The 55691-nt window shown below is 70.9% G+C and carries 54 protein-coding genes and 3 pseudogenes (1 of these 57 running past the window's edge); 19 read left to right on the plus strand and 38 right to left on the minus strand.

Going from position 1 to position 55691, the window contains the following annotated elements:
* Positions 1 to 82 precede the first annotated feature (82 nt).
* From ACIQUT_RS36620 to ACIQUT_RS36675, 12 genes are all read right to left on the minus strand, one after another.
* The gene (locus ACIQUT_RS36620) at positions 83 to 889 is read right to left on the minus strand and encodes an SDR family NAD(P)-dependent oxidoreductase (protein WP_403569580.1); all 807 of its coding nucleotides are present in this window, start codon (positions 887 to 889) and stop codon (positions 83 to 85) included.
* 112 nt (positions 890 to 1001) lie between these two features.
* Positions 1002 to 1592 carry a GNAT family N-acetyltransferase gene (locus ACIQUT_RS36625; RefSeq protein ID WP_403569582.1) on the minus strand — a complete coding sequence of 197 codons (591 nt, stop codon included), beginning with the start codon at positions 1590 to 1592 and terminating at the stop codon, positions 1002 to 1004.
* A gap of 48 nt (positions 1593 to 1640) precedes the next feature.
* Complete coding sequence (locus ACIQUT_RS36630) at positions 1641 to 3047, minus strand: hypothetical protein (protein ID WP_403569584.1); 1407 nt, start codon at positions 3045 to 3047, stop codon at positions 1641 to 1643.
* A 169-nt stretch (positions 3048 to 3216) separates the two neighbouring features.
* On the minus strand, positions 3217 to 3687 hold the full coding sequence (locus tag ACIQUT_RS36635) for a VOC family protein (protein ID WP_403569585.1): 471 nt from the start codon (positions 3685 to 3687) through the stop codon (positions 3217 to 3219).
* Positions 3688 to 3770: 83 nt separating this feature from the next.
* Positions 3771 to 4832: a pyridoxal phosphate-dependent aminotransferase gene (locus ACIQUT_RS36640; protein ID WP_403569587.1), complete on the minus strand. Its 1062-nt coding sequence runs from the start codon at positions 4830 to 4832 to the stop codon at positions 3771 to 3773.
* Entirely contained in the window at positions 4829 to 5209 is a 381-nt protein-coding gene (locus ACIQUT_RS36645) for a cupin domain-containing protein (RefSeq protein ID WP_403569589.1), read from the minus strand. Before ACIQUT_RS36645 ends, ACIQUT_RS36640 begins: the two co-directional genes overlap by 4 nt.
* Positions 5206 to 6243, minus strand: a complete 1038-nt coding sequence (locus ACIQUT_RS36650) for a class I SAM-dependent methyltransferase (protein WP_403569591.1) — start codon at positions 6241 to 6243, stop codon at positions 5206 to 5208. Before ACIQUT_RS36650 ends, ACIQUT_RS36645 begins: the two co-directional genes overlap by 4 nt.
* 69 nt (positions 6244 to 6312) lie before the next feature.
* On the minus strand, positions 6313 to 7440 hold the full coding sequence (locus ACIQUT_RS36655) for an NAD(P)/FAD-dependent oxidoreductase (protein ID WP_403569593.1): 1128 nt from the start codon (positions 7438 to 7440) through the stop codon (positions 6313 to 6315).
* Positions 7433 to 8398, minus strand: coding sequence for a hypothetical protein (locus tag ACIQUT_RS36660; RefSeq protein ID WP_403569595.1), 966 nt, complete (start codon positions 8396 to 8398; stop codon positions 7433 to 7435). Before ACIQUT_RS36660 ends, ACIQUT_RS36655 begins: the two co-directional genes overlap by 8 nt.
* A gap of 401 nt (positions 8399 to 8799) precedes the next feature.
* Entirely contained in the window at positions 8800 to 9903 is a 1104-nt protein-coding gene (locus ACIQUT_RS36665) for an NAD(P)/FAD-dependent oxidoreductase (RefSeq protein WP_403569597.1), read from the minus strand.
* A 336-nt stretch (positions 9904 to 10239) separates the two neighbouring features.
* Complete coding sequence (locus ACIQUT_RS36670; RefSeq protein ID WP_403569599.1) at positions 10240 to 10581, minus strand: VOC family protein; 342 nt, start codon at positions 10579 to 10581, stop codon at positions 10240 to 10242.
* Positions 10578 to 10748, minus strand: coding sequence for a ribbon-helix-helix protein, CopG family (locus ACIQUT_RS36675; RefSeq protein WP_403569600.1), 171 nt, complete (start codon positions 10746 to 10748; stop codon positions 10578 to 10580). Before ACIQUT_RS36675 ends, ACIQUT_RS36670 begins: the two co-directional genes overlap by 4 nt.
* Before the next feature lie 79 nt (positions 10749 to 10827).
* On the opposite strand from ACIQUT_RS36675, the gene ACIQUT_RS36680 reads away from it, so the two are divergent.
* Positions 10828 to 12402: an MFS transporter gene (locus tag ACIQUT_RS36680; RefSeq protein WP_403569602.1), complete on the plus strand. Its 1575-nt coding sequence runs from the start codon at positions 10828 to 10830 to the stop codon at positions 12400 to 12402.
* A 94-nt stretch (positions 12403 to 12496) separates the two neighbouring features.
* Here ACIQUT_RS36680 and ACIQUT_RS36685 read toward each other — a convergent pair whose 3' ends face one another.
* From ACIQUT_RS36685 to ACIQUT_RS36695, 3 genes are all read right to left on the minus strand, one after another.
* Positions 12497 to 14065: a PH domain-containing protein gene (locus ACIQUT_RS36685; protein WP_403569604.1), complete on the minus strand. Its 1569-nt coding sequence runs from the start codon at positions 14063 to 14065 to the stop codon at positions 12497 to 12499.
* Positions 14062 to 14544, minus strand: a complete 483-nt coding sequence (locus ACIQUT_RS36690) for a PH domain-containing protein (protein ID WP_403569605.1) — start codon at positions 14542 to 14544, stop codon at positions 14062 to 14064. Before ACIQUT_RS36690 ends, ACIQUT_RS36685 begins: the two co-directional genes overlap by 4 nt.
* Before the next feature lie 71 nt (positions 14545 to 14615).
* Positions 14616 to 15182: a hypothetical protein gene (locus tag ACIQUT_RS36695; RefSeq protein ID WP_403569607.1), complete on the minus strand. Its 567-nt coding sequence runs from the start codon at positions 15180 to 15182 to the stop codon at positions 14616 to 14618.
* 166 nt (positions 15183 to 15348) lie between these two features.
* Here ACIQUT_RS36695 and ACIQUT_RS36700 point away from each other — a divergent pair, with 166 nt between their 5' ends.
* From ACIQUT_RS36700 to ACIQUT_RS36735, 8 genes are all read left to right on the plus strand, one after another.
* The gene (locus tag ACIQUT_RS36700) at positions 15349 to 16689 is read left to right on the plus strand and encodes a histidine kinase (protein ID WP_403569609.1); all 1341 of its coding nucleotides are present in this window, start codon (positions 15349 to 15351) and stop codon (positions 16687 to 16689) included.
* Positions 16682 to 17314, plus strand: coding sequence for a response regulator (locus tag ACIQUT_RS36705; protein WP_403569611.1), 633 nt, complete (start codon positions 16682 to 16684; stop codon positions 17312 to 17314). The genes ACIQUT_RS36700 and ACIQUT_RS36705 overlap by 8 nt, the downstream gene beginning before the upstream one ends.
* Before the next feature lie 217 nt (positions 17315 to 17531).
* Positions 17532 to 19931, plus strand: coding sequence for a nitrate- and nitrite sensing domain-containing protein (locus ACIQUT_RS36710; protein ID WP_403569612.1), 2400 nt, complete (start codon positions 17532 to 17534; stop codon positions 19929 to 19931).
* Entirely contained in the window at positions 19928 to 20338 is a 411-nt protein-coding gene (locus tag ACIQUT_RS36715; protein ID WP_403569613.1) for a roadblock/LC7 domain-containing protein, read from the plus strand. Before ACIQUT_RS36710 ends, ACIQUT_RS36715 begins: the two co-directional genes overlap by 4 nt.
* A complete protein-coding gene (locus ACIQUT_RS36720) occupies positions 20338 to 20823 on the plus strand; it encodes a DUF742 domain-containing protein (protein WP_403569615.1) in 486 nt (161 codons plus the stop codon). The genes ACIQUT_RS36715 and ACIQUT_RS36720 overlap by 1 nt, the downstream gene beginning before the upstream one ends.
* Positions 20824 to 20848: 25 nt before the next feature.
* Positions 20849 to 21430, plus strand: a complete 582-nt coding sequence (locus tag ACIQUT_RS36725; protein ID WP_403569617.1) for a GTP-binding protein — start codon at positions 20849 to 20851, stop codon at positions 21428 to 21430.
* Between the two features lie 63 nt (positions 21431 to 21493).
* A complete protein-coding gene (locus tag ACIQUT_RS36730; protein ID WP_403569618.1) occupies positions 21494 to 22225 on the plus strand; it encodes a hypothetical protein in 732 nt (243 codons plus the stop codon).
* Positions 22226 to 22300: 75 nt separating this feature from the next.
* Positions 22301 to 23134, plus strand: coding sequence for an alpha/beta fold hydrolase (locus tag ACIQUT_RS36735; protein WP_403569620.1), 834 nt, complete (start codon positions 22301 to 22303; stop codon positions 23132 to 23134).
* A 31-nt stretch (positions 23135 to 23165) separates the two neighbouring features.
* On the opposite strand, the gene ACIQUT_RS36740 is transcribed toward ACIQUT_RS36735, so the two are convergent.
* From ACIQUT_RS36740 to ACIQUT_RS36760, 5 genes are all read right to left on the minus strand, one after another.
* Complete coding sequence (locus tag ACIQUT_RS36740; RefSeq protein ID WP_403569622.1) at positions 23166 to 23597, minus strand: hypothetical protein; 432 nt, start codon at positions 23595 to 23597, stop codon at positions 23166 to 23168.
* An 86-nt stretch (positions 23598 to 23683) separates the two neighbouring features.
* The gene (gene ctaD / locus ACIQUT_RS36745; RefSeq protein ID WP_403569624.1) at positions 23684 to 25408 is read right to left on the minus strand and encodes a cytochrome c oxidase subunit I; all 1725 of its coding nucleotides are present in this window, start codon (positions 25406 to 25408) and stop codon (positions 23684 to 23686) included.
* A 148-nt stretch (positions 25409 to 25556) separates the two neighbouring features.
* Entirely contained in the window at positions 25557 to 26870 is a 1314-nt protein-coding gene (locus ACIQUT_RS36750; protein ID WP_403569626.1) for a globin domain-containing protein, read from the minus strand.
* 112 nt (positions 26871 to 26982) lie between these two features.
* Positions 26983 to 27636 (minus strand): vitamin K epoxide reductase family protein, encoded by a 654-nt coding sequence (locus ACIQUT_RS36755; RefSeq protein ID WP_403569628.1) that lies wholly within the window; start codon positions 27634 to 27636, stop codon positions 26983 to 26985.
* Entirely contained in the window at positions 27617 to 28207 is a 591-nt protein-coding gene (locus ACIQUT_RS36760) for a hypothetical protein (RefSeq protein ID WP_403569629.1), read from the minus strand. The genes ACIQUT_RS36755 and ACIQUT_RS36760 overlap by 20 nt, the downstream gene beginning before the upstream one ends.
* 474 nt (positions 28208 to 28681) lie before the next feature.
* Here ACIQUT_RS36760 and ACIQUT_RS36765 point away from each other — a divergent pair, with 474 nt between their 5' ends.
* Positions 28682 to 29851: an agmatine deiminase family protein gene (locus tag ACIQUT_RS36765; RefSeq protein WP_403569630.1), complete on the plus strand. Its 1170-nt coding sequence runs from the start codon at positions 28682 to 28684 to the stop codon at positions 29849 to 29851.
* A gap of 63 nt (positions 29852 to 29914) precedes the next feature.
* Here ACIQUT_RS36765 and ACIQUT_RS36770 read toward each other — a convergent pair whose 3' ends face one another.
* Complete coding sequence (locus ACIQUT_RS36770; protein ID WP_403569632.1) at positions 29915 to 30130, minus strand: hypothetical protein; 216 nt, start codon at positions 30128 to 30130, stop codon at positions 29915 to 29917.
* 181 nt (positions 30131 to 30311) lie between these two features.
* Between ACIQUT_RS36770 and ACIQUT_RS36775 the strand changes: the two genes are divergently transcribed.
* A complete protein-coding gene (locus ACIQUT_RS36775) occupies positions 30312 to 32261 on the plus strand; it encodes a hypothetical protein (protein WP_403569634.1) in 1950 nt (649 codons plus the stop codon).
* Here the strand turns inward: ACIQUT_RS36775 and ACIQUT_RS36780 are convergent.
* Both ACIQUT_RS36780 and ACIQUT_RS36785 read right to left on the minus strand, forming a co-directional pair.
* Entirely contained in the window at positions 32242 to 34161 is a 1920-nt protein-coding gene (locus ACIQUT_RS36780) for a copper resistance CopC/CopD family protein (protein ID WP_403569636.1), read from the minus strand. The genes ACIQUT_RS36775 and ACIQUT_RS36780 overlap by 20 nt on opposite strands.
* Positions 34162 to 34336: 175 nt before the next feature.
* Positions 34337 to 35065, minus strand: coding sequence for a DUF4097 family beta strand repeat-containing protein (locus tag ACIQUT_RS36785; RefSeq protein ID WP_403569638.1), 729 nt, complete (start codon positions 35063 to 35065; stop codon positions 34337 to 34339).
* A 424-nt stretch (positions 35066 to 35489) separates the two neighbouring features.
* Here ACIQUT_RS36785 and ACIQUT_RS36790 point away from each other — a divergent pair, with 424 nt between their 5' ends.
* From ACIQUT_RS36790 to ACIQUT_RS36800, 3 genes are read left to right on the plus strand one after another with little or no spacing between them, the layout of a single operon-like run.
* Complete coding sequence (locus ACIQUT_RS36790) at positions 35490 to 35942, plus strand: hypothetical protein (protein ID WP_403569640.1); 453 nt, start codon at positions 35490 to 35492, stop codon at positions 35940 to 35942.
* A 31-nt stretch (positions 35943 to 35973) separates the two neighbouring features.
* Positions 35974 to 38301 carry a DUF6571 family protein gene (locus ACIQUT_RS36795; protein ID WP_403569641.1) on the plus strand — a complete coding sequence of 776 codons (2328 nt, stop codon included), beginning with the start codon at positions 35974 to 35976 and terminating at the stop codon, positions 38299 to 38301.
* A 27-nt stretch (positions 38302 to 38328) separates the two neighbouring features.
* Positions 38329 to 39312 (plus strand): hypothetical protein, encoded by a 984-nt coding sequence (locus tag ACIQUT_RS36800; RefSeq protein ID WP_403569643.1) that lies wholly within the window; start codon positions 38329 to 38331, stop codon positions 39310 to 39312.
* A 260-nt stretch (positions 39313 to 39572) separates the two neighbouring features.
* Here ACIQUT_RS36800 and ACIQUT_RS36805 read toward each other — a convergent pair whose 3' ends face one another.
* The 5 genes from ACIQUT_RS36805 to ACIQUT_RS36825 all read right to left on the minus strand — a co-directional run bounded on the left by ACIQUT_RS36805 (position 39573) and on the right by ACIQUT_RS36825 (position 42299).
* Positions 39573 to 40235, minus strand: coding sequence for a deoxynucleoside kinase (locus ACIQUT_RS36805; RefSeq protein ID WP_403569645.1), 663 nt, complete (start codon positions 40233 to 40235; stop codon positions 39573 to 39575).
* Between the two features lie 371 nt (positions 40236 to 40606).
* Positions 40607 to 40768 carry a pirin gene (locus ACIQUT_RS36810; RefSeq protein WP_403569674.1) on the minus strand — a complete coding sequence of 54 codons (162 nt, stop codon included), beginning with the start codon at positions 40766 to 40768 and terminating at the stop codon, positions 40607 to 40609.
* 358 nt (positions 40769 to 41126) lie between these two features.
* Entirely contained in the window at positions 41127 to 41789 is a 663-nt protein-coding gene (locus tag ACIQUT_RS36815; RefSeq protein WP_403569647.1) for a hypothetical protein, read from the minus strand.
* 58 nt (positions 41790 to 41847) lie between these two features.
* Complete coding sequence (locus tag ACIQUT_RS36820; protein ID WP_403569649.1) at positions 41848 to 42084, minus strand: hypothetical protein; 237 nt, start codon at positions 42082 to 42084, stop codon at positions 41848 to 41850.
* 2 nt (positions 42085 to 42086) lie between these two features.
* Positions 42087 to 42299 carry a hypothetical protein gene (locus tag ACIQUT_RS36825; RefSeq protein ID WP_403569650.1) on the minus strand — a complete coding sequence of 71 codons (213 nt, stop codon included), beginning with the start codon at positions 42297 to 42299 and terminating at the stop codon, positions 42087 to 42089.
* On the opposite strand from ACIQUT_RS36825, the pseudogene ACIQUT_RS36830 reads away from it, so the two are divergent.
* Positions 42207 to 42476 (plus strand): annotated as a pseudogene (locus ACIQUT_RS36830) (DNA cytosine methyltransferase); the annotation flags it as partial. The gene ACIQUT_RS36825 and the pseudogene ACIQUT_RS36830 sit on opposite strands and share 93 nt — an antisense overlap.
* 69 nt (positions 42477 to 42545) lie before the next feature.
* Here ACIQUT_RS36830 and ACIQUT_RS36835 read toward each other — a convergent pair.
* The 4 genes and pseudogenes from ACIQUT_RS36835 to ACIQUT_RS36850 form a co-directional block, all read right to left on the minus strand.
* Positions 42546 to 43172, minus strand: coding sequence for a DUF6000 family protein (locus tag ACIQUT_RS36835; protein WP_403569652.1), 627 nt, complete (start codon positions 43170 to 43172; stop codon positions 42546 to 42548).
* Between the two features lie 57 nt (positions 43173 to 43229).
* Positions 43230 to 44102, minus strand: a complete 873-nt coding sequence (locus ACIQUT_RS36840; protein WP_403569653.1) for a tyrosine-type recombinase/integrase — start codon at positions 44100 to 44102, stop codon at positions 43230 to 43232.
* Positions 44103 to 44214: 112 nt separating this feature from the next.
* Positions 44215 to 45180, minus strand: coding sequence for a transposase family protein (locus ACIQUT_RS36845; RefSeq protein ID WP_403569654.1), 966 nt, complete (start codon positions 45178 to 45180; stop codon positions 44215 to 44217).
* Positions 45181 to 45718: 538 nt separating this feature from the next.
* Positions 45719 to 45880 (minus strand): annotated as a pseudogene (locus ACIQUT_RS36850) (pirin family protein); the annotation flags it as partial.
* 459 nt (positions 45881 to 46339) lie between these two features.
* Here ACIQUT_RS36850 and ACIQUT_RS36855 point away from each other — a divergent pair.
* A complete protein-coding gene (locus ACIQUT_RS36855; protein WP_403569655.1) occupies positions 46340 to 46471 on the plus strand; it encodes a hypothetical protein in 132 nt (43 codons plus the stop codon).
* 139 nt (positions 46472 to 46610) lie between these two features.
* Here the strand turns inward: ACIQUT_RS36855 and ACIQUT_RS36860 are convergent, their stop codons facing one another.
* Both ACIQUT_RS36860 and ACIQUT_RS36865 read right to left on the minus strand, forming a co-directional pair.
* Positions 46611 to 47360 carry a hypothetical protein gene (locus tag ACIQUT_RS36860; protein ID WP_403569657.1) on the minus strand — a complete coding sequence of 250 codons (750 nt, stop codon included), beginning with the start codon at positions 47358 to 47360 and terminating at the stop codon, positions 46611 to 46613.
* Between the two features lie 209 nt (positions 47361 to 47569).
* A complete protein-coding gene (locus tag ACIQUT_RS36865; protein ID WP_403569659.1) occupies positions 47570 to 48934 on the minus strand; it encodes a glutamate decarboxylase in 1365 nt (454 codons plus the stop codon).
* 452 nt (positions 48935 to 49386) lie between these two features.
* Here ACIQUT_RS36865 and ACIQUT_RS36870 point away from each other — a divergent pair, with 452 nt between their 5' ends.
* Complete coding sequence (locus ACIQUT_RS36870; RefSeq protein WP_403569661.1) at positions 49387 to 50325, plus strand: DnaB-like helicase N-terminal domain-containing protein; 939 nt, start codon at positions 49387 to 49389, stop codon at positions 50323 to 50325.
* Between the two features lie 28 nt (positions 50326 to 50353).
* Positions 50354 to 50545 (plus strand): hypothetical protein, encoded by a 192-nt coding sequence (locus ACIQUT_RS36875; protein ID WP_403569663.1) that lies wholly within the window; start codon positions 50354 to 50356, stop codon positions 50543 to 50545.
* Between the two features lie 186 nt (positions 50546 to 50731).
* Here the strand turns inward: ACIQUT_RS36875 and ACIQUT_RS36880 are convergent, their stop codons facing one another.
* Both ACIQUT_RS36880 and ACIQUT_RS36885 read right to left on the minus strand, forming a co-directional pair.
* Entirely contained in the window at positions 50732 to 51799 is a 1068-nt protein-coding gene (locus ACIQUT_RS36880) for an FUSC family protein (RefSeq protein WP_403569665.1), read from the minus strand.
* Positions 51800 to 53033: 1234 nt separating this feature from the next.
* A complete protein-coding gene (locus tag ACIQUT_RS36885) occupies positions 53034 to 53426 on the minus strand; it encodes a hypothetical protein (protein WP_403569667.1) in 393 nt (130 codons plus the stop codon).
* 387 nt (positions 53427 to 53813) lie between these two features.
* Between ACIQUT_RS36885 and ACIQUT_RS36890 the strand changes: the two genes are divergently transcribed.
* Positions 53814 to 54620, plus strand: a complete 807-nt coding sequence (locus tag ACIQUT_RS36890; protein ID WP_403569672.1) for an SDR family oxidoreductase — start codon at positions 53814 to 53816, stop codon at positions 54618 to 54620.
* Between the two features lie 236 nt (positions 54621 to 54856).
* Here the strand turns inward: ACIQUT_RS36890 and ACIQUT_RS36895 are convergent.
* Together ACIQUT_RS36895 and ACIQUT_RS36900 are read right to left on the minus strand one after the other, a co-directional pair.
* Positions 54857 to 55000, minus strand: a pseudogene (locus tag ACIQUT_RS36895) (IS481 family transposase); the annotation flags it as partial.
* A 215-nt stretch (positions 55001 to 55215) separates the two neighbouring features.
* Positions 55216 to 55691, minus strand: partial view of a GMC oxidoreductase gene (locus tag ACIQUT_RS36900; RefSeq protein ID WP_403569668.1) — the end only. Its footprint extends 1105 nt past the window's final position; 476 of the gene's 1581 nt are visible here — the last part of the coding sequence; its start codon lies beyond the right edge, outside the window — the gene reads right to left on this strand; the stop codon is at positions 55216 to 55218.

A 55691-nucleotide genomic window follows, 5' to 3' on the forward strand; every position in this document is an offset into this window, starting at 1 on the left:
TCAACGTCATCTGGGCCCTGATCCGTGACCGACGGTGCTACCAAGTCACACCTCCAGTGACTGCGGCCGCTTGACAACAGCATTAGGAAGCGGGGAGGGCGCCGACGAGTCCGCCGTCGATGACGAGGTCCTGCGCGGTGATGTAGGAGGAGCGCGGGGAGAGCAGGAACGCCACGGCGTGGGCGACGTCCTCGGCGGTCCCGATCCGGCCGAGCGGGATCCGGGCCCGGATCGGCCCGTGGTCGGCGGGGTCGGGGATAACCTCGTGGAACATTTCGGTCTCGATGTAGCCGGGGCTCACCGAGTTGACGCGGATGTTGCGGGTCGCGAGGTCGCTGCCGAGGGTCCGGGCGAGGCTGTGGACGGCGGCCTTGGTGGCGGCGTAGACGGGCGCGACGGCCATGCCCCGGTGCAGGGTCCAGGAGGCGTTGAGGACGACGGCTCCTCCCCCGGCGGCCTCCAGCAGCGGCAGGGCCTTCTGCACCGTCAGGAACACGCCCTTGAAGTTGATGTCGACCAGGCGGTCGATGTGGCGTGCGTCCGCCTCGGCGACCGGCTTGAAGTCGGCGATCCCGGCGTTGGCGAAGACCCCGTCGAGCCGCCCGTGCCGCCGCCCGACCTCCTCGGCCGTCCGCTCCATGTCCGCCTCGTCGGCGACGTCGCCGCGTACGGTGGCCAGCCGGTCCCCGCCCGCGAGCCGCTCGGCGGCGCGGGCGAGCCGCTTCTCGTCGCGGCCGGTGATGACGACGTGGGCCCCGCCGTCGAGCAGGACCCGGGCGGTGGCGAGGCCCATGCCGCTGGTGCCGCCGGTCACCAGGACGACCCGGTCCTGGAAACCGGTCGCGTCGCCGGTGTCGTGGGGGTGGGTGTGGGTGGTGTTCTCGTTCATGGCTCCACCCTCACCGGCGCGGCGCCCGGCAGCCAGGCCCTGCCGGTCCCAGGCTCGGCAGTCCCCCGCTCCCCCGTTCTCCGAGGCGATGGGCCGACGGGGCGGCGCGGCGTCAGGGGCAGGGGCAGGGCATGCTCATGTAGAGCGCGTGTTCGCCCTCGGACACGGTGCCCTGGTACAGGCTGGTGTCCAGGCCGCAGAAGGCGAAGCCCATCCGGCGGTAGGCGTGGATGGCGGGGGCGTTGACGTTGGTCACCTCCAGCCAGATGTGCCCGGCGCCCCGTTCGCGGGCGAAGCCGGCCGCGTGCCCGATGAGCGCGCGGCCGAGGCCGCGGCCCCGGTGGTCCGGGGCGACCTCGATGTCCTCGATGGTCAGCCGCCGGTTCCACGGGGAGTAGAAGACGGCGGCGTAGCCGGCGAGGGCCCCGTCCGCGCCGACCGCGACGAACGTACGGCTGTCGCCCTCCGCACCGCCCTCGCCGGCGTCGTCGTCATCGTCATCGTCGTCACCGAACTCGTCGGGGAAGACCTTGACCAGCGGCGGGTCCACGGGCACCTCGCGGAGCGCGAACCCGCCGTCGGTGACGGCCACTTCGAAGACGGTGGAGGTGGTGAAGGACCCGTCGAGGGCCACGATGGCCTCCGCGTCCTCGGGGCGGGCGGTGCGGAACTCGTATGTCGTCGTGTCCTTGGTCGCGGTCATGCCATGAGGCTATGCCCGGGCGGCCGCGGACGGGGAGGGTTCCGGCTGCTACGGGCGGGCCAGGACGTCGCTCAGCCGGTGGGCGTAGACGACGCGGCCGCAGGGCGAACCGGCGTCGGTGCAGCCCGCTGTCCCGTCCGCCCGGTGCTCGGTCAGCGACCACAGGTACCGGGTGCCGCCGCCCGGCACGCTCCGGCCGTGTTCGAGGTACAGGTCCTCCGGGCCGACCGCGTTGGTGATGTTGCCGCCGAGGTCCACCAGGCGGCCGCCCGTGACGGTGGCCCGGCGCAGGCTTCCGCTGTGGTCGGTCCAGCTGCGGTTGAAGTAGTACGTGCCGTCGTAGCGGGCGGCGCCCTGGGTGAGGTCGCGCGGCAGGTGGTACGCCGACGTCGCGGCGACCACCCCGCCCGTCGTCTTCAGCAGGCCCGTGGCGTCGTCGATGGGCAGTGCCCCGACCCGGCCCTTCTCCGGGTGAGTGGTGTCGGAGTCGCAGTACTCGCCCGTGATCAGCGCGGGGGCGGCGGTGTCGCTGCGGTCGATCGAGATGTACGAGGCCTTGGGGGCGCCGGTGGCGACACAGGTCCCGGCGGAGGTGTTGCCCTGCGCGGCGGCGAACTTGTACGAGGCCACCTGCGGCAGCACGTACCGGTAGGTGTGGCTGTAGTAGACGTTGCTCTGCCGGCCGATCCTGGTCTCGTCCCGGACGTTGCTCTTCAGGCCGTCGAGCGTGGTGTCGTCGACCGAGGCGTCCCGGTCCGGGTTGAGGTCGAGGATGTCTCGCAGGTCGAAGACGCGCAGACCGTTCAGCGTGTCCGCGACGTAGAGGTGGTACCTGTACCAGGCGATGCCGCCGGCGTGGACGTCGACCGCCCGGTAGGACGCGTTGCCGTACGAGTTGTAGTACGGCTCCACCAGCAGCACATGGCGGTAGCGGCGCCCGTCGGGGTCGCCCGGCACGGGTGTCTCCGGGTCCAGGAAGGACAGCCGTACGCCCCTCGCGCCGGCCTTGTCGTACCAGGACGTGACCAACGGCTTGCGGCTGCCCCAGAGTTCGTCGGCCTGGGCGTCGGAGACGCCGGTGATGCCCTGCGGGATCCATTCCTGGGTGTCGGCGTCGCCGCCGTCCCAGCAGAGCTTCCTGGCCGGGGCGAGGACGGTGCCGTTGTCGCCGGTGCCGAAGGGGTCGGCGGTGCACGAGGCGCCGGTCTTCGCGACCCGGTTGCCCTGGTCGAGCAGGTCCTGGACGCCCTGGGTGGGCAGGGCGGCCTTCAAGTCGGCGACGTTGCGGTGCAGGTCGGGTCCGGGCTTGAGGTTGAAGGAGGAGGCGGTGGCCGGGTCGCCGGGCGCGGCGTGGGCCGGTGCGCCGAGGGCGGGTATCGCGAGGAGGGCCGCGGCGAGCGCGGCGGCCCAGCCGGCACACCGCCGGGAGGGGCGGGCCGGGGAGGGTGTCGTCATGGATCTGACCTCTGGTCAAGTGGCAGAAGGGATCGCAGAGATCATGTCAATCCGGTATCCGCCGGATCCAGGCGGGTGGCCGGTTCTCCCCCCCTGGCCGTGAGGCCCGGGCGCGGCGTGGTCGCGCGCGCCCGGGCCCGGGCTGCCCGCACGGGGGGGGACGGCCGGGTCAGCCGCCGGCCACCTTGCGCATGTGCTCCTCGGCGCGCCGCTCGAACTCCTCGTGCGGCACGTCCTCGATGTGGGTGGCGATCGTCCACCGGTGCCCGAACGGGTCGAGCACCTGGCCCGTCCGGTCGCCGAAGAAGTGGTCCTGCACTTCTCGCTGCGGCGTCGCCCCGGCCTTGACGGCCCGGGCGAAGACGGCGTCGACGTCCTCGACGAACAGGTACAGGGTGACCGGAGTGCCGCCGATGGCGTGGGGGCCGAGCAGGCCGGCCTCCCGGAGCTCGTCGGACAGCATGACGACCGTGCCGCCCACCCTGATCTGCGCGTGCATGACCTTGCCGTTGGGTGCGGTGGAGCGGGCGAGCTCCTGCGCCCCGAAGGCCTCGGCGTAGAAGGCGATCGCCTCGCTCGCGCCGTCCACGGACAGGTAGGCCGTGAGCTCCGCGTAGCCGTCCGGAATCGGTTTGACCATTCTTGACCTCTTCGGGTGTTCGGGGTGTTTTCGGGTGTCGGGTGTCGGGTGGTGTCGGGTGCTATGTCGCGTGGTGTCGGGTGCTATGCGGTGGTGATCCGGTCGAGTGCGTCGAGGAAGGTGCGCAGTTCGTCCTCGGTGCCGAGCGAGACGCGCAGGTGGCCGGGGTAGCCGAAGATGCCGGTGTCCCGCACGAGGATGCCGTGCTCCTTGGCGAGGGTGTCCTGTGCCTGGCCGGAGGCGTCGACGCGGACGGCGACGAAGTTGGTCTCCGACGGCACGTACCGGTGGCCGCGCCGCTCCAGCTCCGCGTAGAACCACGCGCGGCGTTCCGCTGCGCCCTTGCGGATGCCGTCCAGGAACGGCTGGTCCGCGAGCGCGGCCAGGGCGGCCGCCTGGGCGACGCGGTTGACGCTGAACGGAAGGACGGTCAGGGTCCGGCGGACCTCGGCGATCAGGTCGGCGGGGCCGACGGCGTAGCCGATCCGCAGAGCCGCCAGCCCGTACGCCTTCGAGAAGGTGCGCAGGGCCAGCACCGGGGCGTCCCCGTCGAGGAAGTCCCGGGTCCGGGGCAGGCCCGGATCGGCGAACTCCTGGTACGCCTCGTCGAAGACCAGTGGTACCCCGCTCGTCCGCGCCGCGTCGACCAGGGCGGCGAAGTCGTCCTTCGCCAGGGCCGTCCCCGAGGGGTTGTGCGGGTTGCACACGTATCCGATGCCGTGCTCGGGCAGTGCCTCGGCGAAGTCCCCGATGTCGATGAGCCCGTCCCGCAGGGGACGCGCGACGGCTCCGCGGCCGATGCGGTCGAGGGCCTCCCGGTAGCCGGGGAAGGTTCCCGCGGTGACCAGGCCGGGCCGCGCGGGGTCCCCGAGGGTCAGCGCGGTCGCCAGCACCAGCTCGTCGCTGCCGTTGGCCACGGCGATCCGGTCCTCGGAGACGCCCCAGTGCGCGGCGAGCGCCGTGACGAGGGCGTCCCGCTGCGGGGAGGGGTAGCGGGACACCCGTTCCAGTGCCCCGGCCGCGGCGGCGACCGCGGCGGGGCTCGCGCCGTACGGGCTCTCGCTCAGGTGCAGCCGCACCATCGAGTCCGCGTCGGGCACGCTGGTGTTGTAGACCTTCGGCTCCGGCCGGGCGGGCGCAGTCACAGGCTGGATCCCAACAGGATGCCGAAGCAGTAGCTCCCCACCGCCGCCTCCTTGGTGACGAAGTGGTGCTCGCTGCCGGCGGGGATGCGCATGACCGCCGGGGAGGTCAGCTCGTGGCGCACCCCGTCGAGGTGGACCTCGATGCGGGCCTGGCCGGGGAGCGGCGAGACGAGGAGGTAGATCTCGTCGACCTCGTGGGTGTGCGGCGCGGCGACCGGCTTGTCCACGAGCGTGCTGAGCTCCCCGCCGGCGATCTGCACCGGCATGCCGCCGAACATGTCGCCGGTGAGGTAGAAGGGGGCGGGCTGGTGGTGTCCTGCGACCGCGAGCGGGATCGGCAGCCCGGACACGATCTCTGCGGTGGCCGGGGCGGTCACGCTGCCTCCAGGACGAAGAGGTAGGTGTGGGGCGCGCCGAAGGGGACGGCGTTGCGCAGGCGCATGCCTCCCTTGGCGAAGAGCTCCTCGTACTGCTCGCGGGTGTAGATCGGGACGCCCATGAGGGCGTGGGCCAGCTCGAAGCCGCTGGAGAAGATCGGCAGGGTGCTGTCGCCGTTCCTCGGCCGGACCGTGGTGTCGCCCAGCAGGAAGGTGTTGGCCTTGGGGAACGCGGCGCGCAGGCGGGGGATCACCTGGTCGCGGCGCTGCGGGTCGACGAGCAGGTCGTGGAGGAACATGAAGCTCATCACGACGTCGGCCTGGTCGGCGCCCTCGACGCGGTGGTCGTTGAACAGGATGTCGAGCACGTCCGCGCAGACGGGCTCGACGGTGCCGCGCAGCCCGTGCCGCTCGACGGTCTCGGCCCCGAGTTCGGTGGCGGACTTGCTGATGTCGATGCCGATCCCGCGGCTGCCGGGGCGTGCCGCGACCAGCCGGGAGACCCGCTCGCTGACGCCCGCGCCGAGGTCGACGAGGGTGGTGAAGTCGAGTCGGGCGATCTCCTGGTCCAGGAGGTGCCGCATGAGGGCGCTGTCCGCCTGGGCCGAGCCGAGGGCCACCATGCCCTCGTCGCGGTGCAGGTCGACGCCGAAGCGGCGGTCCCCGCGGGCGACGGAGGCGGCGTTCGCGAAGATGTCGTGGTAGCCGCCGACGCCCCAGGTGAAGAAGCCGATGGCCTGGCGGATGTCCTCGCCGCTGCGGGTCGCTTCGGCGCGGTCGCCGCGGACGTGCAGGTATCCGAAGGATTCGGCGCCGCTCACCAGGGAGCGGACGACGGCGGGATCGAGGCCGTTCTCCCGGCAGAACGCGGCGACGTCGACGGAGCCGTCGTCCTGGAGTCTCCGGAAGAACCCGAGGCGCTCCAGTGCGTGGAGCACGTGGGCGCAGATGAAGCCGTTGAAGGCGGTGTCGGGGTTCAGCGGCGTGGGTGCCTCGCCCCGCCACTGTTCGGTCAGCGTGTGTACCGGCGTCACTCGTCTACACCTCTCAGGAATGCGGCGGGCGGGCCGCAAAGGCACCGCCCGCCGCGTGAAATGACCTGCTCAGAAGGCCTCGAGCCGGGCCAGGTTGGTGGCCAGGGAGTACGGGGTGAGGTCGACGCCCGGCGCCTGGCCGAGGTAGAGGTCCCGGATGATCCGGCCGGCGAGGGGGGCCTGCGCCAGGCCGTGTCCGGTGAAGCCGCCGGCGAAGAAGATCCGGTCGTGCTTGCCGCTGCCCTTGCCGATGATGGCCGACTTGGTGGGCGTGACGTCCAGGGTGCCGGTCCAGGCGCTGTACAGCTTGAGGCCCTCGAACTCCGGGTACCACTTCGGCAGCTCGTCGACGGCGGCCTGGTACCAGATGTCGCGCAGGCCGTCCTGCTTGGAGATGCGCTCCAGGCCGACGAGGACGGACTTGCCCATGCCCATCGTCTTCAGCCCGGACACGGGGTGGAAGGTGAACGGCAGGTTGTGGATGTCGCGGTCGGTGCGGATCGGGTCGGTGTGCAGCAGCTCGGCGAACTGCCCCCACACCGGCAGGTCCAGGCCCGCGAGCTTGGCGACGTCGCCGCTCCACGGACCGGCGGCGATGACGACCGCGCCGGCGGTGAAGTCGCCCATGGTCGTGGTGACGACGCCGCTGTCGCTGTCGATCCCGGTCACGGAGACGTTGGAGTACAGGCGGGCGCCGTGCTGCTTCGCGGCCTCGGCGTACCCCTGGACGATGGCCTCCGGCTTGATGCGGTACGTCGCCGGGTTCCAGACCGCCGCCTCGATGGTGTCCTTGTCCAGCCACGGGTTGAGCTCGACCGCCTGCTCGGCCGTGAGCATCTCCACCGCGGCGCCGGCCTCGCGGTGGTCGGCCAGGTCGGCCTCCAGCTCGGCCGCCTGCTGGGGGCTGGTGAGGATCGTCAGCAGGCCAAGGTCCTCCAGGCCGACGTCGACGCCCGTGGTCGCGGCGAACTGCCGGAAGTCCGCGAGGCTGCGCGTCGCCAGCTCGGAGTCGTGCGGCTTCCGGGGGAAATACGTGCGAAAGGCACGGGCGGTCTGCGAGGTGGTCCGGGACCCGAACTGGTTCTTCTCGACGAGGACGACGTCAACGCCCGCCTTGGCGGCGTGATAGGCGATGGACGTGCCGATCACGCCCCCGCCGATGACCAGCATGTCCGCCGTGTTCTTCTGCTCAGACATTCGCACCCCTCGTGATGTTCGGACGGTAGGTCCAGTTGTCGCCTTCGATGTCCCACGGGAACAGCTGCAGGTTCCATGCGCCGAGGGCGTTCACGTACGTCGCCATCTGCGCCATGAGGGCGACGAAGTCCTCGCGCGTGGTGATGGTGTCGAATGCGGCGACCACTTCCTTGGTGATGTCCCAAAGGGTGTTCATTCCGGTGTAGCCGAGGAATTCGGTCGGCTTCACGAGCAGGATCTTCGCCAGCTCGATCAGTGAGGAGAGCGGCATGTCGATGTTCCGGCCGGCCCGCACCAGAGTCGTGTAGTTCACGTAGCCCAGCGGACGGGTCTCGCCGTTCACGGCGACCAGGGTCGTGAGGACCGAGTTCTTCGTGCCGGCGCCGGAGGTGCCGCGGGACTTGCCCTCGTGGATGTCGAGGAGCTCGTCGGTCGGGTCGACCAGGACCCGCTCGGTCTCGGCGGCGATCCGCTCGATGAGGCCGCGGAGCTGCTCGTTGCCGACGTCGACCCGCTTCACGCCGTGGCCGGAGGGGCCGTCGACGCGGCGGACGTGGGCGATGATCGGCTCGCCGTTGCCGTAGACGGACTCCCAGATCATCTGGCCGATCTTGGGCAGCTGGTCGACGTCCTCCGGCACGACCCGGCCGATGGGCGAGGTCGGCATGGGCTCGGTGAGCTCGCCGTACTTGATGGTCAGGTGCTGGACGGCGGAGAGGAAGACCGTGCCGTCGGGCTGGATCTTGCGATTCACCTTGTAATCCGGGACCGCGTGCAGCAGATCGTGGGCCGGCGGCACGTGGTAGAAACAGTCGCCGGCCACGAGGGCGTGACCCTGGAGGGTCTTGTACGGCAGTGACGCCCACAGCGGCTCGACGAGGTCGGAGTTGCGCCCCTCGTCGAGGGTGATGCGCACCTTGGCGCCGATGGGCTCCCAGGCGATCTCAATTTGTCGCATTTCACTCCTGTCTCCTGCTATTCGGCCCCTGTCGCCCAGGAGAGAGCGCGTGACAGGTTCCAGGGGATTGGATACCGGCAACGGACGCGATGCCGTCGCGAATCGAATATATGGATAACGATCGCCCGCCCGATCGACGACATTGGCCTTTGTGTCAAATCGAGAGTTCTCTGTCACTTCACGCCGCGGACCGCATTAAGGGAGTATCGAATTCCGGCGAACTCCGCGCCGATGCCGGAATTATTGGTTCAGGGAAACGAAAAGTAAAGGGCTCCCCATGACCGCTGGTCACACCCGAGGGGGCGGGCGGCCGGAGCGGCCCGGAAACGCCGCAGGGCCGCCCACGGTGAACGGTGGGCGGCCCTGCGGCCGTGGCGTCGGCCGGTCCGGAGTGCGTGCGGTCAGGCCCCGTTGGCGGCCAGGGAGAACGGCGTGATGTCGACTCCGGGGTGGCGGCCGAGGTGGAGATCCCGGACGATCTTGCCGGTGGCGGGTGCCTGGCTGAGCTCGTGGCCGGTGAACCCGGTGGCGAACAGAATGCGTTCGTGCGCGCCGTCCGCCCGGCCGACGATCCCCGACCTCGACGGTGTGATGTCGAGGGTTCCGGTCCAGGCGCTGTGCAGCGTGGCGCCCCGCAGCCGCGGGTACCAGCGCCCGACCTCGCCGGCGGCCTCCCGGAGCCAGACGTCCCGCATGCCCGGCTCCGTGGAGAAGCGCTCCAGTCCGACCAGGAAGGACCGGCCCATCCCCATCGTCTTCAGTCCGGCCCCAGGGTGGAACGTGAACGGTGACGTGATGGCCTCGTCGCCGATCGGGTCGGTGCGGAACAGTTCGGCGAACTGGCCCCACACCGGCAGCTCCAGGCCGGCCAGCCCGGCGACCTCCCCGCTGCCCTGCGCGTCCGCGATGACGATCGCCCCTGCGGTGAAGTCGCCGGCCGAGGTGCCCACACGGCCGGTGGACGCGTCCAGTCCGGTCACGGTGACGCCGGTGACCACGCGCGCACCGTGCTTGCGGGCGCCCTCCAGGTAGCCGCGAAGCACCTCGTCCGCCCGGAGGCGGATCATCTGCGGGCACCAGAGGGCGAGCTCGACACCCGCCGGGTCCAGCCAGGGGTTCCGCTCGACGGCCCGGCCGACGGTCAGCCGCTCCAGCCGCACGCCGGCATCGCGCTGCGCGGGCAGCTCCGCCTCCAGTTCGGCCGCCTGCTCCGGGGTCGTCGCGACCACGAGCATTCCGGTCTCGGCCACCTCGAGATCGATTCCCAGGGTGCTGCCGAACGATCGGAAATCGGCCAGGCTCCGCACCACCAGTTCGGAGTCGTACACCCGTCCGGGAAAATACGTACGAAATGCGCCGGCGGTCTGGGTCGCGGTGGCACCGGCCTGGTCCCGCTCCAGCAGAACGACGTCGACACCCGCCTCCGCGCAGTGATAGGCGACGGATGCGGCGATCACCCCGCTGCCGATGACGACCAATTCCGCCGTGTTCTTCCGATCGGACATGCGCTGTCTCCCGTGACGTGGCCGACCCGCGTCGGCCCGCGCTCCGAACAGGCGGAGGGTACGGGAGTGTTCGTCCGGCCGATGGGCTGAATCAGCCGAAATCATGGAGAGGCGCTGCGAACCGGCCAAAGGAATACGGCGGGAATGCGTCAGGTCGAACGGAATGACCGGCGAGTTGACGGATCATTCGCCGCCGCGTCGGCCCGTGCGCCGGGGAGGCGGAGCATGGGGCGCATGACGGCAGCCGTCGCGGTTCGACCGACCGGGGCCACGGAAGGACCGTCCGCGGGGCCGCGGCGGCGCAGGCCGCCGCGGCCGGTCACTGCTGCCGCAACGTTACTTCTTGGGCGCCTGCAGGCTCCAGACACGGCCGTCGGGGTCGCGGACCTTCATCTCCTGGGTTCCGTAGTGGGTGTCCTCGAACGGCTGGACCACGTCGAGGGACGGGTCCGCGCTGAACGCGGCGGCGTCGGCGACCCGGAGCACCACCTGGACCTCGGGCTTCTGGTCCTCCGGGATTTCGGCCAGCAGGACGTAGGCGCCGGCGCCGTTGCGGAGCATGCCCGACCCCTCCTCGGTCGAGAATTCGACGTTGTAGCCCAGCGCCTGGAGGAACTTGGCCGCCTTGCCCCAGTTGTGGGTCTCGAGGTAGACGCCTTCGATGCCTTCGGTGGTCATGCCCGTTTTCCCTTCGGTGGTTCCCGGTCCTGGTCGGCGAGATACGTGCGCAACGCCTCGGCTACCAGAGCCGAGAGCGATTGCTCGTTCTCAATGGCATGGTGCTTTATCTGCCGGATCAGATCCACCGGCAAGTAGACGTTGAACTGCTTGACTTCTGCACGCATGCTAGCATGCTAGCATGCGCCGATTTGTTGAACCACGTGTGAATGAACGCGAGTTACGAGCCGAGGAGGGCTCCGAACAATGAAACGCCAATGGTGGACGCTGATCGTGGTGTGCGCCGCCACGTTCATGCTGCTGCTCGACGTCACGATCGTCGCGGTCGCGCTGCCCGACATCCAGCAGTCACTGCACGCGAGCTTCAGCGGTCTGCAATGGACCACGGACGCCTACGCGTTAAGCCTGGCGGCGCTCCTGCTCACCTCCGGGTCCCTCGCCGACCTGTACGGCAGGCGGCGGCTGTTCCTCATCGGCCTGGCGGTCTTCACGGCCGGGTCGCTGCTCTGCGGCGTCGCGCAGGACCAGATGACGCTCGTGCTGTCCCGCGCGGTGCAGGGCGTCGGCGGTGCGATCCTGTTCGCCACCTCGCTGGCCCTGCTCGCCGGTGCCTTCCAGGGCAGGGAGCGGGGAGCGGCCTTCGGCATCTGGGGGGCCGTCGCGGGTGTCGCGACCGCGCTCGGCCCGGTGCTCGGCGGTGTGATCACCAGCGGGATCAGCTGGCGCGGCATCTTCCTGGTGAACCTGCCCCTCGGCATCGCCGCGATCGTGATCACCCTGCGCCTGGTGGACGAGTCCCGGCCGCCCCGCGCCTCCCGGGTCGACTGGCTGGGCATCGTGCCGCTCACCGTGGGCCTGTTCAGCCTGGTGTACGCCCTGATCAGGGCCAGTGACACGGCCTGGGACGAGCAGGGCGTACTGCTCTGCTTCGGTCTGGCGGCGGTGTTCCTCATCGCGTTCGCGGTGATCGAGTCGCGGGTCTCCGAGCCGATGTTCGACCTGTCGCTACTGAAGACCCCGACGTTCCTGGGCGGTTCGATCGCGGCCTTCGCGATGAACGCCTCGCTCTTCGCGATGTTCATCTACATCGTGCTCTACCTGCAGAACGGCCTCGGCTTCAGCGCGATGGGCACCGGCATCCGCCTGCTGGTCAGCTCCGGCTGCACGCTCGTCGCGGCCATGGTGACGGGCCGGGTGATGAGCCGCGTCCCGACCAAGTGGCTGATCGGCCCGGGCCTGGTCGTGGTGGGCATCGGCCTGCTGCTCATGCGGGGCGTGACCGCCGAGTCGGGCTGGACGCACCTCATCCCCGGCTTCATCGTCACGGGCATCGGCGCCGGCATGGTCAACCCGCCGCTGGCCTCGACCGCGGTCGGCGTCGTCCAGGTGTGGCGCGCCGGCATGGCCTCCGGCGTGAACCAGACCTTCCGTCAGGTCGGCATCGCCGTCGGCATCGCCCTGTACGGCTCGATCTTCACCGCGTCGCTGCACGATTCCCTGCGGGAGGGGCTCGCGGGCGTCCCCGCACTCGCGGGGCGCACCGACGAGATCGCGGACGCCATCCGCATGGGCGCCTCCGAGCGGGCGGTCTCCGCGACCCCCGCGGAGCTCCGCGAGCAGGTGGAGACCGCGGCCCACGCCGGCTTCGCGACGTCCCTGAACGACCTGCTGCTCGTCAGCGGCATCCTGGCGCTGGTCGGCGGTGTCCTCGCCTTCGCCCTCATCCGCGCCAAGGACTTCGTCCCCCAGGGTCCCCCCGGCGCCGGGCCCGGCCGGCCCCCGTCCCAGCCGCAGAACACCGAGGCCTCCCCGGCCCGCTGACCGGCCGGCCCCGGCCGCGCCCCTCCCGAAAAGCAGCGCTGCACACGACAGGCCCGTCGTGTGCAGTGCTGTTTTCCCTACCGGCTCCGCCGCTCTAGCGGGAACCGGTGGCGTGGCGGCGACGCTGTTCGACGAACGGGGCGAGCAGGCCGGGCACCGCCTCCTCGGCGAAGGCCAGGCCCTCGGACACCGATACGTCGCGGACCTTGTAGACGCCGTTCCCGGCGGCCGTGGCGGCGCCGATGGTGAGCAGGCCGGCCCGGCGCTGGAAGTACGAGCGGGTGATGGACCAGCCGATGATGCCGTCCCGCTCGAGGGCGACGGTCCGGCGGGTGAAGGTGCCCGAACGGGCGACCAGGTAGCGGCCGTGCACGGCGTGGCCGAGGCTGCGGTAGGCGTCGAAGGCGAAGGCGGCGCCGACGGCCAGCAGGGCCACGCCGGTGATCCAGCCGGTGTGGACGAGCACCGGCGTCAGCCACAGGCCGAGGCCGATGAACGGGACGGCGGCCAGGGCCGCGTACATCAGGGCGCGGTTGAGCCTGCGCCGCAGGGCGGCCCGGGGGTGCGGCACGAGCACCGCCTCGGCCGTCGGGGAGACGGCCTCGCCCAGGACGTCGGCGGCGATCCGGCCGGACAGGGCCAGGGGGACGGGCGGGGTGAGCCGGCTGCGGCTGCTGTTCTCGTCGGCGTCGCCGAGGCCGCTGGCGACGGCCTTCAGGCGGGCCCCGCCGGCCCAGCGCAGCAGCAGCGGCTCGGCCACCTCGGCGCCGCGCAGGCGCTGCTCCTCGATGCTGACGGAGCGGGTGATCAGCAGGCCGCGGCGGATGCGGAGCATGCCCGCCTCGGCGCGGTCGAGGCGGTAGCCGCCCCAGCCCTCGATGAAGGTGACCGTCGATCCGATGACGCCGATCACGACGATGACGACGAGGGTCACGAGGAGGCCGAACCACAGGGGCACGGAGCCGAAGCGGTCGGTGAGGTCCTTGACGATGCCGAGTTCCAGCGGGTTGATCTTCATCTCGTGCAGCGTGCGGTAGGTGCTGGCGACGGCGATGAAGACACCGCCGACGCCCCAGACCGTCAGCGGCGCGTACCGCAGCCACGCCCAGTCGAGTTCGGCTATGGCGGCGTCGGCGTCGGCCCCGGCGGACGTGTGGCCGCGGCGGGCCTGCCGGAGCTCGGTCAGCTGCCGGCTCAGCGCGGTGGCGTCGCGGACGCTGAGGCCGTCGAGGGACAGTCCGCCGGCCTCCGATCCGCCCTGTTCGCCGGTGCCGACCTTCAGGGAGGTGAGGCCGAAGATCCGGTGGAGGGGGTTGGCGGTGAGGTCGACGCTGCGGATGCGGTCGACGGGCACCGAGCGCTGGCTGCGGAAGAGCAGTCCCTTGTGGAGCTCCACCCGGTCCTCGGTGACGCGGAAGCGGGTGGTGATGAGCCGCATGATGCTGATGCCGGCGATGACGAGGCAGGTGATGGTGAACGAGAGCAGTGTGATCAGGGCCTGGAGGTTCAGCTCGCCGCCGGTGAGGAGGGAGGTGGCACCGAACATGGCCACCGGGGCGGCCATCACGCTCAGGTTGACGAGGATCAGGCGGGGGTTGAGCCGACCCCACCCGTCCGGCCCGGCGTCGTCACCCGGGCGTCGTACCGAGGCGTCCCGTGTCACGTGGCATCTCCCGGTACGACCTGGACGGATCGGGTCAGGTGCTCGACGAGCTCGGTGGCGACCTGGTGGTCCAGTCCGTTGATCTTCACGGCGCCGGCGGAGGAGGCGCTGGTGACGGTGATGCCGGAGAGCCCGAACATCTGCTGGAGCGGGCCGCGGAGCATGTCCACGGTCTGCACGCGGGACAGCGGGACCACCCGCCACCGCTGCCAGAGCCAACCGGAGGCGGCGTAGACGGCTTCCTCCGTCATCTCCCAGCGGTGCACCCGGTAGCGCCAGACGGGCATGGCGGCCATGTACAGCAGCCCCGGCACGAGCGTGCAGAGGAAGAGCCAGCTGAACACGAACCGCGCCGGCGGGATGCACAGGTAGAGCACGCCGAACACGAGCGGAAGCGGCAGGGCGAACAGGGACGACTGGAGGGTCCACCAGCCGATCGCCCGGCTCTCGACCCGGTTGCGAGGCGGCCGGAGCCTCAATTCTTGGTTGTCTAGCACTGCTTCACCCAAATTCCTGAACGATCACAAAACCTCGGCGGACAACGGTCGAGTCAGCGGTCGACCCGTATCTCACTGCTGTCGGTCCCTCCTCCCGCGCCGTCGGCCGCCGGCGCCGTCGCGGCCCGTACGGCGCGCAGCCGGGACACCACGACCGCCGTCCGGGCCACCACCGTCGACAGCGACATCACGGCGAGCGCGCTCACGAGCACCTCGGTACCGCTGAGCTGGTAGTCGGCGGTGAGCCGGGCCATCCGCGCGCCGTACCAGTGCTCGCAGCCGTACGCGAAGAGGATCTGGAGGCCGGAGAGGAGGATCCAGACCGCCGCGTGGCCGATGCCGCCGGTACTGCGGATGTCCCCCGCGCCGTCCCGGTGGGCGGAGAGCTGGGCGGCCGCGACGAGCCCGCAGATGCCGCCCACGCCGAGGGCGGCGAGGTGCAGCGAGGGGTCGTTGCCCGCCGTCGGGAAGGAGTGCACGCAGGCGGCGACGGCGGCGACGGCCGCCAGCGCGGGGCCGGCGATCCGTGCGGCGGTGATGCGCCGGCTGCCGGAGTCGGCCGCGAGGACGGCGGCCAGGACGGTTCCGCAGATGATGACTGCCGTCGTGAACTGGCCCATCCGACCGAACCCTCCCTTTCCGCGCTCCCCCGGCAGCCCTTGCCGCGGTTCTCCCTCCGCTGTTCCCACCGTAGGAGACGTGTCGCTGCCGCCGGGACGACCGATCGGTGGGACCGGCTGTCAACCGATCGACGGACAGCGGCACATCGCGTGGTAGGACTGTGACGTGCACATACACGCTCAGGAGGAGGCGTCCCGGTCTCCCCGGCCTCCGCGGTCTCCCCGGTCCCCGCGGGCGTCCGCGCAGTACGGCCCCGACTCGGGGAGCCGCTGGTTCGGACTGTGGGACGGCTACTTCGCCATCTCCTATCTCGTCACCGTCATGCTGCTGTTCACGTCCGGCGAGGACCAGGTCCACCGGGCGCTCGCCATCGGCGCGCTGACCCTGATCGTGCCCTGGTACGCGGGTCTCGGCCGCAGGGCCATGATCCTGCGGGCGAAGGGCCGGAAGAACACCGTCTTCTGCGCCGGGCTGTTCCTGCTGTTCGCCTCCTCCAGCACGCTCGACCCCGGCGGTTCCTTCGCGCTGTTCGCGGTGGTCCCCATGCTCATGATGAGCCTGCCGATGCCGTCCGCGATCGTGCTGGTCGTCCTGGCCAACCTGTGGCCGGTGATCGTGGTGTGGCTGCGGGGCGGGCAGTTCGACCCCCACATCCTGTCGGTGCTGCCCATCTCCCTGCTGGGCATCGCCCTGTCGGTGCTGCTCGGCCTGTGGATCACGCGGGTGGTGCAGCAGAGCGCCGACCGGGCCGCGCTCATCGACGAGTTGCGGCAGAGCCGGGAGCGCGAGGCGCGGCTGTCCCACCAGGCCGGCATCTCGGCCGAGCGGGAACGGCTGGCCCGGGAGATCCACGACACCCTGGCGCAGAGCCTGACGAGCATCATCAGCCTGGTGCAGGCGGCCGAATCGGAGGTGGCCTCCCATCCCGAGCGGGCCCGCTCCCGGCTCGGGCTGGCCGGGCGGGTCGCCCAGGACAGCCTGGCCGAGGCCCGCACCTTCGTCTCGGCGCTCACCCCGCCCGCGCTGCGGGAGAGTTCCCTCGTACAGGCCGTACGCCGGCAGGCCGACCTGCTGAAGGAGGAGACGGGGCTGGCGGTGCGGTGCACCGCCCGGGGCGAGGAGCAGCCGCTGCCGATGGCGGTCAGCGTCGTGCTGCTGCGCTCGGCGCAGGAGGCGTTCGCCAATGTGCGCAAGCACGCGCGGGACGCCCGTAGGGTGGAGGTGCTGGTGGCGTACGCCCCGGACGCGGTACGGCTCGTGGTCCGCGACGACGGCGCCGGCTTCGATGCGGACGCCGGCCCGGCCGCCGCCGGCGGGCAGGACACGGACCGGGACGGCGACGGCAGGAACCCCGGCGAGCGGAACGGTTTCGGGCTGCGCGGGATGCGGGCCCGGGTGGAGGAGATCGGCGGAATGGCAGAGGTCAGCAGCAGCCCGGGGGCGGGCACGGTCATCGAGGTGACGGTGCCTCTGGTCCCGGTGGCGCAGGAGTCGGCCGATGAGTGAGCGCGAGCCGATCGGAGTGCTGCTCGTCGACGACCACCCGGTGGTCCGGGAGGGCCTGTCGGCGATGCTGGAGCTGGACGAGGGCATCCGGGTCGTGGGCCAGGCCGGCTCCGGTGAGGAAGCGGTGCTGCAGGCCGCCCGGTTGCGGCCGGACATCGTCCTGCTCGACCTGCGGATGGGCGCGATGGACGGGGTGGCCGCGACCGGGCACATCCTGCGGGAGTCGCCGCGGACCAAGGTGGTCATCGTGACCACGTACGAGGACGACGCGGACATCCTGCGGGCGGTGGAGGCCGGTGCGGCGGGCTACCTGCTCAAGGGCAGCTCCCGGGACGAGCTCGTGCACGCGGTGAAGGCGGCGGCGCGCGGGGAGACGGTGCTGACGCCGTCGCTGGCACCGAAGCTGTTCCGGGCCAGGGTGCCGGAGGCGCCGGTGCTGTCCGAGCGGGAGCGCGAGGTGCTCCAACTGGTGCGGCAGGGCCTGACCAACGCGGACATCGGGCGCCGGCTGTTCATCAGCGAGGCGACGGTGAAGACGCACCTGCTGCGGTCGTTCAAGAAGCTGTCGGTGTCCGACCGTACCGCGGCGGTGATCACGGCCCTGGAGCGCGGCCTGCTGTCCTGACGGGACACCGGCACATCGCGATTGGGTTCCGATCAGGACTCCGGTCGGCAACAAAAGCGCAGCTCATAGCACGTGTAGGTAACGGATTCAATGTATTCGTTCGCGCCGCGTGGCTGGTTATGATCAGCGCCACCGACTGGTTGTACCCCGCTTCCCCCCTGCCCGGCCGCCCCGAGGAACGATGTCTTCCACAGAACCCGAAGGACCGGCAACACCCGTGACGCCCCGGCAGCGGCAGCCGCGGCGGCGGACGGTGCGGCTGCGCACCCTGCTCATCCTGCTGGCGGTGGCCCCCACCGTGGCCATGGGCACGCAGACCGTGCTGAACGCCGGACGGCTGCTGGAGCAGTCGGCGCACCTGCGGGCCGATGTGGCGGCCAGTGAGCAGATCGGCATACCGCTGTACACGCTCCTGGTCGACCTGCAGGCCGAGCGCACCGCGACGGCCGCCCGGTGGGCGGGCGTCTCCGGTTCCGAGGGGGAGCTGCGGCAGCGCCGCCTGGCCACGGACCGCGCCGCGGCCAACCTCCGCCGGGTGGCCGCCGATTCGACCGCGTCCCTCGGGGACGTGACCCGGCGCCTCGCCGACCTGCCGGGCTACCGGGAGCGCTCGGACGCCCGCACCGGAACCCCCGACCGCCTGCTCGCCTCCTACACCGGGGCGGTCAACGAGATCATCCGCGTGTACCAGCAGGAGTTCAGCCACTCCGAGGACGCCGACCTCACGCAGGCGAGCCGGCCCGTGGTGTCGATGCTCTCGGCCTCGGAGATGGTGGCGCGCGAGGACGCGGCCCTGGCCCTGGCCGGCCCGTCCCGGGAGCTGAGCGCCACCGGCTTCGACCAGTTCACCAGCTCCGTCGGGGCCCAGCGCTACCTGTACGAGACCTGGGTCGAGCCGTACCTGCCCGATCGGGACCGGCAGTTCTACGAGCGCATCGTCGCCTCCCCGGACTGGCAGACGAAGGTCCGCATCGAGAACGCGATCATCCACGAGAACAAGGACACCGACACCGGCATCAAGCTGCCCGCCGAGGTCAGCGGCTGGAGCGCGGCGCACAGCAACGTCTCGGTGCAGATGGCGACGCTCAACATCGACCGCGCGAAGGGCGTCATCGCCCTGGGCACGGCCAAGGCCGACGCGCTGCAGACCGAGGTCGCCTGGCTGATCGGCGGAAGCGGCGCCGGGCTGCTGCTGGTCGTGACCGTCGTCGTGCTGACCACCCGGTCGGTGCTGCGCCGGCTGGACGGCCTGCACCGGCGTACGGTGGCCGTCGCCGACCGGATCCTCCCGGACGTCGTGGCCCGCCTCGACAGCGGCCGACCCGTCGACGAGTCCGCCCTGCCGACGGTCCGGGGGCAGCGGGACGAGGTGGGGCGGATCAACGACGCGTTCGCCCGGGTCGTCGCCGTGTCCGTGGACGGTCACCGGCAGCTCGCGGCCGAACGCCACGGCTTCGGCGCGTTCGCCTCCGGCATCGCCTCGCGCACCGGGAACCTGGTGAGCCGCCAGCTCGCCCTCACCGAGGACATCCAGGACGCCTTCGGCCACGACGAGGCGCTGCTCGCCCAGCTGATGCGCTCCGACCAGCTGACGGTCGGCATGCGCCGCCAGATCGAGAACCTGCTCATCCTGTCGGGCGGCGAGATCCCCGACCCGCACACCGAGCCCATGCGCATCGCGGACCTGCTGCGCGAAGCCGCCGCAGAGGTGGAGGACTTCCGGCGGGTCGAGCGGCAGGCGCTGGACGAGGCCAGCGTGGAGCCGCAGTTCATCAGCCAGATCAGCCACCTGCTGGCGGAGCTGCTGGACAACGCCACCCGCTTCTCCCCGCCCCGCTCGAAGGTGGCGATCCGCGCCGAACTGGCCGCGGACGGACTGTCGGTGGAGATCGAGGACCGCGGGCCGCGCGTCGCCGGCTATCTCTACGAGGAGATGAACCGGCGCCTGCACACCGCGCCGCCGTACGCCGTCCTCGCCGAGAACGCGCACCGGCTCGGCCTGTTCGTGGTCGGGCACCTCGCCGACCAGCTCGGTGCCACGGTCACGCTGCGGCGCTCGGTGTACGGGGGCACCTCGGCGGTCGTGGTGCTGCCGGGCAAACTCCTCGTCCCGGCGGCCGCATCCGCATCCGCTTCCGCGTCCGAGCCGGAGCCGGTGGCGGTGGCGGCGCGTGAGCCCGCGCCCGCCGCCGCCCTGGAGCGCGCCCCCGAGGCTGCCGCCGCCCTCGTCCCGGCCCCCGCGCTGACGTCCGTACCGGCCATCGCACCGGCCTCCGATCCGGCGCCCTCAGCAGCGTCCGTGACCGGGCCGCGGGCGGCCGATCCGGCGCCGCTGCCCACCGCCGCCGGGCTGCCGAGCCGCCGCCGGCCCGAGCTGCCGGCCACCGCACGGAGCGGCGGCGAGCCGCGCCCCGCCCTGCCCGGGCGGGAGCCGCGCCCCGCCCTCCCCGAGCGCGTCCCGCAGACCCACATGACGGAACGGCTGCGCGGACCGCGGACGCCGGAGAAGGCCGCCGCACCGGACCCGGCCACGCCCGAAGAGGTGGCCGACGCCTGGGCGGACTACGAACACGGAACCCAGACAGTGGAAGAAGAGCTCCGACAGGATCAGCCATGACGACGACACAGAACGACATGATCTACAGCGTCCTGGACAACAACCTGACCAGGATCGCCGGCATCCAGGGCGCCGTGCTCCTGTCCAACGACGGGATCGGGCTGAGTGCCTACCTGCTCGAGCGGGACCAGGCGGAGCGCATCGCCGCCGCCTGCTCCGGGATCGCCTCCACCATGAAGGCGATCTCCCGGGAGATCGACGGCGGCCGGGTGATCCGCCAGCTCGTCGAGATGGACGACCGCTACCTCTGCATCGTGGGGTGCGGGGAGGGCAGCACCCTCATCGTCGTGACCTCCCGCAAGGCACGGCTGGGAGAGCTGGGCGGCGAGGCCGTACGGACCGCCCAGGCGCTCGGCGAATGGCTGGGCACGCCGGAGCGCGCGCAGGCGCAGCCTCCGGCGTCGTAATGCCGGACGACGTCACGGACACGGCAGCGGACGACGAACCGATCGACCCGACGGACCTGTTGGACCTGTCGGACCCGACGGACCCGTCCGAGCCGGAAGAGCCCGCGGAACCCGGGGAGCCGCCGCGCGTGCGGCGGCCCCGGGGCCGCCGGCGGACGCGGCTGTACGCCCTCACCGACGGCCGTACCGCCGCCTCGTGCACCGTCCTCACGATGGATACCACGATCACGGCGGCGGTCGCCGAGGACGCCTGGAGCGGGCTGCCCAGCGAGTGGCGGGCCGTCCTGGCCATGTGCGTGCCGCCGGACGGGCGCGCGGTCGCCGAGATCGCGGCCCGCATGCACATCCGCCTCACCCCGATGACGATGCTCCTCGGCGAACTCGCGGACCGCGGGCTGATCCACCACCAGCCGCCCCTGGAAGGCGCCGAGTCCACCAATGTCCACCTGCTCATGAGAATCAGGGACAACCTTGCCCGGATATGACCACCCTGCTCGGCAGGGGGCCGCCATGAAGATCCTCATCGCCGGGGGGTTCGGGGTCGGCAAGACCACCCTCGTCGAGACGGTCTCCGAGATCGAACCGCTGCGCACGGAGGAGCGGCTGACGGCTGCGGGCGTGGGCGTCGACGACCTCGACGGCATCGAGTCCAAGGCGGGCACCACCGTCGCGATGGACTTCGGCCGGATCACGCTCACCGACGCCGGCGTGGTGCTGTACCTGTTCGGCACGCCGGGCCAGGAGCGCTTCTGGTTCATGTGGGACGACCTGCTGAGCGGGGCACTCGGCGCGATCGTCCTCGTGGACACCCGCCGCCTGGACCGCAGCTTCGCGGCCGTCGACTTCTTCGAGAGCCGCGGCCTGCCGTTCGTGGTCGGCGCCAACTGCTTCCACGGCGAACAGCCCTACACCGCGGAGGAGATCGCGGCGGCCCTCCACCTGCGCAACCCCGACACGCCCGTGCTGATGCTCGACGCCCGCGAACGCGACGACGTCCGCAGCGTCCTGCTCGCCCTGCTGGACCTGCTCATCGCCACGGCCGACGCAGCCCCCGGCCCGGCCCCGGCGAAGATCCCCGCGGCGGCCCGCTGAGCAACAACGGACGGGACCTTTGCATAGGCTCGCTCCGGCGCCCCTATGACCGAGGAGGACCCCATGAACCCCGCCGGGGAAGGGCTACAGCAGTTGGACGCGATCAGCGTCCTCAACGCGAAGACGACACTCGTGCAGCTCCTCGTCCGGGCGGGGGTCCACCCCGGTGACGCGGGCGAGCTGATCGGGGTCGTCGAGGCCGGCACGCTCGCGGTCGCCCACACCCGGATCAGCGGGCAGGGGGGTACCGCCCCGACGGAGAAGGGCGAGCTCTACGCGTCCGGCTGGCTCGACGGCGCCCGCGCCGTCGCCGACGAGCTCGGCGGCATCGCGGAACGGGCGCTGAGGGACGCGGTCGGCGCGGATGCGTCGGCGGACGCCCTGGACGCGCGTCCCCCCGCCGGGAGGATGGAGCTGGAGCGGGCGAAGGTCGCGGTGCTGCCGCTCTACCTCTCGTTCACGGCGGTCTCCGACCTCGATCCCGAGGTCTCGGAGCAGGTGCTCACCGCCGTGCTCGGCACGCTGACCACCCGGCAGCGCACCGGGTACGCGGGGCAGCTGACGCGGTTCGCCGACGCCCACCGCGCGCGCCTGGAGCGGATGTACGCGGAGTACGGGCCCGGCAGCACCATCGCGATCCACGGCCGGTACTCCCTGCTCCACTCCCCCACCAGCATCGCCGTACTGGAACGGCTCCTCACGGCGGCGACGGCGCTGCGGGAGGAGTGGGACGCCGCCGAGCTGCCGCCCGCCTGGCTCGAAGGGCTGACCACGGCCTGGGGCACGCCCGCCTGACCACGGGCCGCAGCGCGGGACGGTGGTGTGGCCCGACGCCGGACAGGGGGCCGGTGGAGCGGCGATACTCTTCCCGTGAAGTCGATCTACCGGAGCGAACAGGGTGAAGAGGCCGTCCGCCGTTGGTGCCTGGACCGGCTCGAGGGCTGGCGGCGACCGCACGAGCGGGCCGAGGCCACCGCGGGCGGCGCCCGCACCCACCTCGTGACCGCCGGCTCGGGCCCGGTCACCGTCGTCTACGTCCCGGGGACGAACTTCAACGCCGCCGTCTCCCTCCCGCTCGCCGACGCCCTGTGCGCGGCCGGCCACCGGGTCGTCCTACCCGACGTCCCCGGGCAGCCCGGGCTCAGCTCGGGCGCGCGCGAGCCGGCGGGCGGCCGGCTGTCCTGGTACGGGGACTGGCTCGGCGATGTGCTGGAGGCGGCCGGGACGGCCGGGACCGGCTCGGTGACCGTCATGGGGCACTCCTTCGGCGCGGCCGTCGCCCTCTCCTGCCCCTCGCCCCGCGTCGGGCGGCTCGTCCTGCTCTCCCCCGGCGGCTTCGGCCGGCTGCGTCTGACGCCCCGCCTCCTGGCCGCGTCCGCCGGCTGGTACCTGCGTCCCGGCCCGGCCCGGAGCGCCCGGCTCCTGCGCGCCATGGGCGCCCCGGGGTACGCGCCGCGCGCCGACCTGGTGGAGTGGATGACGCTGGTGGCCCGCCATGCGCGGTCGAGCGGGGCTCCGGGGCTCGCCGAGGCCCGCCGGAAGGTCGCGTACCGGGTGGTCACGGGGGCCCACGACACGTTCCTGCCGCCGCACCGGCTCGGCCCGGCGGTGCGGGCCCGGCTCGGCGCGGGGCTCGACGTCGTGCCGGACGCCGGGCACCTCCTGGTCGAGGAGCGCCCCGACCTGGTGGCCGCGCTGGTCTGACCGGCGCCCGCCACCCTGAGGTGCCGTACCGTCACCGGCCGGCCAGGAGCACCGCGGCCGCCGTACCGGGGAGGACGGTGGCCGCGGCCAGGGCCCAGGCGACCCGTACGCGCCCCGGCCTGCGGCCCGCGGCCACCCACTGCACGCAGCCCAGTTCCGCCCAGCGGCGGGCCTCCTCCCGCTGTTCCGTGCCGTGCTGGGCCCGGCCGTGGAGGAGCAGGGCCGCCGATGATGCGGCTCCCGCACCCGCCACGGCGGCCACGAGCGCCCAGGGCGCCGCGGCCAGCAGCAGGGGGACGATGAGCGCCGCGGTTCCCCAGCCGGTCAGGCAGGCCGCGGCCGCCGTCCGGCGCGATGCGGGGCGGTCGGCGCCCGCGCGTACGTCCGCGATCGCGGGGACGTACCAGACGCAGCCGGAGGCGCAGAGGACCGCGACGGCGAGTGCCGGAACTGCATGGGACATGAGCACCTCTCCCTGGGAGTCCGTGGGCCGGCGGATACCGGATGCCGGCCGGATGCCGGATGCCGGATGCCGGATCCGGCTCCCGCTCAGCGGTGGGCCGAATCGAGGGCGGCGATCTCCGGGTGGTGGAGGTCGAACGCCGGGGACTCGGACCGGATCCGGGGCAGGGAGGTGAAGTTGTGCCGCGGCGGCGGGCAGGCGGTCGCCCATTCGAGCGAACGGCCGTAGCCCCACGGGTCGTCGACCTCGACCTTCCTGCCGTACTTGGCGGTCTTCCACACGTTGTAGAAGAACGGCAGGAGCGACAGCCCGAGCAGGAACGATCCTGCGGTGGAGAGGGTGTTGAGGGCGGTGAAGCCGTCGGCGGCGAGGTAGTCCGCGTACCGGCGCGGCATGCCCTCGGCGCCCAGCCAGTGCTGGACGAGGAAGGTGAGGTGGAAGCCCGTCGTGAGGGTCCAGAAGGTGATCTTGCCGAGGCGCTCGTCCAGCATCCTGCCCGTGAACTTCGGCCACCAGAAGTGGAAGCCGGCGAACATCGCGTACACGACGGTGCCGAAGACCGTGTAGTGGAAGTGCGCGACGACGAAGTACGAGTCGGAGAGGTGGAAGTCCATCGGGGGCGAGGCCAGGATGACGCCGGTCAGCCCGCCGAAGACGAAGGTGATCAGGAAGCCGACCGTCCACAGCATCGGTGTCTCGAAGGACAGCGAGCCCTTCCACATGGTGCCGATCCAGTTGAAGAACTTCACCCCGGTCGGGACCGCGATCAGGAAGGTCATGAAGGAGAAGAACGGCAGCAGCACACCGCCGGTGACGTACATGTGGTGCGCCCACACCGTCACGGACAGGCCGGCGATCGCGATCGTCGCGGCGATCAGGCCGATGTAGCCGAACATCGGCTTGCGCGAGAAGACCGGGATGACCTCGCTGACGATGCCGAAGAACGGCAGCGCCAGGATGTACACCTCGGGGTGGCCGAAGAACCAGAACAGGTGCTGCCACAGCAGGGCCCCGCCGTTGGCGGGGTCGAAGACGTGGGAGCCGAACTTGCGGTCGCATTCGAGCGCGAAGAGGGCCGCGGCCAGCACCGGGAAGACCATCAGGACCAGCAGTGACGTGAGCAGCACGTTCCAGGTGAAGATCGGCATCCGGAACATCGTCATGCCCGGGGCCCTCATGCACAGGATCGTGGTGATGAAGTTGACGGCGCCCGCGATGGACCCGAAGCCGGACAGCGCCACGCCCATGATCCACATGTCGGCGCCGAGCCCCGGAGAGTGCACCGAGTCCGACAGCGGCGCGTAGAGGAACCAGCCGAAGTCGGCGGCGCCCTGCGGGGTGAGGAAGCCGAAGGCCGCGATGAGCGACCCGAAGAGGAACAGCCAGAAGGCGAGCATGTTCAGCCGCGGGAACGCCACGTCCGGCGCGCCGATCTGCAGCGGCATGATCCAGTTGGCGAAACCGGTGAACAGCGGCATCGCGAACATCAGCAGCATGATCGAACCGTGCATGGTGAACGCCTGGTTGAACTGCTCGTTCGACATGATCTGCGTGCCCGGGCGGGCCAGTTCCGCACGCATCATCAGCGCCATGACGCCGCCGATGATGAAGAACGCGAACGCGCTCACGAGGTACATCGTGCCGATCCGCTTGTGGTCGGTGGTCGTCAGCCACTCGACCCACGAGGCGCGCCGTACCGTTCCGCCTCCGGTCCCGGTCCCGGTTCCGGTTCCGGTTCCGGTTCCGGTTGTCGCGCCTGGCGCGGTCTCCGGCCCCGCGCTCGCCGTCTGCTTCGTCCCTGTCACGTCCACCGGACGCTGCCCTCCCTGTAGCTGTACCCATGGCGAACCGGGAGGTGCCGCATGCAAAGGGGAATCGGCACCCCCGGGCGCCGCCCCATGATCCGCGCAGGGGAAGGGAGTCCGGCAGGGCCGAACAGTCCCTCCGTCCCCGCCGCGATCAGGGCCGTATGGCCCCCTGCGAGTGCCGTACGGCACGGGTCGGCGCGGGCCCGGGGTGCGGATACTGGTCGAGGTGGACGGTGCCCGCACCCGTGACCGGGTCGTGGCGGATCCGGTCGGACGGCACGTCCATGGCGGCCAGCTGCCTCGCCGTGGCGGAGACCATGGCGGGCGGGCCGCTGACGTAGGCGAGGTGCCCGGACCAGTCGCCGCCCCGGGCGACGGCCTCCGCCACGGAGGACCGGTCGGCGCCGGCGGCGCCCTCGCCGATGACCGGGACCACGCGCAGCCACGGGCAGCGGTCCTCCAGCCCGGCCAGGGCCGGCGTGTCGTACAGGTCGTCGAGCGTGCCCGCCCCGAGGAACAGGTGGGTCCGGCGCGGCCGGGGCCCCCGCTCCAGTTCCTCCAGCAGCGCCTTGGCGGTGGCCCAGCCGGTCCCTGCCGCGACGATCAGAACGTCCCGGTCCGGCGCTCCGTCCACGGTCATGGTCCCCTGGGCGGGGCCGATCCGCAGCGGATCGCCGGTGCCGGTGTGCGCCACGAGCGCCTCGGCCACGTCGTCCGTGCCGTCGCTGCGGATGTGGAACTCCAGCTCGCCGTCGGGGCGGGGTGCGCAGGCGAAGGAGTGGGGCCGCCAGGCGTGCGGCAGGCGCGGCGTCTGGAGATGGGCGTACTGCCCGGCGCGGTAGGGGTACGGCTCGGCGGTGCGTACGCGGACCACGGCGAGGTCCGGCCCGCACAGCCGGTGCCCGGTCACCACCCCGTTCCAGTAGGGCGGTTCGGCCAGCGCCTGTTCGGCCCCGGCCACCATGGCCGCGACCGCGAACCGCAGCATCCGCAGCCACGCCTGCTCCAACTCTCGGCTCCAGCCCCCGCCCGCGTACCCGCGCAGCGCCTCGACGAGGGACGCCTCGAAGACCTCGTAGTGCACCGGCCGCACGCCCAGCTTGCGGTGGTCGCGGCCCAGCCGGGCGCAGAACGCGGCCAGCGCGTCCGGCTGGTGCAGGTTGTCGATGAGGTAGCGCAGCGCCTGCTCCAGGTGGGCGCGCTGGAACGCCATCGAGTCCGGGAACAGGCCGCGGAGATAGGGGTGGTGCTCGAACATGGCGTCGTAGAGACGGTCGATGAGCTCCCCGGAGGGACTCACCAGCGGCAGGTTCGAGGTGATCAGGCGCTGGTCCGCGGCCCCGTCGTAGGAGTCCGGGTGCGGGCGGGCCGCGGCGGGCTGCCGGGCCGGGGCCATCAGCTGCCGCCGCAGCCGCATCGCGTCCTGCCGCGCCAGGAGCGCGTGGTAGTTGTCGTACTGGTTCACGTCGTGTGCTTCTTCCGGTTGTGCTTGCCTCCTTGCCGCCCGCGTTCTCCGGGCGGAGGCCGACAGGCCCTCCCCGCGCACCCTCCGTGCATCGCCGCCGATCGGGATAACGTCACAGCAGCGTCTCCCAGTACGCCTGGAAGCGGGTGGCGATGAGCAGCACGATGACCCCGTACCAGGTGACCGGCACGACCCAGTGGAACTCCTGAACGCCGCTGACCAGTGCGCGGGGAGCCCGGATGACGCCGTGCCGGAGATTGTGCACCGTGGTGTACCAGAACATGGCGATGGTGGCCGCCCACGCCAGGCAGCACCACAGGCACAGCGCCCCGATCCCGTACAGGGCCTGGCTCATCAGCCACATGCAGAAGCCCGCGCCCAGGAGCGTCCCGAGATTCAGCCCGGCCCAGAACCACCGGCGGTGGCCGGCGCCCGCGAGCAGGCCGAACCCGATCGCGACGACCGCCGCGTACGCGGCGAGACCGATCACGGGATTGGGGAAGCCGAACACGGACGCCTGCCCGCTGCGCATCACGTCGGCGCAGGACAGCACCGGGCTGAGGTTGCACGAGGGGACGAAGTCCGGGTCGCGCAGCAGCTCGAACTTGTCGAGGGTGATCACGAACGAGGCGAGGAGCCCGGCCGCCCCGGTGACGATCAGCAGCCAGGCGAAGCCGCGGCCCGCGCCGATCACACCGGGCCGGGCGGCGACGCCCTCCCGGCGGGTGCGCACCTCGGCCGTGCGGTCATGCAGGGTGCCGGACATCGCCACCGTCCCCCCTCGCCGCCGTACCGACGGGAGCACGCCCCGCACTCCCCCCGCCGCCCGCACTCCCCACCGCGCGGAGGTGCCGGAGGGAGCCCCGGTCCCGGGTCGCCCCCTCGGGCCAGACCACGTCCACCGGCAGGCCGCGGGCCCGGGCATAGGCCACCAGGTGCGCGGTGGCGTCCCGGCCGTCGGACGGCGAACCGTCCCACACGGCCAGCAGCCGACGGCTGGTCCGGATCATCCACTCGTCGGCGCCGATACACGCGCCGCGGTCGTCCGGATCGAATTCCACCAGGCCCGCCCGGTCGGCGAGTACGAGCAGCTCGCCCGCCGCGGTGCGGTCACGCTGCGGCAGCGGGGCGGGCACCGCCCCCTCGGCCGCGAGCAGCACCACCAGCCGCCCGCCCGCCTCGTGCACGGCGCGCCCGAACGCCACCGGCAGCCCCGCACCCGCGCGGACCACCGCGGTGGCGTTCCCCGCCCAGCGCTCGACCCGTGCCCGCACCTCGGACTCCACCAGTTCGAGCGTGTCCGGGCACAGATCGGCATGACCCACCGCCGCGATCATCCGCCCGCTCGCTTCCCCGCCATCCGGCGCCGCCTCCACTCGTCCCGCGTACGAACGGGTCCGCGCGCCGTCACCGACGGGCGGACCCGAATCACGAGTGAACACGCGGACCCACCGGGCCGAGAAGGGCCCGAACGTCCCCGGCCCCATCCCCTCGGGGGCCGAACGTCCCTGGTCCGGATGCGGGGCCCCGCCCATGGGACCGGCTGCTGCCGGTTGACGCGGTGGATTCCGCCGCTGGCGCCGCCGCCGCCGCTGCCGACGCTCCGACGGACGCCTCGCAACTTGACTGAAAATTCAGTCAGTGCCAGAGTGGGCGGCACGCGGCCGTCCCGCATTCCCGCCGAACGGCCGATCGCGGGGTCGGCGCGCACTCTTGCCATGAGGAGCCCGGGGGGCTTCGCCCCTTGCCGCACCCCCGTGCCCGCCCCGGCCGGACCCATGCGTTCCGCCGGTCCACGATCGGAGTCCCCCGTGTCGAACCTGCGTCCCACGCGCCGGACCGCCCTCCACGCCCTCGCCGGGCTCGGTGCCCTCGTCTTCGGCGCCGCGGCCTGCGGGCCCGCCGAGACCGCCCTGCGCTCCGGCTCCCCGGCCGGATCCTCCTCGTCGGCGCCCGGCGGCGGACCGAAGCGCCGCCTCGGCGCCGAGTGGGAGAGCCACACCCGGACCTTCATGTCCTGGCCCGCCCTCGCCGCGGGCGTGTGGGAGGAGGACCTGCGCTACGTCCGCGAGGACATCGCCCGCATCGCCCGCGCCGTGGGCGAGTACGAGGCCGTGGCCATGATGGCCCGCCCCGACCAGGTGGCGGCCGCCCAGCGGGCCTGCGGCTCGCAGGTCGAGGTCATCCCGCTGGCCGTCGACGACCTCTGGGCCCGCGACACCGTCCCCGTCTTCGTCGAGGACGGCGGCAAGGTCACCGGCGTCGACTTCAACTTCAACGGCTGGGGCAACAAGCAGGAGCACACCAACGACGCCAAGGCGGGGAGCGCCCTGCTGGAGCAGTACCGGATCCCGCGGGTGCAGGCCCCGCTGGTCGCGGAGGGCGGCTCCTTCGAGCCCGACGGCGAGGGCACCCTGCTGATCACCGAGAGCTCGATCGTCAACGACAACCGCAACAAGGGGAAGTCGCGCGACACCGTCGAGGCCGAGCTCAAGCAGACCCTGGGCGTCGAGAAGGTGATCTGGCTGGCCGGCGTACGCGGCGAGGACATCACCGACGCCCACGTCGACAGCCTCGTACGGTTCACCGCACCCGGCGTGGTCCTGCTGGACCGCGCGCACCCGAGCACCCCGCCGGACTCCTGGTCCCGCTCCGCCGACCAGGCGAAGTCCGTCCTGTCGAAGGCGACGGACGCCCGCGGCCGGCGCTTCGAGGTCATCGACCTCCCCCAGCCCGACCTGGACCGGATCACGGGCCGGGGCGACGACTTCGTCTCCACCTACGCCAACTTCTACATCGCCAACGACGCCGTGTTCATGCCCCGGTTCGGTGACCGCAAGGCCGACGACCGGGCCCGCTCCATCCTCCGGGAACACTTCCCGAAGCGCGACGTCGTCCCGGTCGTCATCGACACCATCGCCTCGGGCGGCGGCGGCATCCACTGCTCCACCCATGACCAGCCCGGCAAACCGGCCGCCTGACGCACCGCCCCGCCCTCCCCTGCCCGGCCCCGCCCCGCCCCGCCGCGGACGTGGGCTGCCGGGTCAGTCCCGGTCGAGGAAGGCGCTGACGAGCTCGACGACTTCGGCCGTCCTCTCGAAGACGGCCATGCGGCCGCTCTCCAACTCGGCGTACTCGCTGTGGCTAAGCCACCACCGCGCTGACCGAACATCCCTCCCCTCCCCGTGCGCCGCACCGGCCGGGACCCCGGCGACGACGCGCGGCCGATCCCGGGCCGGCCGGCCACGGGCACCATCCATGCCACCGGCCTGAGCGCCGAGCCGCCGCGAGATCAAGATCACGATTGGGCGGGTTCGGCGGGAAACGCCCTGGCGGGCCTCCCGCCCGGGACCGGTACCGGTGCGGTCCGGCCGCCGCGCTGTCAGACCCGCGTGGTGCACTGTTCTTGATCCCGAGAACGACCATGGGGAGGGGTATTCCGTGGGAGCCCGTCGATACGACGCACCGCACGAAGAAGTCCACCGGGCGGCGGTGGCCGCCGCCGACCTGCTGCGTCGCCTGGCTGCGGAACAGGGAGGGGGCACGCCTCCGCTGCCCGCCGACGCCGAGGTCGTGCGCTTCCTGGGGCGTACGCACCCGAACCGGTACCCCAAGGCCGTCGGCCGCCCCGAGTGGCTGGCCGAGGCGTGGCGCCGGTGCGGCCCGCCGGCGGACTGCGACCCGCCGGGTCTGCCCCGCCCGGCGTCTCGGGCCGACGGGGCCGCGGCGCTGGAGCAGCTGCGGCAGGACGTGGCGGCGGGCGATCCCGCCGCCCACCGCCGTTCGTCCCACCTCCAACGGCTGTCGGCGGCCTACGAGGCCGGGACGCTCCGGGCCGCGGAGATCGTCGAGGCGTTCCCGGCGCGCTGGACGATGCAGCTCCGCCCGCTGTCCGACCGCGACCGGACGCGCCAAGCCTTCGAAGGGGAACTGCGGACGCACCTCGCGGACTCGCTGGGGACCGACCCGGAAGCCTGGCTCAGGCTGCTCACCACCGTTGACGTCCTGTGCCGGCCCGAAAGCAAGGGCCCGGACAGGCTGCTCGGCTGGCCGGCGCTGGTGCAGCGGTCCCTGGATGCCGAGGCGGCCGCCCCGGCCCGCCTGCTGCCCGACCGTGCGCCGACGGGCCGCAAGGTCGAGGACCAGCTGTTCCGCGCCCTGTGGTGGTGGCCGGCGGGCGAGGTGCTCCGCCGGTGCGACGCCGACGTCCTGGACGTCCTCATGCCCGAACTGCCGCCGGAAACGGGCACGCTGCTGGCGCAGTACCTCGTCGCAGTGCGCCGCGGCACGCCCAGAGGAGTCCTGGAGCACCTCCGGCGCAGCCGGAACCGGGAAGCCCTGCTGGTGATCGCCCGCGGTGTCGACCTGACCCGGGGCACCGCGCTGCGGCTCCTGGAATGCGGCGATCCGGAGATCCACCTCGCCGTCCTGGACCTCCATTTCCACATCGGCGCCGAGGAACGCCGCGCAGTCGTCGCCGACCCGTCGGTGCCGCTCGCGCCGCACGTCGACCGCATCCCGTGGAACGCGCTCCCCGACTGCCTCCACGCCGGCGAACCGGAACTCATCGAGGCGGCGTTCGCCAGCAGCCACCTGTCGACGTTCAAAATGCCGGAGCAGCTGACGGGCTGCCTCAACCTGCTGCGGCACGCGGGCCCGGCCCGGCTGTCGGCACTGCTCGCCACCGGCCGCGTGGGCCCGGCCGTCACCCGCATCTGCGAGAAGGCGCTGGCCGCCGCCGACCCGTCGGCCGCCCTCCGCAGCCGGGTGGAGAAGGAGCTGACCACGCCGAAGCTCGCCTCGCGCCTGCGCCGCCTCGGCCCGCAGGCCGGCGCGAACGCCGCCGACCGGTTGATGGCGCTGTTCCCGAACGCCGACTGGAGCCATCTGGAAGCCGAGCACGCCCGCGAGCCGTTCCGGTACTGGCCCCAGATGGTCAACCGCCCCGGTACGCCGCCCGGCGTGGCGGCCCGCCACATCGACGCGGTACGCCGCGACCACCGCCGGCACCGCTCCTACGCGGAGCACTGGATCACGGACAAGGACGCGTTCCGCTCCGGGCTCGGCTACCGCGCCGATCACGACGAGGGCACCGGAGAACTCGACGACCTGCTGACGAAGGGGCTCGTCACCCCCGACGACCTGTTGCGGCACGTGGGACACGGCCCGTGCGTACTGCGCCACCTCGGCGACGCCCGGTGCCGTCCGGACGCCCCTCCCCAGATCGCGGAAGCGGTGGAGGAGCTCACGGCACTGGTCCGCGAGCACCTGCCGGCGGCGGACGACGCGGCCTGGCAGCGGTTGTACCGGCGGCTGGCGGGACGCGACCCGCACCACCCGGAGCGCGGCACGATCGAGGAACTCCTGACCCTCACGGCGACGACGACGTGATGCGGACGGTCTCGCGGACGGTGACCTGGTCGATCTCCGTGGTGCGCACCGTCACGTTCATGGTCCACTCCCCCGGCATGGGCAGCCGCAGGTCGTAGGCGGCCCAGTACCCCTTCTGGTCCTTGAGCCGGGCGTCGATCGGGCCGATGTCCAGTTCGTCCTGGGTGAGGCTGAGCCGGAGTTCGCGAACGGTCGCGAGGCCGCCGTCCGCGGTGAACACCACTGCTTCGACGGTGTTCTCGCCGACGCGTCCCGGCGCCAGCGTGATCTGCACCGTGCCCTGGTGGTTGGCCGTCCCCATGTCGAAGGGGACCATGACCACCTTCACCTGCGGCTGCTGCGCCGCGGCCGCCGAGATCCTCTCGCCCGCGGCGCGGCTGGGCTGGGTACCGGTGAGCAAGGTCGTGATCGCCAGGACCACGGCGCTGAGTGCGGCCTCGACGGCCACCGTACGGCGCAGGCTGCGCCGGTACCCGTCGGTCTCGGCACCGGGCGGCTCGGGACGGCCGGCACCGGGCGGCTCGGGACGGCCGGCACCGGGCGGCTCGGGACGGACGTCGCCGGGCGGGTCCGTCGGCACCGGGGAAGCCGGCCCGCCGACCGTCTGCGCGACCTTCACCGGCTCGGGCGCGGGCTCTGGCGCAGGCTCGGGCACGGGTACCGTCAGCGTCTCCGCCGCCGGAGGCGCCGCGTGAACGAGGCGGGCGGTCCAACGCCGTGAGAAGGAGGCCACCCACAGCACGAGGACCACGGCAGCAATCTTCACGATGAGGGTCCTTCCGAACGACGTGGTGGACAGGGCCTCCCAGGAGCCGACCTGCCGCCAGGACTGGTACACCCCGGTGCCGACCAGGACGGCAACGGCGGTGAACGCCAGCGTGGAGAAGCGGCCGACGGCGGACGCCGGGACGACAGGGCTGCCCGGCCCCCGGCTCCGCAGCAGGACCACCAGCGTGATCAGGCCGCCCAGCCAGACCCCCATGGCCAGCAGGTGCAGGACGGCGGCGGGGACGGCGAGCGGCACCTGGATGCCGGCGGCGGCGTGCTCGGCGGCGGCCCAGGTGAACGCCAGCCCGAGGGCGAGCACCGCCCCGGCCCAGCGGACCCGGGCACCTTGGAGTGCGGCCGGCCGCCTCAGCAGCACCGCGGCCGCGGCGAGCAGCACGAGCCGGACGATCAGCGCTCCCCCGGGCCTCCCGGTGACGGTCCGGCCCATCTGGGACAGGTCGAACGCCGATGCCGGCTGGCCCCCCGTCTCGTACGGGCCGCGCAGCAGCAACAGCACCACGGTGGACAGCGCCAGCGTCACCCACCCGGCAGCCAGCAGCCTGCGCACCGGACGGTCCGCCCCCGCGGTGGGCCAGCACACCAGGACGAACGCGGCGGCGCCGACGAGGAGCGCAAGCCCGCTGTAGGCGGTGTAGCGGAAGAAGCCGTAGAGGCGGCCGACGGCCGTGTCGTCCAGTGATCCTGTCGGCACGACGGCGGCGGTCCCGGACGGCTTGCCGACGGAGAAGACGAACGCGCCGGAGATCGGGTGGCCGTCGGCGGAGACGACCCGCCAGGCCACCGTGTAGGTGCCCTGGGGCAGATCGTCGGACAGCTCCACCCGACCGGTGTTGTCCTTGCCGTCCGCGTGCTGCGCCGGGCGGGGGTTCACCCGCTCGTTGTCCGGCGACAGCACCCTCACCGAGTCCTCGGAGAAGCCGACCGACTCGGTGAAGGTGAGCGTGACCTGCTTCGGCGCCGCCTTGAGCACGGCGCCGTCCGCAGGGTCGGAGCCGCTGAGTCCGGCATGCGCGAAAGCCGTGCCCGCCCCGCCGATGACCAGGGCGAACACGGCGGCGACCAGCGCCAGGACAGTCAGTGACGCCCTGGCAGGAGGCGATCCGGTGTGCATGACCAGGCAGTCTCGGCGCTCCCGGCCGCCGGCGGAGCCGCTTACGCAACTTCCGCTAAAGAGCCGAGCGGAACGCCTGCCTGCGGCCGGTCGTCCTGTATGAAGGGGGTGCGGGCGGACGGGGTGCGGCTGCCCGCCCCATCCACTTCGCGAATGCGGGCCCGGCCCGCCCGGTTCAGCCGTTCCGGATGGTGATGTCGCCGTTGCCGGTGCGCACCCGGAGCTCGTACGTGCCATTCGGGTCGTTGGGCACGTCGATGGTCCGGTCGCCATGGCCCGAGTCGACGGCCACCCGGTATCCGGCCCGGGGCACGGTGAGGGTGACGTCGCCGTTGGAGGTCTGGGCGCGGACATCGGCCGGGGTGTCCGGAGCCAGGTCGATCCTGCCGTTGGAGGTCTCGGCCTGGATCCGGTCGCCCTTGATGCCCGTGCCCTTGATCCGGCCGTTGCTGGTCCGCACCTGAACGGTGCCGGTGACGCCGTTCATCTCGACGCGGCCGGAGCTGGTCGCCACCTGCACCGGTCCGACCCGGGCGAGGCGGACCGCTCCGCTGGAGGCCTCCCCGCTGACCGGGATGCCGGCCGGCACGTCGACGGTGTAGTCGACCGAGCAGCGGTAGCCGCAGCCGCGGAGGATCAGCACGCCGTTCTCGATCCGGTGGGTGGCCCCCTCGGGCCGGTCGCCCCGGAACTGGATCTTGCGGTGCAGCTTCGGGGCGCCGTCCGGGACTCCGTTGACCGTGACACCGCCCGACCCGTTGTCGAAGCGCACCGAGGTGATCGGGCCGGAGAGGGTGCTGTCGTCCTCGTAGGTCTCCCCCCGCGCGATGCTGCACGAGGCGAGTGAGCCGACGGCGACGCCGGACGCCGCGAGGATCCCGAGGCCGCGGAGTAACTGACGCATGAAGGTCCCCAGTTCTGGAGAATCGCCCGAGCGGGCACGACGAGAACACCGGTCCGGGCCCCTGGTGGGCCCGGCACTCTGCGACGCTATCGCGTCTGCAACCGACCGGCCATGAGGCAAACCCCCGGATGCACAGCCCTTGACCCGCGGTAACGGGTGCCCTCCTTCCCGTCCTTGAGGAATTGCTCGCTCTCGGGAACCGGACGCGTTTACGCCACCGGAAGATGGGTGCTGGCCCCGATGCGGCCGGATGGCGCCAGGGGCAAGGGTGGGGTCGAGGAACGCTCGCGGTCCTGGTGGGGCGGGTGATGACGGTCCTGGCGGGTTCATCGCGCTGTTGGTGCAGGGGAGTTCGCGCCGATTTCGGAGCGTCCGGTTATCGGTCATGGGGCCCTGCGTGGGCCCAGGGACGGGGGAGGTCTCCATGGGGTTCGATGAGGAGTGGGCCGCGCTGCGTGCTCAAGCGGCCGATCGGCAGGGGCCGGTCATGCGGCTGAACCGGGTGCCGGACGACCCCTCGGGGCCGGCACCCGGGGGCGGGCCGGGGGCCTTCGGCTCGTCTCCGGCGGAGAAGCAGGCGGCGGCCAACACGATCGAGAACGACCTGGAGGGCAGTACGAAGAAGTCCACGGACTGGGCCGACGAGTCGTCCGACGCGGCCATCAAGACGTTTGACGGCTGGCAGACGGCCGCGGGCCTGAAGAAGGTCCAGGAGACCTGGGACCGGCAGGTCAAGACCCTCATGGGCCGGCTGTCCTCGGAGAAGAACGCGCTGCGCGGGGCGTCCGGCTACTTCGCGCGGAACGACCTGGACATCCGGGGGCAGTTCGCGCCGCTGTCGCAGTCCAAGGTCCACGACGTGGCGCCGCCGCGATGAGGAAGCACCGTGCCGACGGGGGGACGACGACATGCTGACGTACGCAGAGATCACGACCACCGACTTCGGGGCGCTGACGACGGCCGCGGAGAAGTGGGACTCGATGGCCGGCGAGATCAAGAAGGTCGAGGACCGCTACAAGGACTCCGTCCAGAAGATCACCATGGGCCCGAACTGGTTCGGCACCAGCGCCGTCGCCGCCCACACCAACTTCGCCGGCACCCGCTACGAGTACGCCGCCGCCCAGACGCAGGCCAAGGCCATCGCCTCCCTCCTGCGCGACGCCCACACCCAGTTCGTCGACCTCAAGGGGAAGCTCGACTCCGCGCGGGCCGATGCCGTCGAGGCCGGAATGGCCGTCTCGGATCAGGGCCGTGTCTCGTTCGACCACGCCCGGCTCTCCCCGGCCGAGCGCCGGGCCTACACCAACGACCCCGATGGCCAGAAGGCGGTCCGCGAAGGTGTCGCCAAGTGGCAGAAGCACCTCGACGACCGGGTGAAGGCCGTCTCGGACGCCGACGAGGGCGTCAAGATCGCCCTCGACGCCGTCGGCATCGACAGCAACAAGGACATCGGCGGCAAGGGCGATGACCAGTTCAACGGCTTCAACGCCGGCGCCAAGGGCGACATCGAGCTCTACGAGGCCGAAAAGGCCGAGGACATCGCCACCCGTATCAACAGCGGCAAGGCCTCCGCCGCCGACTACGCCGAGCTCAACCGCTCCTTCCGCGACAACGCCGACAACAAGGCCTTCAGCCAGACCTTCATCGCAGGAGTGGGCGCCGACGGCACCATCAGGCTGGCCAACGCCCTGAACGACCGGGCGCACTCGGGTGACCGGTCGCAGCGCGGGCTGTACCGCGACGTGAACAAGGGGCTTGCCGACACGTTGGCGGGAGCCACGGCGGTACCGGAGTTCAAGGGTTCCGACGGCAGGAAGCTCGCGTACGGGACGAAGGCGTACCAGGACGCGTTCGCCAAGTGGTCCGCATCCTCGGACGCGAAGTTCTACAACGACTTCAGGGGCGGCCTGAAGACGGCGGGCGTCGCGCAGTACGACCTGGACGTGGCGGGCGACAAGATCGCCGTGGGTACCGGGCACGGCCAGCAGATCCGCGGCTACCAGGGCCTGGCCACGCTCATGCAGCAGGGCAGCGGCTACTCCCCGCAGTTCCTCGGCGACCTGACGGACGACATGATCGCCGCCGAGAAGAACGACAAGAACATCTGGGACCTCTACGGGTCCTTCGACGGCAAGGACGGCTGGTTCGAGAACGACCCCGTCGACGGCGTCCTCGACGTCATGAGCCGCGACCCGGAGGCGGCCACCGGCTACCTCGACCCGAACGCCGACAAGGACCGTCTGCAGTACCTGCTCAAGGACCGGGACTGGGACACCGTCAACACCACCGACTGGCGGGGCAACATCGAGGTCACGGGCAAGGACACCGCCGACAAGGACGTCCGCACCGGTCTCGGCCTCGCCCTGGAGGCGGCGACGACGGGACACACGCCCCTCGGTCCCGGCCGGGACCCGTGGCCCGCGACGCCGCACACCGAGGCCCAGGCGCGGATCATGCACAACGTCATCGGGACGCTCGGGCCCGACCAGAGCGTCCACGAGAACCTGCGCGAGCCGCTGGCACGATCGCTGGCCTCCTACACGGCGGACACGCACGAGATGCTGGCCGGGCTGGACGCCGATTACGTCAAGGCTTCCGGAACCGGTTTCTTCACCGAAGGCGGCACGACGCACCTGGCTGTTCCCCAGGACGACCTGGTGCAGTTCATGCGGGGCCTCTCCGAGGATCCGGAGGCCTACGGCACGCTCCACAAGGCCGAGTCCCGCTACATCGACCTCTCGCTGGAACAGATCCCGGAGGGCGCCAAGGGCGCCGAGCTGACCAACCCGCTCAACAAGGCCGGCACGGCTCTGGGTGCGATGGCCTCCATCCGGGAAGACGTGATCAACGACGGCCGGATGGCCGGCTACAGCGAGGCGGACTGGAAGGCCAAGATCGCCTACCACGTCATCGGCGGAGCGGTGACGCCCCTCTACTTCACGACCGCGGGCGGAGTCTCCGTCGCCTTCGGCGACGCCATCCAGCGGGGTGTCGACACCTGGGCATGGCAGTGGGGCAACGAGATGAAGGCAGAGGTCGACGCCAAGGCGAACCCGGCCGTCTCGGACGCATACCTGTCCGTGAACAAGCAGGTGCCCATTCTCGTCAGCGAATGGGCCAACGGGCTGCCGAACACCTCCGACGACGATGTCCAGAGCTACACCCGGCACGTTCTCGAAGGCCGTGTCCGCGGCACCGAGACCGCTCAGAAGTACCTGACGGACACGAGCAACTGACTCGGGTGCCCACAGAAGGGAATGACCATGACGGGGCGCACTGCCCGCCGTGCCGGGCCGTTGGCGGTATGGACCGCTGTCGGGGTGGCGATCACTCTGCTGGGCGGCATCGCCGCCTGGTTCGTCCTCGGCCGGGACCCCTCGCCCACCTGCAACGGTCTGGCCGAGGACAAGCGGGTCCAGCAGTCCCTGGGCGCAGCCGTGCAGCCCGGCATGCTCTGTGCTGCACTCGGTGAGGCCATCGTGAAGGGGACGGTGGGGTCCGAGCCCGGCATCCACAGCCGGGAGCAGGCCCAGGCCCTGAAGGACGTGCTCTTCGCGCTCGGGTCCGCGCAGCCCGACGGCCTCACCCTCGATCCGGCGCTGCGGCTCCCTCTCGCAACCGCGCTGGCGGACTACGCGCCCGACGTCCACGAGCTGCTCGTCACCCTCGACAGCAAGTACGTCCTCGAAGGGGGCAGGACGAATCCGCCGTGGGAGTCGGGCGGCACCCACCACCTCTCGGTGTACAGCACGGTCTTCCGGCACGTCGTGCGCGCGGTCTCCGAGGATCCCCGGGCCTACGCCCTGCTGCGCACGGCCGAGAGCCGGCAGGTGGCCCGGGAACTGGCCGGTGTCCCCCGTGACGCCAAGGACGCGGCCTTCTCGTTGCCCGCGACGAAGGGCGCGCGCGCCCTCGGCGTCCTCGACGGCATCGCCAACGTGATCGTGGACCGCCTGGACAAGGACGAGGCCCGGGCCTGGCGTGCGACGGTCGTGGAAGGGGTCGCGCGCGGCCTCGCCGCCCCGGGGACGGGGGCGGACAGTACGGGGGCGACCATCACGGCCGACTGGCTCGGGACCTTCGAGAAGACCCCGGAGGAGGAGCGCTTCAACCGCCTGAGCACGCAGGGCGTCGACCTCGCCGGTATCTGGCTGAAGAGCAGGAACACGGACGAGGCGACGCGGCAGGACCTGCTCGCCGACGTGGAGGACAGCGCCCGCGGCGGTTCTCGCGAGGTGAAGCCCTGATCCGTGCGGCGCCGGGCCCGCCCGTGCACCTCGGACACCACCGCCCGAGCGGATACGCCGAACAGGGCTCGGGCCTGGCGCTCACGGCCGTCGTCGGCCAACCGCACGTGCCCACGAAGGGTGCCGGCCGGGACGGCGACGGCGTCGCCTCCCGGCCTCGACGGGCTACCGCAGCCGGACCCCCGGCCGCCCTGTCGGGTCCGCGACGGTCAGAGCGGCCGGGATCTCCGCCGGGAGGCACCGGCGTGGACGGCTCGGCTTCAGACCCGGGCCCTGGCCGCGGCCACGGCGTCCTTGACCTCCCGCGCCACGCGGGCGGCGTCGTCGGGGTTGTGCACCACATCCGTGTGGTTCATGTCGACGACGAGGACCTCGCTGGCCGAGTAGTGCTTGTGCACCCAGTCGTCATAGCCGGACCACAGCGTCCGGTAGTACTCGACGAGGCTTTCGTCCTGCTCGAAATCGCGGCCCCGCAGCCCGATGCGGTGCAGCACCGTCTCGAAGTCCGCCTTGAGGTAGACCATGAGATCGGGTGCCTTGCGGTACGGCAGGCCGTCGATCTCGCGCATCATCTCTTCGAGCAGCCCTTCGTACACCTGCATCTCGAGAGAGCTGATCCGGCCCAGATCGTGATTGACCTTGGCGAAGTACCAGTCCTCGTAGATGGACCGGTCGAGGACGTTGTCGCCCTTCCTGTACGCCTCCTTGATCGAGGCGAACCGCGTCTGCAGGAAGTAGAGCTGGAGGAGGAAGGGGTAGCGCTTGGCCTGGATCTCCTCGGGGCTCGCCGTGTAGAAGAGCGGGAGGATGGGGTTGTCGTCCACGCTCTCGTAGAAGACCTCGCTGCCCAGCTCCTTGGCTATCAGCTCGGCCACGCTCGTCTTGCCGATTCCGATCATGCCTCCGACGCAGATCACCGGCATACCTCACTTCTCCCTGGGGGTCTTCTGTTCACGGGGGACGGCTGGGCACCCCGTACCCCTGGGACGCGTGCAGGCGCTCACCCGGTGCCCCGGGAGCTTCATGATCAGCGCCATGGGATCCCGAGCCCGGACCAAGGACCCGACGCAGGCCGCCCGGTCGGACGGTCGTACCGACCGTTCCGTGGTCGTCGCATACCTTGAGCCACCGCCCCGCGGTCGCCTGAAGCTTAAATGACGATTCACCCCACGCCGGACAGAGCACCGGCAGTGGGGGGTGTCGCCCCCTGTCCGACAGCCTCCCCGTCCGAAGCCGGGAGCGGAGGGCTGGGCGCGATCACCGCGCCCGGCCCGGATCCACACGAAACAGCAGGTCAACGCACCTTCCCCGTGGCTTCAGGTGGGTCGGGGGGAGGGCCGGGGCCGGGATCGGGGGGGCCGTCGTAGCCCTTGACCTCGCCGTAGCGGGTGCCCTCCATCCAGTCCCTGCGGAACTGCTCGATCTCCTCGTGGGCCGGCAAGCTGCTGGAATGCATGACGATCTGCGCGCCCGGCATCGCCCAGGAGGCGGCGATCGCCGGCCTGCGAGGGGCGCTGGACCGGCGCAGCGCACGCGCTCTGGAGACCGGAGCCAAGCTCGACCGGTTCCGCTCGCTGATGGCGGGAACAGGACGTCGCCGTGCTCCCTCGTCACGCCCTCCGACGAGCGGTACCTGCGGTTCAGCGTCGCCGCACTGGAGGAGCGCCGACTCGGCGAACCGGGCGCACGATCACTGGCCTTCGGGGAGGAGCGCGGGAGCGCACGGCCCTGCGGGCCGGCCGTGTCCTCGACCCCGTCCCGAGTGGTCTCGGGAGGGCCGGGCCCGTGTCATGCGCGGCCGATCGCCGCCGTTCTCACCAAGGGCTCCGCACCCTGACGCCGAGGGCCCGGACGCGGTCCTGGGCCTGCGGGTCGAGCTTCAGCAGCAGGTCCTCGTCGACGACTCCGTCGCGCCGCCAGATGGTGCAGAGGGTCTCCAGACCCGCTTCGGCGACCTCCGGCTCCGCGTCGGCCGAGGTCTGCACCAGGGCTTCGACGACCGGCCTGCCCTGCAGTCCCGCGACCGCCCGTGCCGTCCGGGCCCGCTGCTCCGCGGGGACGGCCGGGTCGGCGAGCGAGCGCAGCACGTCCGCCGTGTCGCGGGCGTCCTGGCAGGGCAGCACCCACACCAGGTACACGAGCTGCGTGCCGAGCACGATCAGGTACTGCAGTGGCACGAGCAGGGCCACGGGCAGCAGCAGGACCAGGGGCAGCACGATCAGCCAGCCGCCCCGGATCCGCGAGGCACCGCCGGTCGGCGGCTCGAACCGCCGACCGGCCAGCAGGACGAGTACGAACATGGTCACGACCGTCAGGAGCGGCACCACGATCAGCCCCACTCCCAGCCCCGCGCCGAACGACGCCCAGAAGGGATCATCGCCCAGAACGGGCAGCACCAGGGCCGCGGCCACCCAGCCGAGAACGGCGGTCATGACGTAGCGCTGCAGGCAGACCCACAACCATCTTCCTGTACCCATAGCAGCTTTCTCATCTCAGCAGCTCTTCGTGCAGGTGCCATTGATCCACGTCCGGTCATCACGGTCCTTGCAGAAGAGGCGTCGAGACCGTCGGGGCATCGTAGCCGCTGGTGTGGGCCATGCTGTCGTGGGCGATCCACCGCGGCTTCTGGTGCTTCCGGTACTGCACGACCTCCATGTCCGGATACGCGTTGCCCGTGCGGCTCACGGACACGGAATCCTTGGCGGGTGTGACGTTCAGCCAGTTGTCGACCGATCCGACCCACATGACCGGCTGCACGCCGTGCACGCTCACCTTCAGGGACTCCGAGGTGGAGAGCCGTGGTCCTGGAGGACGTTCTTGCCGGTGAGCGTCCGGAAGCCGCTCTGTTCGAAGAGGATGGGGAGGGCCGGGACCATCTGGGACGCCACGTCCACCTGTCTGTCGGCCGCGGCACCCGCCCCCAACTGCTCGATGCCTGCCGGGGCCCACGGTCGCTGCTGGCTGCCGAACCGATGCGTCACTTCCACGCCTTGCACCAGGCCGGCGAGCCGGAATGGGTGCTGATTGAGGAGGTTCCGGACGTCGCGCCCGTGTGGAAGCAGTATGCCGCCGTGCTGCGCGGCTGGGGTTTCTCGACCTGGAGCGGCATCCTCAACGCAGGCGGCTACGGGGTCCCTCAGACGAGGCGGCGAGCGATCCTGATTTATCTGGACAACTTCGAGTTGTGCGGCGGTGGGTTCCTCCGATCAGGTGTCACTCTGCTGGGGGCGGTGTCATCGCTTCCTTGCCGTGCAGTGCTCGGTGCCCTCATCGGCGAGGACGCAGAACTGGCTGATGATCTCGCGATAGCTGTCCGGCGTGCCGTGGTGCTCCTTGCGCGGTGGTCCGTCGATCCACTGATGCCAGAGGCCGTCTCGGGCCAGGAAACGGGCCGCTTGATCGGCACGGAGCTTGGCATCGAGGTGCAGGAGTGCACCCATGGCGGCTGGCTGGTCGTAGTAGAGATCGGGGCGTCGCAGGTAGCGATCGAGGTAGGCAGCCAACAGGTCCGCGTCGGCAGGGGTGCCGAAGGTGGCGAAGGTGACGCAGTAGGCGGTGCCCGCGTAGCAGACCTCGCTGGCAAGCAGGAGTTCGCCGAGGCGTTCACGGAACTCAGTTCTGCGGGCGACGGTGATGAGCCAGGCTGCGGTTTTGCGCTCGCGCCACCCACCTTCGAGCAGGACGGTCAGCTCACGAGGCGTGATATCGCTGGCGGCCTCGCCGAGCTCCCGTGTGAACTTGGCGCGGTCAGGCTCGGTCATGCGCATGACGGGGCCGCCGAGTTTGAGGTAGCGCCGGTCGGGCGTGACATAGCGGCGGACAAGAGCGAGCAACTCGGGGTCCTCGTGGGCGTAACGCATAGCCGCATCCTGTCCTGGACGAAGTCGTCTGACCAGTGCATTTCTCAGGCGCACCGGTCAGTCCGCCGGATCGTCGTGCGGTTCGCCGAGGTCGTCGAGGAGGCCGGTGATGCGCTGGTGGCGCTCGATCTCCCGCTCCCAGCCGCGGTCCCTTGCGTCGGTGATCAGTTGCCGCTCGACGCAGAGGCGTTCCCGCAGCCGGGGTGCGTACTCGGGTGTGGTGATGAACTTCGCGCAGGTCAGGTAGAGGTCACATTCGCAGGGGCCTTCCTGTGGCAGGCGCAGGCAACGGCCCAGCTCAAGTTCAGTCTTGTAAAAGTTGGTCTTCAGCCAGTCCAGTGCGTCCTGATCGAGCTGGCCGACGCGCAGGGTTTCGGCGAGCGGTCCGGCGATGACGGCGCCGGGTTGAAGGACGGACTGGTAGTCGGCCAGGACGCTGGGGTCCGAGATGTGGGTGTAGGTCATCGACATGCCCGGGCTTTTATGCCCGAGGACCTTCATGATGGTCTGCATGCGGGCGCCCTTCTCGGCGAGTTGGGTGCCCAGGGTGTGCCGGAAGCGGTGCGCGTGGATAGCGGGTTTGCCTTCGCTGTTGAGGATCCCCAGTTCTGTGCAGATCTGGCCCAGGGGGTCGGCGAACAGGTAGTCGGGGTGGGCGAGGCAGCCGTTGCGCAGGAACAGGTAGCGCACTGGCTGCCCGAGGTCGGGATCGTAGATGCCCCGGTCGTGCTGGTTGTGCCGCAGCTGGGCAAGGGTGCGGATGGCATCTGCCGCCTCCTCGTGGACGGGGACGGTGCGTTCCTTGAGGGCCTTGCCGGCCGCGAGCCGCAGCCGGGGGTGCCGTCGGGGTAGGCGTCCAGACAGTCCAGATGGAGCTTGCGGATCTCGGTGCGGCGGGCGCCGCTCCAGCGGGCCACCAGCAGCGCGCATCGCTGCAGCGGGCAGGTCAGGGCTCGGATGCGTTCCATGACCGGTTCGAGTTGGTGCTCGGGAATGAAGCGGGGAACCTTCTCGATGCGGCGGGGCATGTCCGCAGCCGTGATCAGCGGTCGGGTCGGGACGTCGTCCCATTCGCCAAGTGCGGCATGGCGGAAGAAGACCGCGAGGGTGGCAGTCCGGCCACGGCTTGGACGGTGTCGCTCATGTGCTCGCGCCGGCCTAGGTGCCGGGCTAGTGCCCTCCAGTTCTTGAGATGTGCGATGCCGTGCTCGACGCGGATGCGGCGTGAGGAATGCGCCTTGCGATGGCGTTCGTAGATCTCCTCGTACCACTCCGGCGGGTTCTTCTTGAACTTGCGGTGCGGTGGTGTCACTACGCGACCGCCGGTCTGGGCACCCAGACCCTGGTAGCCGGCATCGGCAAGGATCTCCACGGCCGTGCCGCCAATTAGATGCTTGACCAGGCCTAACTGCCGGGCATGGGTGATGTCGGCACAGCTGGCAGGCTGGGCTGGACTGCAGAACAGGAGCCTGCCGCTGGCGTCGGTGAGGACCATGGCCTTCACCGCGTTCTGCTTGTTCTTGCCGGAGATGAACTTCTCCCGGTCCTTGCAGCCGGCGGCGGGCCTGCGGACCCGGATCTCGGTGCCGTCGATGATCCCGGTCTGTCCGCTCGCGCCGAGGTGGTCGATGACTTCGGCGAGGGTGCGAAGCCGGATCCCGGCCGCGATGGTGCAGCCGCGGATTGCGAGCAGCGGCCGCACCTCGCCGATCGCCCGGGTGATCGTGGACCGGTCGACGCCGAACCAGCAGGCCAGCACATCGTGTGTGGCAGCGTGACGCAGGTGTACGAGGGTGGCCAGGAGCCGGTCGATGAAGACCAGCCGGTACTTGGCGCCAGCGCCCACGGCACGCTTCCGCGGCCTCGCCTCCAACCTCGCCTGGTGCCGTTCATGCCATAACGGACCGACCTCAGCGACAAGTTCGGCGATCACATCGGCCGACAGCCCCGTGATCCTCCGGTCGCTGACGATCGCTGCACGAGCCCCGTTCCCCACCACACCGAACATGATCAGGGATCACGATCCAGCGTCACACCGCCAACCATGCACGAGCTCGTTAGTTAGGCGATCAGCGCATCATTCCTCGCCGAGCAGCAGCTACGTCTGGTCTGCCCGGAGGCGCAACCTCCAGCACCCGCACAGTTTCCCGCCAGTGGCTGGCGGGCAGGACCGGAGCAGCGAGGCTGTTGTCACTTGTCCACAAGGTCCACCACACGCCACCGCGCCCACTCCGGCGACAGATCGAACGCCTTGACCGGCTCCGCCAACAAGGCCGTCGGAGCCGACGAGGCAAGGGCAGCATCCGCCGTCCTTTGCGGGCAAGGCAATCCGGCGCAAACCTAGGGCCGATCTAACTACTCGTCAGTAAAGTCAGCAAAAGGTCAGCACTCGTCCAACCAGAGCTGATTACAGCCTGCAACACCTGAGACTCGATCGCGCACCCCGAAGGCCGTCGGACAATGTCCGACGCCCCCCCCTCGGCAACAAGAAGCGGAAAGGGTGCCGCGCGCGCTGCGCCCGGCCGGGGGCGGAATGAAATGGCAGGTCAACGCACCCTTCCCCTGGGCTTCAGGTGCGTCGGCGGGAGCTCGGGGGACGGAATCGGAGGGCCGTCGTAGCCCTTCACCTCACCGAATCGGGACCCGTTCATCCAGTCTTCGCGGGCCTGTGCGATATCCTCGTGGGACCGGCCAATCCAGTTCCAGAACTATTGAATCGCTCGACGTTTCCGCAGGTCAGAGCGTTGCGAGTCCCTCAAAGTCAGCAAAAGTCAGCATCGGCGCGCTCTTCTACAGGCACGACCAGGGAGGACTTGTTCCTCCCGGAACTTGATTGCCGCACCCGCCGCGGGAGGCACAGGCTTCTCGGTACGGCACCCGATTCATGGTCATCAACGTGTACATGCGGTCAAAGAGATCACTGCGCCCGCACTCAAGGCGCGAGGTTGGACAGATGCCGGTATCCGCCGAGGCATCGGCGCCCCGGACACGACCGGGCCCGCCTCCCTTTGCAGCGCGGCAGCGCCTGTACGCAGTAGCACGCGTCATCGCCGCCGAGGCGTCCACCGGCTTGCCGGATTGGCGGGAAGGGGCAGCCCTTCGCGCAGCTGCCATGAGGCCTGCCGACGCACACCCCGCGGACCTGCCACCCCGAGCCGATCCGGTGGTTGACTCTGCACACCGGCGAGGCAGCAGCCACCCTTCCACAGGCCAAGCGTGTTTCAGATGTCCGCCAGCACGGTGCCCGCGCCGCCCCCGCGCCCGAACTCCTCGGCGAGGACACCCCCTGGTCCGAGTAGGCCCAGTCGCACAAAGGCCACACGGGGACACCGCCTCGACACGGCAGCTGCCCCCATCGACATCGCAGCGGCGGCCCCTCATCGCGACTGGCGCTTTGGTACGGCGCCCGGCATACCCACGGCTCGTGGCGCCGACGGCCTACCAACTGTGTGGCCTGCCGCAGTCCCACCGCACTCTCGCCGCCTCAAGGGCTTTCCACTGGCCGTGGCACGCTCCCTGCCGTGGCATCGTCGGCCCGGTAAGAGGATGGGAACCGACGATGATCCCGAACCGCTGACGAACTCGCCTGCGCATGCCAGACTTTGTCCATGGGGGACATGAGAGTCGCTTTCGATGACGGGTCCGTCGTGCGCCCCGCGCCGGTCTGCTGCCGCTGGCCAGCCACATCAGACCGATGTACCCGATCATCAAGCCCGACCCGATCAGCCAGGCGAGGGCCTGCGGCCAGGCACTCGTGTGCACCCCGTCCGCCCGGTACGCGGCCGGCAGGGCGAGCGCGACAAGGAACCAGATGTTCAGCAACAACGCGGCGACGAACCGGTGCATACCGTACGTCACGGCGAGGCCGGCCAGCACGGTGACCAGGAACGCGGCCGGCACCACCAATCCCCAGGCCTGCGCCCCCAGCCAGTAACCCAGCGCGGTCAGCAAGGCGCCCGAGACGGCGATGACGACCAGCCGCGGGGCGCGGTAGGAGTACCGCCCGCCCGGGTCGCACAAGCCGGTGAACAACGCCCCCAGCGCCACGCTGACGAAGTACTCCTCCTCGCCCAGAGCACCCAGAACGACGACCGGGATCAGCATCACCAGCAGGACAGAGACGCCCCGCCGCAGGTTGAACCCCTGCCGGTCGATCTTGAAGATCGCCGAGACTTCGAACCCGGCCATCACCGCCACCTCCGACCCGGGACCGACCAGTGGCCCGGACTGACCGGACCGACCCCGGCGGGGCCGGCCGTGCGGCGAAACGAGCCCTCACTACGAGAATCCCCGCCCGTGCCGCAGCCCGCGACCCCGATGGGAGGGCGTTGTGGCAGGTGGCGGGATCACCGGCCTCCGCTCGGCGGTCACCCGGAAAACCGCTCTGTCACAGTGCGTCAGTAGCCGGTACCGCGTTTGACCTGGGACCGCTCGATGCTGTGGGTCGCTCCCTTGCCGTCCAGCGTGCGGCACGCGTCGGCGATGTCCTGGGTCAGGCGGTCGACCTGATCGCGGCTCAGGGTCTCCTTGACCAGGGCACGCAGGATCTTCACCCGTTCCGCGTTGGGCGGGAGGGTGTAGGCCGGCACCATCCAGCCCCGCTCGGCCGAGAGCTGCCAGGCGATGTCGGACTCGTCGTAGGCGTGCTCGCCGGCGAGACGGAAAGCGACCAGCGGCAGCTGCTCGAGGTCGCTCCCGATCACTTCGAAGCGGCCACTGCTGCGCAGGTTGTCCGCCAGTGCGCGGGCGTTCTCCTGCATCGCCTTCATGACGTAGGTGTAGCCCTGGCGACCAAGCCGCACGAAGTTGTAGTACTGCGCGAGCACCATCGAGGCACCGGTGGAGAAGTTCAGCGTGAACGTCGCGTCGGTCTTGCCCAGGTAGTTCTCGTAGAAGACGAGGTCCTTGGCGAGGTCGGCCTCTTCGCGGAAGACCAGCCATCCGATGCCGGGGTAGACCAGTCCGTATTTGTGTCCCGAGACGTTGATCGAACGGACCTGCTCCAGCCGGAAGTCCCATTTCGAGTCCGGGTAGAGGAAAGGCCACACGAATGCGCCGCTGGCGCCGTCGACATGGATCGGAATGTCGAGGTCCCGCTTTTTGCGGACGTCCCGCAGGAGCTTGTCGATCCCGACGACATCGTCCTTGTGGCCGGTGAACGTGGTGCCGAGGACGGCGACGACGCCGATCGTGTTCTCGTCGAGGTGCGGCTCCACGTCCTCCGGGCCGATCGTGTACTTGTCCTCTGCGAGCGGCACGATCCTGGGCTCGACGTCGAAGTAGCGGCAGAACTTCTCCCACACGACGTGGACGTCACCGCCGAAGATCAGGTTGGGTCGGTCGACCGAGAGGCCGGCTGCCTGGCGGCGCTCGCGCCACTTCCACTTCAGCGACAGCGCACCGAGCATGATCGCCTCGGATGAGCCCTGGGTCCGGCATCCGGTCGTCCTGCCGGGCGCGTGGAAGAGGTCGGCGAGCATGCGTACGCAGCGCTGCTCGATCTCGGCGGAAATGGGGTATTCCGCATGGTCGATGAAATTGCGGTGAAGGTTCTCGGCGATCAGCCGTTGGGCCTCCGGCTCCATCCACGTGGTGACGAACGTGGCGAGGTTGCGCTGCGGGTCGCCCTCCATGGCGAGATCCACGTCCACGAGCCTCATCGCGTCCGTCGCGGCCATGCCTTCCTCAGGGAAGGTCTCGGACGGAGCGGGCACCGTCAGGAATCGGTTACCGAACAGAGCCGAGTCATCGCGCTTGGTCATGTCTCGAATTCAACCGCGCCGGGGCCCGACCCGGTCGAGGGACACACCGCGCGGCCGACGAGGAGGGCGATGGCCCCCCAGACTAGGGAGCTGGGAGCACCTCCCCAGTGACGATCGCTCCCACGGCTTCCCGCCCCTGCCCGTTCTCTGCCGCCCGGTCATGGGGTCGACCACCGGCACCGGAGGCCGTCGCATCACCTCCGGCAGCCTCACATGAGGAGTCGGAAGCGGAGGGCTGAGCGCGTGCACCGCACCCAGCCAAGGCCCACACGTAGCTGGCAGGTCAGCGGAGCCTTCCCCTGGGCTTCAGGTGCGTGGGGGGCAGCTCCGGGGCAGGAATCGGAGGGCTCTCCTGGGCGCCCTGCTCCTGGTGCCCGAACGGCTGAAGACCATCGGCCTCCTCGGAGCCCCAGCACTTCGCCAACACCACCCCCAGCGCGCTGTTCTCGGCGATGCGTACCACGCCCCCGCCCGCGCCCGAGGCTCACCGGTCGAGCCCTCTGTGGCCGAACCAACTCCTCGCCACCGCCCAGCCCCAGGCCCGTGCCCTCACAGCCGCCTACCTTCACACCCTCATCAGCCTCTGTCCTACCGACGCCCACGCCCCGGCCTACGCGCAGATCGTCCGCTCCGGACACGCCCGCCGCGTTCTACGCCGACACGCCAGCTTCCTGGCCCAGGCGGCCCGCGTACCGGGCCCCGGCCCAGCCGGGTCCGTCCTGGCCCGAGCCGACCAGCTCGCCGAATACCTGGACAAGCTCGTCACCGCCTTGCCCTCCCACCCCGGATCGATGCCCCGGACCCCTCAGGCGCCCGGCCCGGTCCCAGAGGCATGGGTCGAAGCGGAGGACGACGAGCGGATACTCCTGGCCACGGCCACTGCCCACCCCGATGACCTGGTACGGATGCGGTGGCTACACGAAGGCGACTTCACCATCCCCCTGCACGCCGCCCTCTTCTCCAGCCTGACGGCGCTCGCCCGCAGGGGTGCACCCGTGGACCCGATCACCCTGCTGTGGGAAGCCCAGCAACGTGGCCTGCTCCGCGACGGACTCGGCCCCGCCGAGATCCTCGACTTGCTCGCCCATCCCGCAGGGGCACCCGAGCACTGGGGCCAGAAGGTCCTCCAGCGCTCGCTCCTCCAGCAGGCCAGTGCCGTGGCCGCACGGATCGAAGTTCTCACCGCCGACGAGGCCACCTCCGTCCACCAGCTGGCCACCGGCAGCCGCCGGGCCCTGTCCGCAGTCCGCGGGCGCTGGTGCCAGGCCATCGGCCCCCTCGCCGAAACTCCCCCCTCCGGCTGGCCCGTCGTTCCCCGGGCTCCCGCGGTCCGCACCCCGACCGCACGGGCCGGCCCTCGACCCCGCGCACCCGCCCGGCCAGTCCGCTGACCACTCGCAACCCGACCGAAGGCCCTCCATGTTCCACCACGCCCCCGCAGACGCCCGCATCCGATTTGACCTCCACCCGGACCATCACCCAGCCGTCGTCGCGACGGTGTCCGGGCCGACGAGCGACGCGGCCCGCTCCCACCCTCACGACCACGGATTCCGCAGCACCGGACCGACCACCATGATCCTCGCCCGCATCGACCACGAAGAGCCGCACTAATCCGATGCCGCAGCCAAGCACCTGAGACGGTACGGCTTGTCCGTCGAGATCACCCCGGCCCTCCAGGAAGCGATCGACACGGAGTGGTCCTGGGGCAACTCCCCCTTCCCCTGATGCACCCGCGACGAGGTCCGCCAGGGTGCGGCTGCGCCGGCACGCCACCGCAGCATGCCCCGGGCCACCTGTTCAGGACGGCCGCGACAGGTCTTTGGCCGTGCGCGTGGCGAGCGGGCCCGAAAGCACCATGGTGAGCACACCGATTGCCACGCCGCACAAAGTCCACAGCACCCGGTAGCCCTCGGCGGCATAGTCGGAGGGCTGCGGAAGTTCCAACAGGATGAGGGCCCCCGCGGCGATCGCCGCGCAATACAAGGCGTAGTTCACCAAGCGAACCGCCATGGCGTGCATGAAGAAGATGAGCGCAACCACTTCGAGTCCGCGCTCGACCGCGAGCAGCTGCTCTCCCTGCTCGCCTGCGGGCACCAGCAGCAGCAGTGCCGCAGCCGCCGCGCCGATCACCGCTCCGGCAAGGCGCTGCACGCCGATCAGGGTGGCCTGCTCCAGGCTCGGTTTCATCGCGGCCAGGGCCGCGAACGGCATCCAGGAGCCGTGGGACAGGTTCAGCCCAAACGCGAGCGCCACGGTGGCGGCCACCGCCCCCGCGCGGATCACCGCGAACATGATCACCGGCCAGGTCAGCTTCCGCCGCGAGGTGTCGCCGGGCAGCTCCGCGAACGGCCGGGGCATGTCCCGCCGTCCACGGACCAGCCAGACCACGAACGCCACCGCGGCCCACAGCGCCACCCCGCCGGCCCAGGCCACCACCTGAGCCCAGGTGTAGCTGGTGGCGGAGGGGGACTGGTGGAAGCCGAACGCCGTCGCGAGGGCGATGATGAACCACACGTTCAGCAGCAGCGCGGCCACGAATCTCCGCACACCGAACGCAACGGCCAGACCGGCGGCAAGCGTGACCGCGAAAGCCGCAAGCGTCAGCCAGCCCCAATCCACCGCCCCAAGGCCGAACCCCAGCGCGGTCAGCCCCGCGCCGAGCAGCCCGAAGACAGCGATGTGCGACGCCCGGTACCCGAAACCACCCCCCGGGTCCGTCATCCCCGCGAACATCAGACCGAACAACGCGCTGAGCAGGTACTGCTCATACCCGATCGCCCAGAACACGAACAGCGGCACCAGACCGACATCCAGCATCGCCACCCCGCGCTGCCAGTTCAGCCCCGAAGGATTCAGCTCGAACACCCTCGACCACCAGCCCACAGCCCTCCCCTGAGCAGAAGGCCGTCCACCTCGTCCACCCGTACCAGTCATGGCCGCCCTCGATCACCTCAGTCGCCAGATATGCCGCATTCTGCGACCTCACCAAGACCACCGCGACGCGACCCGCACAACCCCACCGAAGACAACCCCGCACCCATCCCCACGGCATCCGTACGCCACTGCCCGCAACGGCAGAACCGACCAGCCCCGATCGGCAACACCGCACGAGGGTTTCTTCCTTCACCCCGCAGAGGCGGGCTCCGGCGTACGATCTCTCGCTTTCGTGTCAGTGCCCAACCTGTCCAGCGGGAAGGGGTGGCCTCCCCGGCCGGGCCCACCCGCCGGAGGTCGACAGGGCCCGAACATGCCGCAGCGGCCTACCCGCCAGGCGACCCGCCCACCCTGCAACGCGCCCAGCAGACTTTCGAAGGCGATCCGGGGCTGAACGCGCTCGGAGACGTGGAGTTCTGCTTCGGGGCCCCGAACGAGACGACGAGTACATCCCGACCCCGGACGGGTCGCTCTTCAGCAACGTGGAGGGGGTGCGCGCCTTCGTCAAGGACGTGTCACCCGGCATCATCTTCCGCCCCGCCCAGAAGGCCACGCGTCTCAAGCACGGCAATCTCGTCCTTCCCCTCTACCGCCCTGTCGCGCCCGCGGGATACGTCGCCGTCTCCGAGTACGGATGGCTGGAGAACTCGCAGCCGCCGCTGAGCAAATGGTGTGTGTCCGTAAGGACTACGCCCACTTCGCCCGCGCGCAAGGAACCGGGCGGTTCTTCCGCAGCCAAACGCCCGCCTACACCGGCGAGTCCACCCGCCTCTAGCTCGGCGGCGGCTTCGTCCACTCTCTGGGCGGGACTCTGCCTCAGGGCCTGTACAGCCAGGGTGCCGGATTCGCCGCAATTGCCCGCGGGGGACCTCCGAGCAGGGAGATATCCCAGGTGGCTCCGGCACCATGCTGGTGTGACATCCCCTTCCTGGCGTGCGGGCGATGTGCGCGCGGCATAGGCTTGTGACCACAAGAGCCAGTCTTTCCGGTCAGTGCACAGGCACCGGTCTCCTTAGCGGTGAGGCCCGACGAGCGTGGTGCACTCCCGCGTACTTCGCAGGGGCGGCCGAGGCCTGTTGCGCGCCTTGCGCGCCGAAGCGTAGATCGGCAGCAGGAGGGCGCCGACTCCGCCGGAACTCGACAGGCCGACCATGACCAAGCAGGATCAGGACAAGCACGGTGCCAGGAGCCCGCCGATGAGCAGCGGCACCAGCAGCAGCCCGGTCACCGCACCGATCGGATCGCTGGACGGCAGCGGCTTGACCATCTCGACGGTCACCGACCGGCCCAGTTTGTGCGCCGCGTCCAGGAACGCCGCCTTGATGTCGATGGAGCCGAAGGAGCTCTTCGCCGGGGCCACGATCAGCGTGTCACCGGACCCGCCGGTGACGTACGCGCCGTACAGCTCGCCCTCCTCAACCGCGGTCGTCGCCGACTGGTCCTGGTAGGAGGTCAAGTCCAGGCCCGCCGGTGCCACTGCGGCGACCACGGGCGACGGCGGACCATTGACCATGCCGCCGTACGCCTTCTGCTGGGGCAATGCGCCGCCATCAGTCACCGGCGTTCCCATCCCACGCACCTCCAAGCCGTGCATCCCGTCAACGGTCTCGTGCAGATGGACCGGGACTGCACCAGTTGCCACCCCACCACGGGCCGGACATCGGCATCGCCGGTGACACTTCGGTGTCTCCTGCCTCGGGGCGGGCGTAGCCCGACGGTGTGACGTGTCCGGCCGAAGTGCGGCTGCGTTGCGCGCCGGTCCGCCTCACCCGCGACGCAAGGTGCTTTCGTCTGGGGGCCGGGTATCCAACGGCTCCTGTACCTGTCCTGGCGGGCCGACTGGCATCCAGCCTCCTGCGCACGTCGTCCGGAGGCTGAGGGCGCCGTCCGAAACGCAGAAGGAGTGATCGTGGTGGCAGGAAACGTCAAGGAGGGCCGCGGGGTGATGTCCGCACAGCTCCTCAAGGGCCAGAAGGCACTGGTGACCGGTGCCAACTCGGGGATCGGCCTGGCGACCGCCGTTGCCTTGGGCCGGGCCGGAGCAGACGTCGTGGTGAACTACGTCGTGGGTGCCCACGATGCAGAGAAAGTCGTGAAAGAGATTGAGGGCTTCGGTGTCCGCGCCTACGCCCACGAAGCCGACGTGTCCGACGAGGACCAGGTAACCGCCATGGTCGCGCGGATGGTCGAGGAGTTCGGCACCATCGACATCATGGTGGCCAACGCGGGCCTCCAGCGGGACGCGGCCGTGACGGAGATGACGCTCGCCCAGTGGCAGAAGGTCATCGACGTCAACCTGACCGGTCAGTTCCTGTGCGCGCGAGAGGCCGCCAAGGAGTTCATCCGGCGTGGCGTGGTGGAGGAGGTCTCCCGGTCGGCGGGAAAGATCATCTGTATGAGCTCGGTCCACCAGATCATCCCGTGGGCCGGGCACGTGAACTACGCCTCCTCCAAGGGCGGTGTAGGCATGCTGATGCAGACCCTCGCCCAGGAGCTGGCCCCCAAGCGGATCAGGGTCAACGCGGTCGCACCAGGCGCCATCCGCACGCCGATCAACCACGACGCCTGGTCCACCCCCGAGGCCGAGGCCGATCTCCTGCGCCTGATCCCGTACCACCGAGTGGGCGACCCCGACGACATCGCCAACGCCGTCGTCGCCATGGCGTCAGACCTGCTCGACTACGTCGTCGGCACCACCCTCTACGTCGACGGCGGAATGACGCTCTTCCCCGGCTTCGCCACCGGGGGCTGATCTCCACCTCGACGACGCGCTGGACATCCGCCGACGGATCTACGAGGCGTTCGAGATGGCAGGACGGCGGCGAACGACCGGGAACGGCCGGGCGGAGACCCGCGTCCCCGGTGACGTGGGGCAGTGCTGCCCCACGTCGCCCGCCGGCCGGGCTGGTCAAGGCCGGCCCGCCGCATCTGTCGGACTTCACCGGGTGACCGGTCCTACTCTTCATCCCTCACCGGCTGCCGCAGCAGGGGCCCAAGGCCGGCCCATTCGCCGAGGAGGGTGCGGTTGAAGCGTTCGACCTTGCCGTTGGTTTCCGGCCGGTGGACGCGGGTGAGCTTGCCGGCTGCGCCGAGGCCTGCGAGGGCCTTCTTCCAGGCCTTGGCCTTGCGGTAGGCATCGCGATCGTGCTGGTCGGTCCGACGCTCGTGCTGCTCTCCCGGCTCGCCCCCCACGGGTGAGCTGGAGGAGGTCACCAATGCCGAACCGGGGCCGCCGGAGCACCTGGGGACAACCTGTAGCGGCGCAGCGCAGGTTCGAGCAACGAGGGAGCCGACGGCGGGTGGTACGTCCACCTGCCGTCGGCTCCGACGCCGCGTGCGACTCCCCGTCAGCTCAGCCGGGCGGCGATGTGGTCGCCGACCCGCAGGGCGTTGGCGATGGCGGTCAGAGACGGGTTCACCGCGCCGATGCTGGGGAAGAAGCTGGTGTCCACGACGTAGAGGTTGTCGAGGTCGTGGGCCTTGCAGTTGACGTCGAGGGCCGAACTGCGCGGGTCGTCGCCGAACCGTACGGTGCCGGCCTGGTGCGCGGTGGCGCCGATCGGCATCCCCTTGTGCAGGTAGATGCTGTGATCCAGCAGGTGGTGCTCGTGCATGCCCAGGTGCCCCAGCATCCCCCGCAGCTTGTGCTGGAGGCGCTTGAGCCCGGCGATGTTGTTCTTCTCATCGAGAGCCAGGTGGATGGCGTCGTCCTTGTCGAGGGTGACCCGGCTCTCGGGCAGGGGGAGGTCCTCCCCGCACAGCCAGAAGTCGACGGCGTGGTGCGCCAATACCTCGAAGGGCATGTCGGGCATGACGGCACCCG

Source organism: Streptomyces sp. NPDC090445 (genome assembly GCF_044769385.1).
Lineage (GTDB): Bacteria > Actinomycetota > Actinomycetes > Streptomycetales > Streptomycetaceae > Streptomyces.

Coding starts and splice junctions, on each gene's coding strand:
- ACIQUT_RS36620 (WP_403569580.1), bottom strand. CDS start 889: ATGAACGAGAACACCACCCACACCCACCCCCACGACACCGGCGACGCG.
- ACIQUT_RS36625 (WP_403569582.1), bottom strand. CDS start 1,592: ATGACCGCGACCAAGGACACGACGACATACGAGTTCCGCACCGCCCGC.
- ACIQUT_RS36630 (WP_403569584.1), bottom strand. CDS start 3,047: ATGACGACACCCTCCCCGGCCCGCCCCTCCCGGCGGTGTGCCGGCTGG.
- ACIQUT_RS36635 (WP_403569585.1), bottom strand. CDS start 3,687: ATGGTCAAACCGATTCCGGACGGCTACGCGGAGCTCACGGCCTACCTG.
- ACIQUT_RS36655 (WP_403569593.1), bottom strand. CDS start 7,440: ATGTCTGAGCAGAAGAACACGGCGGACATGCTGGTCATCGGCGGGGGC.
- ACIQUT_RS36660 (WP_403569595.1), bottom strand. CDS start 8,398: ATGCGACAAATTGAGATCGCCTGGGAGCCCATCGGCGCCAAGGTGCGC.
- ACIQUT_RS36665 (WP_403569597.1), bottom strand. CDS start 9,903: ATGTCCGATCGGAAGAACACGGCGGAATTGGTCGTCATCGGCAGCGGG.
- ACIQUT_RS36670 (WP_403569599.1), bottom strand. CDS start 10,581: ATGACCACCGAAGGCATCGAAGGCGTCTACCTCGAGACCCACAACTGG.
- ACIQUT_RS36675 (WP_403569600.1), bottom strand. CDS start 10,748: ATGCGTGCAGAAGTCAAGCAGTTCAACGTCTACTTGCCGGTGGATCTG.
- ACIQUT_RS36680 (WP_403569602.1), top strand. CDS start 10,828: ATGAAACGCCAATGGTGGACGCTGATCGTGGTGTGCGCCGCCACGTTC.
- ACIQUT_RS36695 (WP_403569607.1), bottom strand. CDS start 15,182: ATGGGCCAGTTCACGACGGCAGTCATCATCTGCGGAACCGTCCTGGCC.
- ACIQUT_RS36705 (WP_403569611.1), top strand. CDS start 16,682: ATGAGTGAGCGCGAGCCGATCGGAGTGCTGCTCGTCGACGACCACCCG.
- ACIQUT_RS36715 (WP_403569613.1), top strand. CDS start 19,928: ATGACGACGACACAGAACGACATGATCTACAGCGTCCTGGACAACAAC.
- ACIQUT_RS36720 (WP_403569615.1), top strand. CDS start 20,338: ATGCCGGACGACGTCACGGACACGGCAGCGGACGACGAACCGATCGAC.
- ACIQUT_RS36725 (WP_403569617.1), top strand. CDS start 20,849: ATGAAGATCCTCATCGCCGGGGGGTTCGGGGTCGGCAAGACCACCCTC.
- ACIQUT_RS36730 (WP_403569618.1), top strand. CDS start 21,494: ATGAACCCCGCCGGGGAAGGGCTACAGCAGTTGGACGCGATCAGCGTC.
- ACIQUT_RS36740 (WP_403569622.1), bottom strand. CDS start 23,597: ATGTCCCATGCAGTTCCGGCACTCGCCGTCGCGGTCCTCTGCGCCTCC.
- ACIQUT_RS36755 (WP_403569628.1), bottom strand. CDS start 27,636: ATGTCCGGCACCCTGCATGACCGCACGGCCGAGGTGCGCACCCGCCGG.
- ACIQUT_RS36760 (WP_403569629.1), bottom strand. CDS start 28,207: ATGATCGCGGCGGTGGGTCATGCCGATCTGTGCCCGGACACGCTCGAA.
- ACIQUT_RS36770 (WP_403569632.1), bottom strand. CDS start 30,130: ATGGATGGTGCCCGTGGCCGGCCGGCCCGGGATCGGCCGCGCGTCGTC.
- ACIQUT_RS36780 (WP_403569636.1), bottom strand. CDS start 34,161: ATGCACACCGGATCGCCTCCTGCCAGGGCGTCACTGACTGTCCTGGCG.
- ACIQUT_RS36785 (WP_403569638.1), bottom strand. CDS start 35,065: ATGCGTCAGTTACTCCGCGGCCTCGGGATCCTCGCGGCGTCCGGCGTC.
- ACIQUT_RS36790 (WP_403569640.1), top strand. CDS start 35,490: ATGGGGTTCGATGAGGAGTGGGCCGCGCTGCGTGCTCAAGCGGCCGAT.
- ACIQUT_RS36795 (WP_403569641.1), top strand. CDS start 35,974: ATGCTGACGTACGCAGAGATCACGACCACCGACTTCGGGGCGCTGACG.
- ACIQUT_RS36800 (WP_403569643.1), top strand. CDS start 38,329: ATGACGGGGCGCACTGCCCGCCGTGCCGGGCCGTTGGCGGTATGGACC.
- ACIQUT_RS36805 (WP_403569645.1), bottom strand. CDS start 40,235: ATGCCGGTGATCTGCGTCGGAGGCATGATCGGAATCGGCAAGACGAGC.
- ACIQUT_RS36810 (WP_403569674.1), bottom strand. CDS start 40,768: ATGCATTCCAGCAGCTTGCCGGCCCACGAGGAGATCGAGCAGTTCCGC.
- ACIQUT_RS36815 (WP_403569647.1), bottom strand. CDS start 41,789: ATGGGTACAGGAAGATGGTTGTGGGTCTGCCTGCAGCGCTACGTCATG.
- ACIQUT_RS36835 (WP_403569652.1), bottom strand. CDS start 43,172: ATGCGTTACGCCCACGAGGACCCCGAGTTGCTCGCTCTTGTCCGCCGC.
- ACIQUT_RS36840 (WP_403569653.1), bottom strand. CDS start 44,102: ATGCGCGCTGCTGGTGGCCCGCTGGAGCGGCGCCCGCCGCACCGAGAT.
- ACIQUT_RS36845 (WP_403569654.1), bottom strand. CDS start 45,180: ATGTTCGGTGTGGTGGGGAACGGGGCTCGTGCAGCGATCGTCAGCGAC.
- ACIQUT_RS36860 (WP_403569657.1), bottom strand. CDS start 47,360: ATGGCCGGGTTCGAAGTCTCGGCGATCTTCAAGATCGACCGGCAGGGG.
- ACIQUT_RS36865 (WP_403569659.1), bottom strand. CDS start 48,934: ATGACCAAGCGCGATGACTCGGCTCTGTTCGGTAACCGATTCCTGACG.
- ACIQUT_RS36870 (WP_403569661.1), top strand. CDS start 49,387: ATGCGTACCACGCCCCCGCCCGCGCCCGAGGCTCACCGGTCGAGCCCT.
- ACIQUT_RS36875 (WP_403569663.1), top strand. CDS start 50,354: ATGTTCCACCACGCCCCCGCAGACGCCCGCATCCGATTTGACCTCCAC.
- ACIQUT_RS36890 (WP_403569672.1), top strand. CDS start 53,814: ATGTCCGCACAGCTCCTCAAGGGCCAGAAGGCACTGGTGACCGGTGCC.